The 57671-nt window shown below is 55.6% G+C and carries 49 protein-coding genes, 1 tRNA gene and 1 other RNA gene (2 of these 51 running past the window's edge); 23 read left to right on the forward strand and 28 right to left on the reverse strand.

Features of this window, described 5'->3' with window-relative positions:
• The 7 genes from Q334_RS0107070 to ugpB all read right to left on the reverse strand — a co-directional run.
• Positions 1-212, reverse strand: the start of a protein-coding gene (locus Q334_RS0107070) for an HAD family hydrolase (RefSeq protein ID WP_051527592.1). 604 nt of this gene lie to the left of the window's left edge; the window shows 212 of its 816 coding nt (coding positions 1-212); the start codon lies at positions 210-212; the stop codon falls past the left edge of the window.
• Positions 209-973 carry a DeoR/GlpR family DNA-binding transcription regulator gene (locus tag Q334_RS0107075; protein WP_027312592.1) on the reverse strand — a complete coding sequence of 255 codons (765 nt, stop codon included), beginning with the start codon at positions 971-973 and terminating at the stop codon, positions 209-211. Before Q334_RS0107075 ends, Q334_RS0107070 begins: the two co-directional genes overlap by 4 nt.
• Position 974: 1 nt before the next feature.
• Positions 975-1703, reverse strand: a complete 729-nt coding sequence (locus Q334_RS0107080) for a glycerophosphoryl diester phosphodiesterase (RefSeq protein WP_027312593.1) — start codon at positions 1701-1703, stop codon at positions 975-977.
• An 8-nt stretch (positions 1704-1711) separates the two neighbouring features.
• The gene (locus Q334_RS0107085) at positions 1712-2770 is read right to left on the reverse strand and encodes a sn-glycerol-3-phosphate import ATP-binding protein UgpC (RefSeq protein WP_027312594.1); all 1059 of its coding nucleotides are present in this window, start codon (positions 2768-2770) and stop codon (positions 1712-1714) included.
• Between the two features lie 4 nt (positions 2771-2774).
• On the reverse strand, positions 2775-3623 hold the full coding sequence (ugpE, locus tag Q334_RS0107090) for a sn-glycerol-3-phosphate ABC transporter permease UgpE (RefSeq protein WP_027312595.1): 849 nt from the start codon (positions 3621-3623) through the stop codon (positions 2775-2777).
• Entirely contained in the window at positions 3623-4498 is an 876-nt protein-coding gene (gene ugpA, locus Q334_RS0107095; protein WP_027312596.1) for a sn-glycerol-3-phosphate ABC transporter permease UgpA, read from the reverse strand. The genes ugpE and ugpA overlap by 1 nt, the downstream gene beginning before the upstream one ends.
• A 95-nt stretch (positions 4499-4593) precedes the next feature.
• On the reverse strand, positions 4594-5892 hold the full coding sequence (gene ugpB / locus Q334_RS0107100) for a sn-glycerol-3-phosphate ABC transporter substrate-binding protein UgpB (RefSeq protein WP_027312597.1): 1299 nt from the start codon (positions 5890-5892) through the stop codon (positions 4594-4596).
• A gap of 316 nt (positions 5893-6208) precedes the next feature.
• On the opposite strand from ugpB, the gene Q334_RS0107105 reads away from it, so the two are divergent.
• Entirely contained in the window at positions 6209-7195 is a 987-nt protein-coding gene (locus Q334_RS0107105) for a WD40 repeat domain-containing protein (protein ID WP_027312598.1), read from the forward strand.
• Between the two features lie 62 nt (positions 7196-7257).
• Here Q334_RS0107105 and Q334_RS0107110 read toward each other — a convergent pair whose 3' ends face one another.
• Together Q334_RS0107110 and Q334_RS0107115 are read right to left on the reverse strand one after the other, a co-directional pair.
• Positions 7258-7962 (reverse strand): FKBP-type peptidyl-prolyl cis-trans isomerase, encoded by a 705-nt coding sequence (locus tag Q334_RS0107110; protein WP_027312599.1) that lies wholly within the window; start codon positions 7960-7962, stop codon positions 7258-7260.
• Between the two features lie 131 nt (positions 7963-8093).
• Positions 8094-10016: an ATP-binding cassette domain-containing protein gene (locus tag Q334_RS0107115; RefSeq protein ID WP_027312600.1), complete on the reverse strand. Its 1923-nt coding sequence runs from the start codon at positions 10014-10016 to the stop codon at positions 8094-8096.
• Here Q334_RS0107115 and Q334_RS0107120 point away from each other — a divergent pair.
• The gene (locus Q334_RS0107120; protein WP_081414381.1) at positions 10015-10584 is read left to right on the forward strand and encodes a TIGR02444 family protein; all 570 of its coding nucleotides are present in this window, start codon (positions 10015-10017) and stop codon (positions 10582-10584) included. The genes Q334_RS0107115 and Q334_RS0107120 overlap by 2 nt on opposite strands.
• On the opposite strand, the gene yddG is transcribed toward Q334_RS0107120, so the two are convergent.
• The 3 genes from yddG to Q334_RS0107135 form a co-directional block, all read right to left on the reverse strand.
• Positions 10486-11403: an aromatic amino acid exporter YddG gene (yddG, locus tag Q334_RS18340; RefSeq protein ID WP_051527593.1), complete on the reverse strand. Its 918-nt coding sequence runs from the start codon at positions 11401-11403 to the stop codon at positions 10486-10488. The genes Q334_RS0107120 and yddG overlap by 99 nt on opposite strands.
• A gap of 88 nt (positions 11404-11491) precedes the next feature.
• Positions 11492-12418 (reverse strand): GGDEF domain-containing protein, encoded by a 927-nt coding sequence (locus tag Q334_RS19915; protein ID WP_051527594.1) that lies wholly within the window; start codon positions 12416-12418, stop codon positions 11492-11494.
• 153 nt (positions 12419-12571) lie between these two features.
• Positions 12572-13294 (reverse strand): helix-turn-helix transcriptional regulator, encoded by a 723-nt coding sequence (locus Q334_RS0107135; protein WP_027312602.1) that lies wholly within the window; start codon positions 13292-13294, stop codon positions 12572-12574.
• A 124-nt stretch (positions 13295-13418) separates the two neighbouring features.
• Between Q334_RS0107135 and Q334_RS0107140 the strand changes: the two genes are divergently transcribed.
• Together Q334_RS0107140 and efpL are read left to right on the forward strand one after the other, a co-directional pair.
• A complete protein-coding gene (locus tag Q334_RS0107140; protein ID WP_027312603.1) occupies positions 13419-13706 on the forward strand; it encodes a hypothetical protein in 288 nt (95 codons plus the stop codon).
• A gap of 356 nt (positions 13707-14062) precedes the next feature.
• Entirely contained in the window at positions 14063-14629 is a 567-nt protein-coding gene (gene efpL / locus Q334_RS0107150) for an elongation factor P-like protein EfpL (RefSeq protein WP_027312604.1), read from the forward strand.
• A gap of 82 nt (positions 14630-14711) precedes the next feature.
• Here efpL and sodB read toward each other — a convergent pair whose 3' ends face one another.
• The 3 genes from sodB to Q334_RS0107165 all read right to left on the reverse strand — a co-directional run bounded on the left by sodB (position 14712) and on the right by Q334_RS0107165 (position 17048).
• Positions 14712-15296, reverse strand: coding sequence for a superoxide dismutase [Fe] (gene sodB / locus Q334_RS0107155; RefSeq protein WP_027312605.1), 585 nt, complete (start codon positions 15294-15296; stop codon positions 14712-14714).
• Between the two features lie 147 nt (positions 15297-15443).
• Positions 15444-16403 carry a thioredoxin-disulfide reductase gene (gene trxB / locus Q334_RS0107160; RefSeq protein WP_027312606.1) on the reverse strand — a complete coding sequence of 320 codons (960 nt, stop codon included), beginning with the start codon at positions 16401-16403 and terminating at the stop codon, positions 15444-15446.
• A gap of 219 nt (positions 16404-16622) precedes the next feature.
• Entirely contained in the window at positions 16623-17048 is a 426-nt protein-coding gene (locus Q334_RS0107165; protein ID WP_342667446.1) for a c-type cytochrome, read from the reverse strand.
• A 287-nt stretch (positions 17049-17335) separates the two neighbouring features.
• Here Q334_RS0107165 and Q334_RS0107170 point away from each other — a divergent pair.
• The 5 genes from Q334_RS0107170 (at position 17336) to Q334_RS0107185 (ending at position 22736) form a co-directional block, all read left to right on the forward strand.
• Positions 17336-17412, forward strand: a tRNA-Arg gene (locus tag Q334_RS0107170).
• A gap of 50 nt (positions 17413-17462) precedes the next feature.
• Positions 17463-17583: non-coding RNA, RtT sRNA (locus tag Q334_RS20275), on the forward strand.
• Between the two features lie 280 nt (positions 17584-17863).
• Positions 17864-18817: an ABC transporter ATP-binding protein gene (locus Q334_RS18350; RefSeq protein ID WP_035461040.1), complete on the forward strand. Its 954-nt coding sequence runs from the start codon at positions 17864-17866 to the stop codon at positions 18815-18817.
• Positions 18807-21719 carry a DUF4350 domain-containing protein gene (locus Q334_RS0107180; RefSeq protein WP_051527595.1) on the forward strand — a complete coding sequence of 971 codons (2913 nt, stop codon included), beginning with the start codon at positions 18807-18809 and terminating at the stop codon, positions 21717-21719. The genes Q334_RS18350 and Q334_RS0107180 overlap by 11 nt, the downstream gene beginning before the upstream one ends.
• An 18-nt stretch (positions 21720-21737) precedes the next feature.
• Complete coding sequence (locus Q334_RS0107185) at positions 21738-22736, forward strand: DUF4340 domain-containing protein (protein ID WP_027312609.1); 999 nt, start codon at positions 21738-21740, stop codon at positions 22734-22736.
• A 55-nt stretch (positions 22737-22791) separates the two neighbouring features.
• On the opposite strand, the gene Q334_RS0107190 is transcribed toward Q334_RS0107185, so the two are convergent.
• Positions 22792-23727 carry a sodium-dependent bicarbonate transport family permease gene (locus Q334_RS0107190; RefSeq protein WP_027312610.1) on the reverse strand — a complete coding sequence of 312 codons (936 nt, stop codon included), beginning with the start codon at positions 23725-23727 and terminating at the stop codon, positions 22792-22794.
• Positions 23728-23853: 126 nt separating this feature from the next.
• Between Q334_RS0107190 and Q334_RS18355 the strand changes: the two genes are divergently transcribed.
• The 10 genes from Q334_RS18355 to Q334_RS0107240 all read left to right on the forward strand — a co-directional run bounded on the left by Q334_RS18355 (position 23854) and on the right by Q334_RS0107240 (position 38391).
• Positions 23854-24828 (forward strand): LysR family transcriptional regulator, encoded by a 975-nt coding sequence (locus tag Q334_RS18355; RefSeq protein WP_035461042.1) that lies wholly within the window; start codon positions 23854-23856, stop codon positions 24826-24828.
• Between the two features lie 82 nt (positions 24829-24910).
• Entirely contained in the window at positions 24911-26056 is a 1146-nt protein-coding gene (locus Q334_RS0107200) for an FIST signal transduction protein (RefSeq protein ID WP_027312611.1), read from the forward strand.
• Positions 26049-28346 (forward strand): putative bifunctional diguanylate cyclase/phosphodiesterase, encoded by a 2298-nt coding sequence (locus tag Q334_RS18360; protein ID WP_051527596.1) that lies wholly within the window; start codon positions 26049-26051, stop codon positions 28344-28346. Before Q334_RS0107200 ends, Q334_RS18360 begins: the two co-directional genes overlap by 8 nt.
• Before the next feature lie 134 nt (positions 28347-28480).
• Positions 28481-30505: an EAL domain-containing protein gene (locus Q334_RS0107210; RefSeq protein WP_081414383.1), complete on the forward strand. Its 2025-nt coding sequence runs from the start codon at positions 28481-28483 to the stop codon at positions 30503-30505.
• An 83-nt stretch (positions 30506-30588) separates the two neighbouring features.
• On the forward strand, positions 30589-32793 hold the full coding sequence (nosR, locus tag Q334_RS18365; protein WP_245593666.1) for a transcriptional regulator NosR: 2205 nt from the start codon (positions 30589-30591) through the stop codon (positions 32791-32793).
• A gap of 38 nt (positions 32794-32831) precedes the next feature.
• The gene (nosZ, locus tag Q334_RS0107220; protein WP_027312613.1) at positions 32832-34712 is read left to right on the forward strand and encodes a TAT-dependent nitrous-oxide reductase; all 1881 of its coding nucleotides are present in this window, start codon (positions 32832-32834) and stop codon (positions 34710-34712) included.
• 63 nt (positions 34713-34775) lie between these two features.
• Entirely contained in the window at positions 34776-36119 is a 1344-nt protein-coding gene (locus tag Q334_RS18370) for a nitrous oxide reductase family maturation protein NosD (RefSeq protein WP_051527598.1), read from the forward strand.
• A complete protein-coding gene (locus Q334_RS0107230) occupies positions 36106-37014 on the forward strand; it encodes an ABC transporter ATP-binding protein (RefSeq protein WP_027312614.1) in 909 nt (302 codons plus the stop codon). Before Q334_RS18370 ends, Q334_RS0107230 begins: the two co-directional genes overlap by 14 nt.
• Complete coding sequence (locus Q334_RS0107235; protein ID WP_342667448.1) at positions 37011-37844, forward strand: ABC transporter permease; 834 nt, start codon at positions 37011-37013, stop codon at positions 37842-37844. Before Q334_RS0107230 ends, Q334_RS0107235 begins: the two co-directional genes overlap by 4 nt.
• 19 nt (positions 37845-37863) lie before the next feature.
• On the forward strand, positions 37864-38391 hold the full coding sequence (locus Q334_RS0107240; RefSeq protein ID WP_027312616.1) for a nitrous oxide reductase accessory protein NosL: 528 nt from the start codon (positions 37864-37866) through the stop codon (positions 38389-38391).
• 5 nt (positions 38392-38396) lie between these two features.
• Here Q334_RS0107240 and Q334_RS0107245 read toward each other — a convergent pair whose 3' ends face one another.
• The 5 genes from Q334_RS0107245 to Q334_RS0107265 all read right to left on the reverse strand — a co-directional run bounded on the left by Q334_RS0107245 (position 38397) and on the right by Q334_RS0107265 (position 44033).
• Positions 38397-38840, reverse strand: coding sequence for an Lrp/AsnC family transcriptional regulator (locus tag Q334_RS0107245; RefSeq protein ID WP_027312617.1), 444 nt, complete (start codon positions 38838-38840; stop codon positions 38397-38399).
• Between the two features lie 81 nt (positions 38841-38921).
• Positions 38922-39821 carry a DMT family transporter gene (locus Q334_RS0107250; RefSeq protein ID WP_035461044.1) on the reverse strand — a complete coding sequence of 300 codons (900 nt, stop codon included), beginning with the start codon at positions 39819-39821 and terminating at the stop codon, positions 38922-38924.
• Between the two features lie 153 nt (positions 39822-39974).
• Entirely contained in the window at positions 39975-42044 is a 2070-nt protein-coding gene (locus Q334_RS0107255) for a putative bifunctional diguanylate cyclase/phosphodiesterase (RefSeq protein WP_211249510.1), read from the reverse strand.
• Positions 42045-42229: 185 nt separating this feature from the next.
• Positions 42230-42982: a nitroreductase family protein gene (locus tag Q334_RS0107260; RefSeq protein WP_027312620.1), complete on the reverse strand. Its 753-nt coding sequence runs from the start codon at positions 42980-42982 to the stop codon at positions 42230-42232.
• Between the two features lie 4 nt (positions 42983-42986).
• A complete protein-coding gene (locus tag Q334_RS0107265; RefSeq protein WP_027312621.1) occupies positions 42987-44033 on the reverse strand; it encodes an alkene reductase in 1047 nt (348 codons plus the stop codon).
• A gap of 140 nt (positions 44034-44173) precedes the next feature.
• On the opposite strand from Q334_RS0107265, the gene Q334_RS0107270 reads away from it, so the two are divergent.
• On the forward strand, positions 44174-44749 hold the full coding sequence (locus Q334_RS0107270) for a TetR/AcrR family transcriptional regulator (protein ID WP_027312622.1): 576 nt from the start codon (positions 44174-44176) through the stop codon (positions 44747-44749).
• A 126-nt stretch (positions 44750-44875) separates the two neighbouring features.
• On the opposite strand, the gene folE2 is transcribed toward Q334_RS0107270, so the two are convergent.
• Positions 44876-45787: a GTP cyclohydrolase FolE2 gene (folE2, locus tag Q334_RS0107275; protein ID WP_027312623.1), complete on the reverse strand. Its 912-nt coding sequence runs from the start codon at positions 45785-45787 to the stop codon at positions 44876-44878.
• A 105-nt stretch (positions 45788-45892) separates the two neighbouring features.
• Between folE2 and zigA the strand changes: the two genes are divergently transcribed.
• Together zigA and Q334_RS0107285 are read left to right on the forward strand one after the other, a co-directional pair.
• On the forward strand, positions 45893-47113 hold the full coding sequence (gene zigA, locus Q334_RS0107280; protein ID WP_027312624.1) for a zinc metallochaperone GTPase ZigA: 1221 nt from the start codon (positions 45893-45895) through the stop codon (positions 47111-47113).
• Complete coding sequence (locus tag Q334_RS0107285) at positions 47113-47769, forward strand: DUF1826 domain-containing protein (RefSeq protein ID WP_051527599.1); 657 nt, start codon at positions 47113-47115, stop codon at positions 47767-47769. The genes zigA and Q334_RS0107285 overlap by 1 nt, the downstream gene beginning before the upstream one ends.
• 56 nt (positions 47770-47825) lie before the next feature.
• Here the strand turns inward: Q334_RS0107285 and Q334_RS0107290 are convergent, their stop codons facing one another.
• A complete protein-coding gene (locus tag Q334_RS0107290) occupies positions 47826-48464 on the reverse strand; it encodes a LysE family translocator (RefSeq protein WP_035461046.1) in 639 nt (212 codons plus the stop codon).
• A 130-nt stretch (positions 48465-48594) separates the two neighbouring features.
• On the opposite strand from Q334_RS0107290, the gene Q334_RS0107295 reads away from it, so the two are divergent.
• Positions 48595-49071 (forward strand): Lrp/AsnC family transcriptional regulator, encoded by a 477-nt coding sequence (locus Q334_RS0107295; RefSeq protein WP_027312627.1) that lies wholly within the window; start codon positions 48595-48597, stop codon positions 49069-49071.
• A 48-nt stretch (positions 49072-49119) separates the two neighbouring features.
• Here the strand turns inward: Q334_RS0107295 and Q334_RS0107300 are convergent, their stop codons facing one another.
• The 5 genes from Q334_RS0107300 to Q334_RS0107320 form a co-directional block, all read right to left on the reverse strand.
• Positions 49120-50577: an aminoacyl-histidine dipeptidase gene (locus Q334_RS0107300; protein ID WP_027312628.1), complete on the reverse strand. Its 1458-nt coding sequence runs from the start codon at positions 50575-50577 to the stop codon at positions 49120-49122.
• A 68-nt stretch (positions 50578-50645) separates the two neighbouring features.
• A complete protein-coding gene (locus tag Q334_RS18375) occupies positions 50646-52907 on the reverse strand; it encodes a putative bifunctional diguanylate cyclase/phosphodiesterase (RefSeq protein ID WP_051527600.1) in 2262 nt (753 codons plus the stop codon).
• Between the two features lie 3 nt (positions 52908-52910).
• Positions 52911-53384, reverse strand: a complete 474-nt coding sequence (locus Q334_RS0107310) for a response regulator (protein WP_035461048.1) — start codon at positions 53382-53384, stop codon at positions 52911-52913.
• 47 nt (positions 53385-53431) lie between these two features.
• Positions 53432-56143: a PAS domain S-box protein gene (locus Q334_RS19920; RefSeq protein WP_051527601.1), complete on the reverse strand. Its 2712-nt coding sequence runs from the start codon at positions 56141-56143 to the stop codon at positions 53432-53434.
• A 309-nt stretch (positions 56144-56452) separates the two neighbouring features.
• On the reverse strand, positions 56453-57671 hold the 3' portion of the coding sequence (locus Q334_RS0107320) for a carboxypeptidase M32 (protein ID WP_245593667.1). Its footprint extends 290 nt past the window's final position; only the last 1219 of its 1509 coding nucleotides appear in the window; its start codon lies beyond the right edge, outside the window — the gene reads right to left on this strand; it ends in the stop codon at positions 56453-56455.

Raw genomic sequence — 57671 nt, forward strand, 5'->3', positions numbered from 1 at the left:
AGACGTGCGATCATGTCGGCCCAACCAGCACAACCGCCGGTGACGGGAATCACCGCAATGCCAACCTGCTGTAATTGTGCTAGCGCTTGGTAAGCAGCCAGGGGTAACTGAGACTCCCAGGTCAGGGTGTCATCCACATCGGTAAGGATAAAGCGTACAGAGGCTAGGCGTTGGCGTGGCAGGGTAGTGATCAGGGGCAGTGGGCTGGTCATGATTCCGGGCACAGTTGGAGTTGAACGCCTTCTTGCCGCAACAGGCGTTGCTGTTCGGCACTGATAGCATCGGTATAAAAGCGTGTTAGTGCATGAAAGGGGGCGACGTGGGCACTGGCTTTACGCCCCCATTTGTATTGGTCGGCGACCAATATTGGGCAGCGACTGTACTCAATTAGAGTGCGGCTTACCGCGGCCTCATCAGGGTCGAAGTCGAGCAACCCCCATTCGGGCTCCAGTCCGCCACAACCGAGAATGCCGTAGTCGACGCGATACTGACGGATAAAAGCCAGGGTTTCTTCGCCCACCAGGTCACGGTGGCGATGGCGCAAGCGTCCTCCAGATACTCGTACCTGAATAGCTGGATTCGTGCACAGAATCGCGGCAACGGTGAGGTTATTGGTAAAAACCTGCAGACCCTGGTGTTGCAATAAAGCTTTGGCAACATATTCCACCGTGGTGCCGATACCGAGAAATAACGAGGCCCCCGCCGGAATCTGTTGTGCCAGGCTGGCGGCAATGGCCGCTTTGGCGTTGCCATTTAGATACTGACGATTATCAAAAGGAAGATTCTCGGCCGTCGAGACCAGGGCAATACCGCCATGTTGACGGCGTATCAGGCCAAGCTCAGCCAGTTGATTGACATCCTTACGGATGGTTTGGGCAGAGACCTGGTAGCGTGCTACCAAGGCCTCGATACTGAGAGACTCCGTCTGCTGAACCCAATTAAGGATTTGGTGCTGACGTTCACTCAGAGCCATGTCAGGCATCCGTATTGAGGAACAGCTGGGGGCTGTCAGTAATGATTGCATCCATGCCCCATTGCCAGTGTGCTTCCACCAGTGCCGGTTCATTGGCGGTGTAGCACAGCACTTTATAGCCCGCTGCTTTTACTGCTGCACAGGTGCTGGCATCCAGCTGTTTGTAATCGCAGTGCAGGCTGTAGGCTTGTAGGGCGCTTAACTGTTCCTGCCAGTGTTGGGGCACGGCTTCGTAGAGCTGACCAAGATAACGATCAGGCGCTAATTCATGGCAGAGCAACAGGGCCTGATGATTGAAGCTGGAAATAATCAGCTTGTCGTTATCCTGCCAATACAGCTGTAGCTCCTCCAGTACTCGGGGGACAATACGCTCGACATCGGCGCCTTCGTGCTTGATCTCCAGATTTAAGCCCAAGCCTAATTCCTGAATACACTGTAGGGCTTGCTGCAGCGTTGGAATCGGCTCGCCAGCATAATGATGAGCAAACCAGCTGCCGGCATCCAGCTGCTGGATATAAGCCAGATTCGCGGCGGCCAGGGGGCCCTGGCCGTTGCTGCAGCGTTCTAACTCATCGTCATGAAAGATAACCAGAGCGCCATCGGCCAGCACGCTGACATCAATCTCAACCCAAGGGGTGCCTACCGCGGCGGCAGCCCGAATGGAAGCCAGGGTATTTTCTGGGGCCAGATTGGCGGCCCCACGATGACCTATGACACGAACATCCTGCATGATGAGTCTCACAAACGTTGTTGGGATGTGGCATCAAACAGATGCCAGGACGCCTGTGCTGCCTGTACTGGCAGCAGGCTGCCCAGAGCCGGTTGGTGGGGGCCGGGCAGGCGTACCACCAAGGTGGTGGTGAGTCCTGGCAGTGTACCGTAAATCAGGGTTTCCGCACCTAAAGATTCCACCGCTTGCACCTGCAGGAGCAGGTCGGCTTCGGCCTCACTGCAAGGCTGCAAATGTTCCGGACGAATGCCCCAGACCACCTTGCCGTTAAAACTGTGTTGGCAGGGTAAGCGCAGTTGTGCGCTCAAGTGCAACTGGCCCTGATTGATCTCGGCATCCAGCAGATTCATCGAAGGGGAGCCAATAAAGGCGGCGACAAAGGGGGTGGCGGGACGCTGGTACAGTTCCAGTGGTGTGCCAATCTGCTCGGCATGGCCACGGTTGAGCACCACCAGGCGATCGGCCAGGGTCATGGCCTCCACCTGATCGTGAGTGACATACAGGGTGGTGGTACCGAGCTGGCGTTGCAATTGGCGAATCTCAACCCGCATCTGTACCCGTAATTTGGCGTCCAGGTTGGAGAGTGGCTCATCGAATAAAAACGCCTGGGGATGGCGCACCATCGCCCGTCCCATGGCCACTCGCTGGCGTTGGCCGCCTGACAGTTGCTTGGGCTTGCGCTCCAGCAGTTCGGTCAGTCCCAGCATGTTAGCGGCCTCAGCCACCTTGGTTTGAATCTGCGCCTTGGGCACGCCCCGGTTGCGCAGGCCGTAAGCCATATTGTCAAACACACTCATATGCGGGTAGAGCGCATAGTTTTGGAACACCATGGCGATATCCCGCTCGGCGGGTTCGCGTTCATTCATGCGTACGCCGTTAATACTGAGTTCGCCGCTGCTGATGCTTTCGAGTCCCGCCACCATCCGTAATAGCGTCGATTTGCCACAGCCGGAAGGGCCAACCAGCACAATGAATTCGCCATCGGCAATTTGCAGGTCAATGGCGGGAATGGCATTGAAACCATTGGGGTAGGTCTTGCCTACTTGCTTAAGTTCTACTTGGGCCATCGCCTTACTTCTCCGTATCCACCAGACCTTTAACAAACAACTTTTGCATTGCCAGTACCACCAGTACCGGCGGCAGCATCGCCATCACACTGGACGCCATCACCCGATTCCACTGCACCTCGTTATCTCCAACGGCCAACTGGCGCTGGATACTCATAACCAGGGTGTAGTAGTGATCATCGGTGGTGATCAGCATTGGCCAGAGGTATTGATTCCAACCATAGATAAACAGGATGACGAAGAGCGCAGCGATATTGGTGCGCGACAACGGCAGCAGAATGTCTTTAAAGAAGCGAATGGGGCCGGCGCCATCAATGCGGGCGGCTTCCACCAACTCTCCGGGAATGGTTAAAAAACACTGGCGGAACAAGAAGGTGGCGGTGGCGCTGGCAATCAGCGGCAGTGCCAAACCGGTATAGGAATTCAGCAGACCAAGATCGGCCACCACCTTAAAGGTAGGTACGATGCGCACTTCCACCGGCAGCATCAGGGTCATAAAGATGACCCAGAAGCACAGCATGCGTAGCGGAAAACGGAAGAACACGATGGCATAGGCGGACAGCAAGGAAATGGCGATTTTGCCGAAGGTAATTGCCAATGCCATGACCAGGCTGTTCATCATCATGTGCCAGACCGGCACCTTAATACCGTTGCCCGCTTCGGCCAGCAGCACCTCGCTCCAGGTTTGCCAGCCCTGATCACCAAACCACAGTGGCAAGGGGGCCTGTAAAAAAGCATCCGTTGGATGGGTGGAGGCGACCAGCGCCACCCAGATCGGCAGGGCCACCGCGGCCACACCGGCAATCAGAATCAGGTGGCTAAACAGGTTCAGCCAAGGACGATTTTCGATCATCAGTACTGCACCTTTCGCTCGATATAACGGAACTGAATCACGGTAAGAATGCCCACCAAGCCCATCAAAACGACGGACTGCGCAGCAGAGCTACCGAGGTCCAGACCGATAAAGCCATCCTCGAATACCTTGTAAACCAACACCCGGGTGCTTTGCCCCGGCCCACCACCGGTGGTGGCGTGGATGATGCCAAAGGTGTCGAAGAAGGCGTAAACCAGGTTCACGACCAGCAGGAAAAAACTGGTGGGGGACAGCAGCGGAAAGACAATGGTCCAAAAACGCTTGAAGGGACTGGCACCATCAATCGCAGCCGCTTCAATTAAGGAGCGTGGAATCGACTGTAAACCGGCGAGGAAGAACACGAAGTTGTAACTGATTTGCTTCCAGCTGGCGGCCAAAATTACTAACCACATGGCCTGGTCACCGTTGAGCTGATGGTTCCAGCTGATATTCATCGCCTTGAGCCAGTGACTGATCGGGCCAATGGTGGGGTTAAACAAAAACAGCCATAGCACCCCAGCCAGCACCGGTGCCACGGCGTAGGGCCAAATCAGCAGGGTTTGATAGGCTGTCGCCGCCCGCACCACCCGATCGGCCATCACCGCCAGCAGTAGGGCGACCCCCATGGCCAGCAGGGCCACGGCAAAACTGAACAATAAGGTGACCTGAATCACCCCGGTATAGAGCGGATCCGCGAAGAGGTCGCTGAAGTTGTCCAGGGCGACAAATTCACGGCTTAAGCCAAACGCATCTTCCTGGTAAAAGGCTTGCTCAATCGCCTGACCGGCTGGCCAGAGAAAGAACACAGCGGTAACCGCCAGCTGCGGTAACAGCAGCAGCCAGGGTAGGCCTTTATTGGGAAAGGTAATATTCATCTTGTTATCTCAACGGCACCCTGGAGCCCGCAGGCTCCAGGGTTTATCCACAACAGCCGCGCCGATGGCAAAGTGCGCGGCTATCCACAGTGGGATCAGGAGTTGCTCTTCTCGAACTTGCGCAGCAGCTCGTTACCACGGCTAACGGCGGTGTCCAGGGCTTCCTGTGCAGTCTTTTTACCGCTCCAGACTTCTTCCAGCTCTTCGTTGATGACATCACGGATTTGCACCATGTTGCCCAGACGCAGGCCTTTAGAGTTTTCGGTCGGTGCCTTGGTGGTCATCTGCATGATGCCCACATCGGTGCCAGGGTTGTTGGCATAGAAGCCCTGGCTTTGAGTCAACTCATAGGCTGCCTGAGTGATGGGCAGATAGCCGGAGAACTGGTGCCAGTCGGCCTGGACTTCGGCGGAGGACAGATAGCTGAAGAACTTGGCTACCCCTTTATATTCTTCGGCAGGTTTACCCTGCAGTACCCACAGGGATGCGCCACCGATGATGGTGTTTTGCGGCTCGCTGATGGCTTCGCCCCAGTAGGGTAACTGGGCCACCCCGAAATCAAACTTCACATTGCTTTTTACCCCGGCATAGGCGGCAGAGGAGTTCATGTACATGGCGCACTCGCCATTGTAGAACTTGGGCGCACTGTCAGAACGGCGACCACCGTAGTCGAACACTTTCGTCTTCTGCCATTCGGCTAACTGGGCAATGTGCTTCACATGCAGCGGGCTATTGATCGCCAGCTCAGTGTTGACTCCGGTAAAGCCATTGGCTTCGCTGGCGAAGGGGATGTTATGACGGGCACTGAAGTTTTCCAGCTGTACCCAGGACTGCCAGCCAGTGGTAAAGCCACAGGTCACGCCAGCGGCTTGCAGTTTTTCCGCTACGCCCTGCATCTCTTCCCAGGTTTTGGGGGGTTCAACACCGGCTTTGGCAAAGGCTTCTTTGTTGTAATAAAGCACGGGTGTGGAGGAGTTAAAGGGCATGGACAGCATGTTGCCATCGCTGTCGGTGTAGTAGCCGGTGACGGCGCTCAGGTAGCCTGCTTTATCGAAGTTTTCGCCAGCGTCCTGCATCAGTTGGAACACAGGATAAACCGCACCTTTAGCGGACATCATGGTAGCGGTGCCTACTTCAAACACCTGCACAATGTGCGGCTGTTGCTTGGCACGGAAGGCAGCAATGGCGGCGGTCATGGTTTCGGTGTAGTTACCCTTAAATACCGGCTTAACGACATAATCGCTTTGGCTGGCATTAAAGTTCTCGGCGATCTGGGTCAGTTTTTCCCCCAGTTCTCCTCCCATCGCATGCCACCACTCAATTTCAGTGGCAGCAAAGCTGGTGCTGGCTAGGGAGGTTCCAAGAAGCAGAGCGGACAGGTGACGCAGTTTCATGTTCAGAGCTCCTCGTTGAGCATTGTTATTGGAGTTGCCTGGCTCGGCAGTTCACAATCGAGGTTGCAGACTACTGGGCAAATGTTGCAAATGCGTGATTTTTATCTTTCATTCGAAATTAAATGAACCTATTTGAGGTTCAAATGAAAGTAGAAGGCTTTCGCTCATCCTGCAAACTTTGGCAAAGAGGATTTTTTGCAGCGCTATAAACGGGATTTGTGTCAGGCCCGCCTGAGCAGGATGGATAAAGGGTTTGGGAGCATGCCAGGGCTGCGCTATGCTGAGCAGAGCAAGGCATTGGCCGAGAGAGGATGCAATGAAGGTAAAACTGGGTAGCTGGCTGGTGGCAGTGGCGCTGCTGTTCGGGCTTATGGGTTGCTCGGATCGTAAACCGGAGCAAGCCAATGAGGTGGCGGTGCAAGGGTTGTATAGCGGTGCGTTGGCGGCTAATGGCAAGTTTGCTGTGATTGGTTCGATTCACCATGGTGGCAGTCTCTGGCAGGTGGAGACGAACGAGCGTCTGTTCGATTGGAACCTGAAAGCGGATCGCTACGCTAACCTGGTGGCGGTGGATATTGATGATGAAGGGCGTTACGCGGTGACTGCCGAGCCTTGGGATTTGGCGCTATGGGATGTTGCCAGCGGTAAGCCAATTGATTATCGCCGTGCGCCAGCGGAGATTTTAGATGTTGCGCTGTCGGAGACTGGGCAGCTGTTGGCGGTGGGGCTCGATGATCGCACCGCCATGTTATTTGACACGGAGCAGGGGGCGCCGTTGCAGACCTTTACCCATGGTGGACGGGTGCGGGCAGTGGCGCTGAACCAGGCCAAGGGTTTGCTGTTGACCGGGGATGATACCTATCTCTCCACCCTGTGGGACATCAAAACCGGCAAGAAACTGCATGAGGTGGAGATCGGCAATCAGGCTACTGTAACGGCTCTGTCGGCAGACGGTAAGCTGGCCTTTAGTGCCTCTCAGCTGAATAAGGCGGTGATCTGGGATACGGTGACGGGGCAGGTGAAGCATACCCTGGCGTCAATGAGTTCAGGTTTTGAGCGCAAGGCGACCTTTACCGCGGCGCGTTTTATCGATCAAGGTCAGCGTCTGCTAACCGGCACTAGCAGTGGCCGGGTGTGGCTTTGGGATACCCGCACTGGGGTGTTGGAGGCCAGTTGGATGCTGCACCATCGGGAGACGAAAAAGCCGGTCAGCGTGTCGGTAATGAGTGTGAGTAGTCTGGGAGCAAATCGGCATCTGGCACTGGGCTCAAATGGCTTTGTCAACCAGTTAAGCGGGCCCTAGGCCTTGTAGATGAATAGCAAAACGCCCGGTGTAACCGGGCGTTTGTCGCTGAGCAGGGTGCCTTAGCTGGCAGGCTTGGCTTCAGCGGGTTTTTCTTCCTTCTTGAGGATCTCCAGCAGCTCCACTTCAAATACCAATACAGCATTGGGCGGAATGCTACCTGCGCCACCGGGGCCATAGCCCAGGGCGGGGGGAATAACCAGTTCAAACTTGGAGCCAACCGGCATCAGCTGCAGGCCTTCGGTCCAGCCGGGGATGACGGCGTTGAGAGGGAATTCAGCAGGCTCATTACGGGCGTAAGAGGAGTCAAACTCGGTGCCGTCGATCAGCTTGCCACGGTAATGTACCTTGACGTTGTCTTCTGCTTTGGGCTTTTTACCATCGCCCTTGCTGATCACCTTGTATTGCAGACCTGACTTGGTGGTTTTCACCCCTTCTGCCTTGGCATTTTTAGCCAGGAAGTCATCGGCTTCTTTCTGCGCCTTGTCCATCATCTCTTTCAGCTTGTTCTGCTGAAAGGTGGTGATGACTTCGGTGACTTGTTCAGGGGTCAGGGCAGGCTCGCTCTGGCTGTAAATCGACTTTACCCCGGCCAGGAAGGCATCGTAATCCAGGGTATCTACCCGGCTAGCAAGCTGCTCGCCCAGAATCAGGCCGAAAGAGTAGCTAAGTTTGGCCTGATCGGATTCCAGCTTCACAGCGGTTTCCGCCAGGGTGGGCACGCTTACGCTCAAACTGAACGCTGCGGCCAGCAGAGATTTTTTCATACTGAATCCTTGTTGGATTACGTGTCGGGTTAAGAGGGAGCGAGTCCACACGCTCCCATCTGGGCCGGATGCAGCAAGGCGATCCGGCACAAGATTATCTATTGGAGCATATTTCCAGGCAAAAGGTTTCCCTAGCTGAGTAAATTTGTCTGTAATTCTGTTTCAAGGTGTTCCAGCTGTTCGGTCAGTGCCAGCCAGCTTTCTTCGGTTTCCGCCAGGCGTTGCTGAACCTGTTGTTGCTCTGCCAGGGTCTGCTTTAATTGCTGTTTGCGGCTGTCCTCATACAGGCTGGGGTCGGCCAGTTGCTCATTGAGCTGATCAAGCTGTTGCTGGAGCTTTTGCATACTGGCTTCGGCTTTTTCCAGCTGTTGGCGCAGGGGGCGTAGTTGTTGCCGAATGGCAGCTTCCTGGCGCTTACGCTCTTTACGCTGCTGGGCGCTGTGTTCACCTTTGCTGGCGTTGTCCTGACTACGGGCATTGAGCTGTTGTTGACGTTGGCTGAGCCAGCGTTGGTAGTCTTCCAGATCTCCTTCAAATTCGCTGACTTGGCCATCGGCAACCAGCAGGAAGGTATCCACGCAAGCGCGTAGTAGGGCACGATCGTGAGAGACCAGCACCAGCGCCCCTTCAAAATCCTGTAGTGCCAGCATCAGTGCATGGCGTACTTCCAGATCGAGGTGGTTGGTGGGCTCGTCCATCAGCAGTAAGTTAGGCTTCTGCCAGGCAATCAATGCTAGGGCCAGACGGGCCTTCTCACCGCCGGAAAAAATGCCGACCTGCTCAAACACTCGGTCACCGATAAAGCCAAAACTGCCGAGAAAATCCCGCACCTGCTGATCACTGAGTTGGGGCGCCAGGCGCTGCAGGTGTAGGGCCGGGCTGGCGTTGAGGTCTAAGGCTTCCAGGGTGTGCTGGGCAAAGTAACCAATTTGTAGATGTTCACCGGCCTGGCGTTGTCCGCTTAATAAAGGCAGTTCACCGACCAGGGTTTTGATCAGGGTCGATTTACCGGCACCGTTTGGCCCTAACAGGCCAATGCGCTGACCGGGCTGTAGAATCAGTTTGAGCTGGCTGATCACTCCCTGCTGATAGCCAAGTTCAGCTTGATCCAGGCTCAGTAGGGGAGAGGAGAGCTTGTCGCTGGTGGCGAAGCTAAAGTTAAAAGGCGTGTCGACGTGGGCGGCACTAATCCGTTCCATGCGCTCCAGGGCTTTAATCCGGCTCTGTGCCTGGCGAGCCTTGCTGGCCTTGGCTTTAAAGCGGCGGATAAAGTCTTCCATATGAGCAATCTGGCGCTGCTGGCCTTCATACAGTGCTTGCTGTTGTGCCAGGCGCTCGGCACGGGCCAGCTCAAAAGCGGTGTAGTTGCCGCGATAGAGCTGGGTTTTGCGCTGTTCGAAGCAGACGATGTGATCGACCACATTGTCGAGGAAGTCGCGATCGTGGGAGATCAGCAGCAGGGTGCCGGGGTATTGGCGTAGCCACTGTTCTAGCCAGAGGGTAGCATCCAAGTCCAGGTGGTTGGTGGGCTCATCCAGCAGTAGTAAGTCAGAAGGACACATCAATGCCCGCGCCAGGTTGAGGCGAATACGCCAACCACCGGAGAAGGAGCGTACCGCTTGTTGTTGGGCGCTGGCGCTAAAACCCAGACCATCCAGCAGCACTGCTGCACGGGCGGGGGCGCTGTAGCCATCAATATTTTGAAACTGGGCGTGGAGTTCCCCCAGGTGTTGGTGTTGCCCCTGGCTGTCAGCTTCCTGCATGGCCTGTTCGAGCTGACGGTACAGTTGATCACCATCTAGCACATAGTCGAGGGCGCTGCGTTCGCTGGCTTCAACTTCCTGGGCCATGTGGGCCAAGCGCCAGCCTGGCGTAATAAAAAGCTCGCCGCTATCGGCATGGAGCTCACCTAGCAGCAGCTTAAACAGGCTTGACTTACCGGCGCCATTGGCGCCGATAATGCCGACTTTATAGCCGGCATGCAGGCTGAGATCGGCCTGCTCCAATAAGAGTTGATGACCGCGTTGCAGGCTAAGTTGGCTGAGTTTAATCATGACTAAATCGCAGTACTCATCTGGGGGAGCCGACTCCCTCTGGGAATGTGCCTGTGCGCTTTACCGGGCACCAGGGGTGGCAGCGGCCTGTTTGCAGGCGCAAGATCAATATCAACAGAATATTAACCACCTGCTTTGCTGCTGTTGGCTTGGGCTGCGCGGACAGGGGCTGGATTATAGCCTGATTGCAGCGGCTCCGGCAGCGTTAAACTGGCATCAGCACTTTGTACTGCCAGTGCGTGCCCTGCGCCGCCAAGCTAAAGCCTGGCCGGTGGATGAGACGCTGTATCAGCAGTGGCTGGCGCTAGAGCTGGCACTGGAGCGCCAGGAGCTAGATTACCTGGAGCAGGCGCTGGCGCTTTCGATGAAACCTTTGATGAAACCTTTGATGAAACCGGCGCCAGGCAAGCAGACCTCTGGGCCCGATTTGGTGCGGGCCAATTGGTTAGCCTATTGGCAGCAACAGGGATTAACCAATCAGCTTACGACGCCTCTGCTTGAGCTGTTGCAACCGCTGTTGCAAGCGTGTCAGCAGCCAGGGCAAGAGGGCGGCACAGCTGATCAGTAAGGCAGCAAGAGCGAGGCGCCAGCTCATGTGCGCCTCACCAGCCAGCACTAAAAGCAGGGTCGAGAGCAAGGGCGCACTATAGGCAAGCAGGCCGAGTAAGCGGATATCACCATGCTTCATACCGTAGTCCCAGCTAAAGAATGCTAACCCCACTGGGCCCAATCCTAAGCCCAGGACGCCGACCCAGCTCAGGCTGTCCGTTGGCCAGTAGCTGTTTTCCAGGCTGAGGTGAACACCTGCCCCCAGCAGCGCAGTCACTAAACAAAACCAGGCCACCGCATCCGTGGGTACCTCGGCAAATAAACGGCTGCAGACGGAGTAACTCGACCAGATCAAGGCACACAATAAGGCGGCGCCATAGCCAAGCAGATTGCCTTGTGCGAAGTCGCTATCCCCTCGCAAGATCAACAATGCCGAACCACTAAGCCCCAGGCACCCTGCCAGTAAATGGCGGAGGGTCAGGCTATGGCCCGGTAACAGCGCCGAAAATAGCAGAATCAGCAGGGGCCAGAGGTAGGCAATCAGGCTGGCCTCGGCGGCTGGAGCGAGGGAAAGGGCAATAAAATAGCAGGCGTGGTAACCGAATAGACCGTAAATCCCTAGTAGCCATACCCGCCAAGGCAGGCGGGCAAAGCGCAAGGGATTTTGTCGACAGATTAGCCACTTTAGCAGCATCAGGGTAAAGGCAATGCTGAAGGTCAGGCTGAGCAATTGGAAAGGGGGAAAGGCCTGACTCCAACGGGTAAAGAGGGCCAGGGTGCTCCACAATAAAATCGCGCTAAAGCCAATCAGACTGGCGGAACCACGGGATAACGTCATGGTGAGCTCCAACGTAAGTGTGGTGCCTAGTGTATTGTCAGGGAGTGCCTGTGGCTTGACCGTTAAGGAGGATGGTTGGCTGGCTTGATCAACAACAGATGCAGTTACGTCCCTGGCGTTTGCTGGCATAAAGCAGGGTATCTGCGCGGCTAAACCAGTCGGACAGGCTTTCACCTGGCTGATAGCAGGCGATGCCGGCGCTAAAACTGAGATGTCCAACACTACTGAACAGATGTTGCTGCAGGGTATGGCTAAGGCGTTCGGTCAGGGCGAGGGCCTGTTGGTTATCTTGGCCATAGAGTAAGAGGGCAAACTCTTCACCGCCCCAACGAGCTAGAGTGTCGATAGGGGCAAGTTCGGTGCGCAATAGGGTGGCCAGCTCACTGAGCACCCGATCGCCTTCACTATGGCCAAAGCGGTCATTCACTTCTTTAAAGCGATCCAGGTCCATCAATACCAGGCTGCTGGGCTGGTTCTCAGCGGCTAAGGCATGTTGTGCCAGCTGCTCGAACTTGCGTCTGTTCCATAAGCCGGTGAGTTGATCGGTGGTGGCCAGGATTTCCAGTTTGTGCATTGCTTGTTGTAGTTGTTGGTTAGCTGCCTCGGCTTGTTGGCGGGCAGCAATCAACTTCTTTTCAATGCGAATCCGCTCGGTGATATCGGTGGCGACAAAACCGGTAGCGATCATTTCGCTTAGGTCATTCCAAATCGGGAACTTGACTGAGAGGTAATGGCGTTCTTGACCATCGACCACTGCGATCTCTTCCAGGTAAAGCGGTGCGCCACTGGCGATCACTTGCAAATCGGCAGCACGAAAGGCCTGGGCAATATGCAGAGGGAAGATGTCTTTATCGCAATGGCCGAGAATATCCGCATCGGTTAAGCCAAATAGCCGTTCGAACTCTTTATTGGCAAGAAGATACTGGCCATTTGGTGCTTTGGCGCCAATCACTGCTCGGGAGTGATCTAATACTGCCTGATACAGTTTTAATTTTTGTTGAGGCTGGCGAGGCATCGTCTTTCCCCATGGACATGTTCAAAAACAGGATGGAACAGGTTAAGGGCCGGGAAAGGCTGTTGAAGGTGGCTGTCCGTGGGGAAAAAGGGCTGGAAAGTCATTTTCCGCCTCTTAGTGTAGTTGGCATTTTGCCCCTTTGGCAAAATGCGGTCAGTTCGCGGTTACAAACGGACCCAGTAGTTGTTGACGCAACTGGCTTGGGGTGAGGCCACTTAAGCGCTTGATAAAGCGATTAAAGGAAGCGCTTTCGGCAAAGCCGCTATTAAGTGCAGCTTCGGTGATGCTGTGGCAGTGACGCAGTTGCTGGCAGCAGTACTGATAACGGCGTTGTTGCAGATAAGGATGGAGTGACTGGCCCTGGCTTTGCTGAAAGGTCGCCTGCAATTGGCGCGGGTGTACCCTTAGCTGGGCGGCGAGCTCTTCCACGCTGGGGAACCAATCGGGGTGTTGCTGTAAGAGCTGTAACAGGTTGACCAGCAGTGCGGGTTGCCAGGGGCCTAAGCGTTGTTCCAATAACCCTAATAATAAACTTAACCACTGTGGCTGGAGCTCAGAGTCGAGGGGCTCACTGGCCATGAAAGTCAGGAACTCCTGCAGGCGACCATCCAGTGCTAGCAAAGGTTGAGTCGGCAAGCGCTCGGGGGCCAGACGGCCTTGGCAGGGCAGATCAATCACTAAAAAGCGATGCTGAGGCGCAGCGGCAAAGGCATGTTCGTGGTGGGCATGGATGAACAGTCCCAGTGTGGGAGAGAGTTGATAATCACGCCCTTGAGTCTGTAGCCATAGCTCGCCAGACAGCGGTAATACCCATTGATGGTGGGCATGCTGATGGGATTCGGGATGGGGCTGGTAGTGTTTCTGCTGAATATTCATCGCTTGTGTCCTTGGCTCTAGCTTAGCGGGTTTCGCCGATGGTGGACATATGCACAGTGAATTTGCCCCTGAGGCAGGGCTCGCATAAAATAGCCGCCTTTCTTTGCCAAGCCCTTAGCGTGTTATGAGTAAAAGCAAACAGCGCAAAACCCTGTCGGAAAAGTGGCGTCTCGCCGCCGTTAGCCAGGGGGTAGAAGTGTCTGTGGCCAGACTAGGGCAACTGGTGTTTCAGGCCCACTATGAAGGCCGCCTGCCCCATGCCGAAAATATCGGTGTGAATGCCTGGGGCAATATGATCAGCTTCGCCCTTAATGAACCTGAAGCCGCCAAAGAGTATTGGAAATGGCTACTGGAGCCGGCTGCTGGAGCAGCGGAAGAAGAGGGCCCTGAACAGCAGATGACACTGTTCTAAGGTTGATCTTGCTCAAGGCGTGCTTGTTGCGCTTTGGTCTATTCTGGAGCGTTTTGGGCGCGACTTGCATCCTGCTTTTCAGTACAATCCTCGCCATCCGTTGTTTTAATGTGAGGAATACGCCATGGGGCATGATTCTAACTTCAAAGACTCTACTGGTATTGGCATGTGGTTGCTGGTGGTTGCTGCTTTTGTCGGCATCTGTGCCCCGGCCCTGATTGCTCTGAGCCGTCTGCAGTTTTAATTGCAGGCTGCCGCACAAAACGCCCTTCGGGGCGTTTTGTCGTTTTTGCGCCAGTGTTTTTTGTTGTTCTTCTCAGTAAAATTCGCGCCATTGTCTATTGAGAGAGTTGGCTATGCCTAAGGCAAGTGAAGTTAAACGTGGTTTTGTGGTGGAGATTAACCGCCAGGTTTACATCGTGCAGAACATTGAGGTGAACAATCCCTCAGCACGGGGCGCGGCGACCCTGTATAAGATGCGTTTCAGCCAGGTACCCGGTGGTGGTAAGTACGAAGAAACCTTCAAGGGTGATGAAATTATCAAAGAAGTGGAAATGCAGCGTCGTACGGTTTCCTATCTGTATAAAGAAGGGGATATGTACACCTTTATGGACGCAGAGGACTACAGCCAGTACTTGTTGAGCGCATCGGTACTGGAAGATCAGCTGCCCTTCTTGCTGGATGGTATGGAAAACCTGCAAGTGTTGCTGGTTGAAGGTCAGCCTGTTTCCTTGCAACTGCCTTCCACCGTAGAGATGGAAATTCTGGAAACGCCGCCGGCGATGAAAGGTTCCAGCGCTACCGCGCGGACCAAGACTGCTCGTTTTGTGACGGGGCTGGAAGTACAGGTGCCTGAATACCTGGAGACCGGTGATCGGGTCAAAATTAATACCGAAACCGGTAAGTTTTCCTCCCGTGCGTAAGCAAGATACTGGCTGGCTACGAGATTAAAACAACAACGCCCGGCAAGCCGGGCGTTGTGCATTCTGTACAGCAGGTACGGAATTAGGCAGCAAAGTTGCTGGCAACAAATTCCCAGTTAACCAGTGCCCAGAAGTTTTCTACATACTTGGGACGCGCATTGCGAGTGTCGATGTAGTAAGCGTGCTCCCACACGTCACAGGTCAGCAGCGGAGTCACACCAGCTTCAGTCAGCGGGGTGCCAGCGTTGCTGGTGGAGCGCAGTTCCAGTTCGCCAGAAGCGGTTTTTACCAGCCAGGCCCAGCCAGAACCGAAAGTGCCGATAGCGGTCTTAGTGAACTCTTCTTTGAATGCAGCGAAAGAACCCCATTTGGCGTTGATGGCATCAGCCAGGGCGCCAGTGGGCTCGCCACCTGCATTGGGAGCCAGGCAGTGCCAGTAGAAGGTGTGGTTCCATACCTGGGCAGCGTTGTTGAATACGCCACCGGAAGATGCACGGACGATTTCTTCCAGGCTCTTGCCTTCAAACTCAGTGCCCTTAACCAGGTTGTTCAGGTTGGTCACGTAAGCTTGGTGGTGCTTGCCGTAGTGGAACTCCAGAGTCTCTTTAGAGATGTGGGGCTCCAGGGCATCCATTGCGTAGGGCAGTGCGGGTAATTCAAAGCTCATGGTTGTCTCCTTGTCTCGCTAGTCAGGCAATTTGTTCGTTTTAATAGTGTGGGCATCTTATCACCGCTGTTAGCGGTTTGCATGAACCTCGAGAAAAGTTGGCAGATTTGGCGATTAAAAGAGGCTAAATCCGCTAACTTTATAGGGTTAATGCTGATCCAGATGGTCCAAATAACGCTCGGCATCCAGGGCGGCCATACAGCCGGCACCAGCAGAGGTGATGGCTTGGCGGTAAACCTGATCCATCACATCTCCAGCGGCAAAAACCCCTTCAATGCTGGTGGCGGTGGCGTTACCCTCCAGGCCGCTTTTCACTTTGATATAGCCGTTGTTCATTTCCAGCTGGCCTTCAAACAGGCCGGTGTTGGGGGTGTGGCCGATGGCGATAAACACACCATCCACTGCCAGCTCTTTGCTTTCGCCGGTTTCAGTGCTTTTTACCCGCATACCGGTGACGCCCATGTCATCACCGAGGACCTCTTCCAGAGTATGGTTCCATTCGATTTTGACATTACCGTTACGGGCTTTTTCCAGCAGCTTGTCCTGCAGAATTTTTTCACTGCGGAAACTATCGCGACGATGCACAACGGTCACTTCAGCGGCGATATTGCTCAGGTACAGTGCCTCTTCCACGGCGGTGTTGCCGCCACCGATAACGGCAACCTTCTTGTTGCGATAGAAGAAACCGTCACAGGTCGCACAGGCAGATACCCCCTTACCCTGGAAGGCCTGCTCACTCTCCAGCCCCAAATATTTGGCACTGGCACCAGTGGCGATAATAAGGGCATCACAGGTGTATACACCGCTATCTCCTTCCAGGCGGAAAGGTCGCTGTTGTAAATCAGCGGTGTGGATATGGTCAAACAGAATTTCAGTATCGAAACGTTCTGCGTGTTTGCGCATCCGCTCCATTAAATCTGGCCCTTGCAGGCCTTCCACATCACCGGGCCAGTTATCGACTTCAGTGGTGGTGGTGAGCTGACCACCCATCTGCATACCCGTCACCAGAACCGGGTTGAGGTTAGCGCGGGCAGCATAAACGGCGGCGGTATAACCCGCCGGGCCAGAGCCGAGGATCAGCAGACGGGCGTGCTTGGTGTTGCTCATAGGAAACCTTATTTTGGCACTTTAAATGGGTAGGTCATGCAATGGTGGCGACCTACTGGAAATTCAATAGAGTGGCATAGTAGTACAGAGTGCTGTCCAGGCCCATTAGCGAATGGCTATTTTAGCTATAGCTTTTAACTATGATTATCGGGAGGAAAGGCACAAATAAAAACGGTGGCCTGGGCCACCGTTTGATGCGTGCTGGTGCAAGCTGCAGGCTTAGGGCGCGCTGTCCAGCATGTGCTGGATAGAGGCCTGAATCTCTTCATCAGAGCAGGTTGCGCAGGTACCGCGAGGAGGCATGGCGTTAATGCCGTTGATGGCATTAGCCAACAGGGTATCCATACCTTTGGCCGCGCGCTCAGTCCAATCAGAGGTGCCAAACTTAGGTGCACCTGCGACCCCTACCGCATGGCAGGCTTGGCAGGAGGCAGCGTAAACATCGGCGCCAGAGCGGGGGCCGCTGGCTGCAGCAGGAGCAGCAGCTACCTGGCTGGCGCACTCTTCGCCTTCCAAGCATACGCTGTAAGCAGGCTTGACTCGGTCAGCAATGGAGTGAGAAGAGTTATGGTCGGCCTGGGCGACCGCTGATACCATCAGACCCATCCCGGCAGCCAACATGGCAACGCGCTTCAGTGCAATCACGGTAACCTCTCTATCTTTAATAGTGGCAGGCGCCGCCTGGTTAGAAAGCAGGCAGTCCAGCAAGTTTGGGCGCGATTATAGCCTGATATACACCTAACGTGAATGGGGATTAGCGCAAGGTCGAAGCCAGAAAAGGCGGCATTGATGCCCATCAATAGTGGACTTGTCCGCAAAAGTTAGTAGGCGGGGCTAGACTAACGGCGAGGCTATGGCTAGTATACGCCCTCGCTTACCGATCGACTAAGTTAGCTCCGCTGTTAACTTAAGTGTTTGATCAACATAGTAAAGCGCCCGTAGCTCAGCTGGATAGAGTAGCAGGTTCCGATCCTGTTGGTCGGGGGTTCGAATCCCTCCGGGCGCGCCATCCTCTGCATAGTTCTTCCCTTGTTTAGATTGATTGCCTTCATTTGCAGAATCGTGATTCGCCCGAGAGGGTGAGAGCTTCCGTTGGTTCGAGTCGAGCGCAGCGAGACAATGTTGCGTAGCAACAGCCCGAAGGGCGAGGCGAAGCCGAGTCATCCCTCCTCTGAACCGATGCCATGACTGGCTGCGCTATGTGCCTCACTTTGCTGCTTTTTAGTGTGCTGTGGCTGTGACTTGCTCCCTGGCTCTGCGCAAATGGCATAGAGCCCAGGGCAGATGTCGATTGCGTGTTCCAGCAAGGGCTAATTTTTTCAAAATTTTTCTGACCTTGAACTTTTTCCGCGCTTCCCTATCTAGATTATCCGCCTAGCGCATTGGCGCTCTGTCAGTGCGTAGACTCTGAATAATTTGTGATAAGTCAGGCCGTTATCGGCCCAACAAGGAGTCGCAGAATGATCCATGTCGACCAGTTAACTCGTCGCTATGGTGATTTTATCGCGGTTGATCAGGTTTCCTTCCATATAAAACCCGGTGAAATCATCGGCTTGCTCGGTCATAACGGAGCGGGCAAAAGTACCCTGATGAAAATGCTGACGGGCTACCTAGAACCCAGCCAAGGTAGTATCCGTATTGATGGGCGAGATATGCAGCAGCAACGTGGTGCTATCCAGGCCCTATTTGGTTACCTGCCGGAGAACTGCCCGGTTTATCCGGATATGCGGGTAATTGAGTTTCTCGATTATCAGGCGGATTTGCGTCGTCTGAGTGCGGATCAGCGTCCCCAATTGATTCAGCGGGCGATTCGTCTAACTGCCCTGCAGGATAAAGCCCTCGCGCCGATCCAAACGCTGTCCCGTGGCTATCGTCAGCGCTTGGGAGTGGCCTTAGCGATTCTGCATCGTCCCAAAATCGTTATTCTGGATGAGCCGACCAATGGCCTGGATCCCACCCAAATCCTGCAAATGCGAGAGCTGATCCGTACTCTGGCGAAAGAATCAACGGTGATTCTCTCCACCCACATTTTGCAGGAGGTACAGGCGGTCTGTGAGCGGGTGTTGATAATGCGTGGCGGCCGCTTGGTGGTGGATGAGCGTTTAGATCAGCTACAGAACAGTGGTCGTCTGGTGTTTGCGGTTGATCAAGGGCCCGCTCAGGTGCGTAGCCACCTATCAGGCTTGCCGCAGGTGGTGGACTATCTTGGCCTCCAGCAAGGTAAACATCGCTATGCTCTGGGTAAGGGAGCCGATGCCGCTACCTTGGCGCGGATGCTGGTGGGAGCAGGGTGCCAGCTACAGGAGCTGCACCATGAGCAACGTACCCTGGAGTCCTTGTTTGCGGAGATTAACCAAGCGCCCAATATGGCTGTAGCCCAGATAAACGGGGAGGAGAATCGTCATGCTGCTTAATGGCTTATCTGCCTGGCTGCAGGATGCCGGACGCATTGCTCGGCGAGAAATCCGCAGCCTGTTTGCTACCCCCGTTGCCCTGCTGTTTATTGCCGCTTTCCTGTTGATCAGCCTGTTTGTGGTGTTCTGGGTGGAGACCTTCTTTGCCCGTAATCTGGCGGATATCAAACCGCTCTTTGAGTGGATGCCACTGTTGCTGTTGCTATTGGTAGCAACCCTGACGATGCGCGCCTGGAGCGAGGAGCGTCGTAGTGGCACCCTGGAAGTGCTATTGACCTCACCGGTATCCCCCAGCGCTTTGGTGATGGGTAAGTTTTTAGCCACCTTAGTGCCGGTTGCCATTGCCCTATTACTGACACTGCCGCTGCCTTGGCTCACGCAAAGTTTGGGCCAGTTAGATTGGGGACCGGTATGGGGCGGCTACCTGGCTGCGCTGTGTTTAGCCGCAACCTATAGTGCCTTGGGGCTTTGGTTATCCTCCCGTAGTGACAACCCCCTGGTCAGTTTGATGGGGACGTTGCTAGTGGGAGCGTTGCTGTATTGGTTGGGCTCGCCCTTGCTGACGGACTTATTCCCCTATCAGGTAGCGGAATGGTTGCGTTCCTTGGGGACAGGGTCGCGTTTCAGCGATATCACCCGTGGAGTGTTGGACTGGCGTGATCTTTATTACTACCTGGGCCTGACGGCGCTGTTCTTGGTACTGAACCGCTTAGAACTGGAACGTCATTACTGGGCCGGGCAGAGCGCAGGGGGGAGCCAATGGCGCTGGCGTCTGGGGAGTGCGCTGCTGGCGCTAAATCTACTGGTGGCGAATGCTTGGTTGTATCCGTTGCAGGGGATTCGTCTCGATTTGACGGAAGGTAAGCGTTATACCCTGTCGGAAGCTACGCGTCATACCCTGGCTCAATTACAGGAGCCGGTGCTGATTCGCGGTTATTTCAGCGCTAATACCCACCCCCTGTTGGCGCCACTGGTGCCGCAATTACAAGACTTGCTGCAGGAGTATGCCTTAGCGGGTGGCAGTAAGGTGCGTTTGCAGTGGGTTGATCCTCAGCAAGATCCCCAATTGGAAGAAGAAGCCGGTAGTAAATACGGAATCCGCCCTGTGCCTTTCCAGACGGCGAACCGTTATCAGGCTGCGGTGGTGAATGCCTACTTTGATGTGCTGATTAGCTATGGCAATGAGTACCAAGTGTTAGGTTTTCGTGACCTGATCGATGTAAAAGCCAAGGGTGAGGGTCAGCTGGAGGTTGAGCTGAAAAATCCCGAATACGATCTGACCCAGGCGTTGCGTAAAGTGGTGGCCAGTTACCAGGGCCAAGGTGAGTTGTGGGCGGAGCTGCCCCGTCCGGTGCAGTTAAGTGCCTATGTGTCGGCAGCGCTCCCTGAGTCTGTGCAGCCACTACGCCAAGCGCTGGAGCAAGCTCTGGCCAGCATGCAACAGGCGGGGCAGGATAAATTCTCATTCGAGTTTATCGACCCCAGTCAGGATCAAGGCTTAGCCAAACAACTGGCAGAGGAGCAGGGCTGGCAGCCGATGATCACCGACTTGCTGAACCCGCAGCCATTCTGGTTCCACCTGCTGTTATCGGATGGGCAAAGCAGTTGGCCGGTCGCCTTGCCGGATCAGCTTGATCAACAAGGTTGGCAGCAGAGCCTGGAGGCCAGTATCAAGCGCTTTAAGCCCGGTAGTTTGAAAAGTGTGGCGGTGTACCGGCCGACAGCCAGTCCTTATAGCCAAGCTCCCAACTTTAGCTTGTTGCGCGATTATCTAGGTGAGCAGGTACGCTGGCTGGATACTGATCTTAAGCAGGGCCAGGTTCCTGCCGGAGCGGAAATGCTGCTGGTGCTGGCCCCGGATAATCTGGATGAGCGCCAGCAATATGCGATTGACCAGTTCCTGATGCGGGGCGGCACTGTGGTGTTGGCCAGCTCAACGGCGAAAGTCGAGCTGGGGCAACGCCTGCAAGCCAGTTGGAACCCAACTGGACTAGAAGACTGGCTGGCCAGCATGGGGATCAAGCAACCCCAGGCTTGGGTATTGGATCAGCAAAGCGGCGCCTTGCCGATCCCAGTTGAGCGGCAGCTGGGCAGCTTCCGCGTGCAGGAAATCCAGCTCCTGCAATACCCGCTGATTGTGGATGCTCGTGCCGCCCAGTTAAATGCCCAGGCACCGGTCGTATCCTCGTTGGGGCAGCTCTATATCCCCTGGGCCAACCCCTTGCAGCTGGAGAATGTGGCGGACGGGATCAAGGTCACCCCGCTGTTACATTCATCTGCGCAGAGTTGGCAACAGACGGAGCTTGGCATTGTGCCAGATCTAAAACGCTATCCCACCCATGGCTTTGCCCCTGCGCAGCAGCAGGAATCACAACTTCTAGGTGTGATGTTGGAAGGACGCTTTACCTCTGCCTTTAAAGGTAAGCAACCACCGATGCTACAAGCTGCGAAGAGCAAGGATAATGCAGCGGATGAACCGACAGCGGCTACACCTTCCTCTGCTACACCGCCCTTGGCCAGCCTGATAGAGCACTCGGCAGATTCAGCCCGTTTGATAGTGCTTGGCTCCGCCATGCTCTTTAGCGATGAGGTGAACTCCCTGATCGCCCAGGCGCTAGGGAGCGAATACAGTAAAAACTTTGAACTGATGCAAAACCTGGTGGACTGGTCACTGGATGATCCCGCCATGTTGAGCATGCGCAGCCGTGGCCATTATGCCCATACCCTGTTGCCGCTATCACAAATGGAACAGCAGTGGTTGGAATGGGGACTGTACCTGATCAGCTTGGTATTGCTGGTGTTGGTCGGCATCCTGGCCTGGTGGCTGCGTCAGCGTCGTTATCAGCGTTATCAACAGTGGCTGGCGCCGCTTCAGGTGAAGACCAGCCCGTCATCCCAGTGATAAAAGCAGGAGGCAATGATGCAACTCTCACTGAGTCCTGCTGCTTATATAGTGGCAGCCTTGAAGCGCCCCGGCCTGAGCGGATTAGCGGGGCTTCTGATACTGCAATTTGGCTTGGCGCTATGGCTGAACTGGCCCGCGCCGGCTACCCAGGTGGTGCAACAACCCTGGCTAAGTCTGGACTGGCAACAGGTGCAGCAATTGGAGATCAGTGGCCAAGACCAGCCGGCTTTGCGACTGACCCGCCAGCCGACAGGTTGGCAGCTGGAGTCTGGCTTGCCGGTACAGGAAGAGAAGGTGCAAGCCCTGTTGCAACGCTTGCAACAAGCTCAGCGTGCTTACCCTGTTACGACTCAAGCCCAGGCATGGTCACGCTTGGGTTTGGTCGAGGGGGAACAGCGCCTGCTTAAATTGCAAAACCAACAGGGCGTCACCCTGGCTACCCTGTACTTGGGGAACGCTGCAGGTATGGGGCGCAGTTATGCTCGCCTGGATGATGAAAAAGAAGTCTATACCCTGGCTGTTGCCGCCTATGAATTGCCATTGCTAGCAAAAGACTGGCTTGATAAGGGCCTGTTTAATTTTGCAGTTGGTGACCTAGAGTGGGTGCAAATCAACGATTATCCCCGTTGGCAACCGCTCGAAAGCTCGGAGCAGCAGGAACAAACCCAGGCAGATGCTGAGCCAGGAGCGTCAGGAGAGGTTGAGCGCCAGTGGCAAAATCTACCTGAAGGAGTGGATACCGCCGCCGTGAATAAGCTGTTGGAGCAACTGGCTAAACTGCAAGTTGACGAAGCGCTTGGTCAGCAGCCGCAACCTGAGTGGCAGCTGCAGCAACCACGATTAAAGTTGAGCCTGAGCCTAAATGGGCAAGCGCAACACTGGCAACTGAGCCAAGACAAGGACCAGCGCTTTTATATACTCCACACTGACCAGCTGCAGACCGATGGTCAGCCTTGGTACTTCCGCGTGGCTAATTGGCAGGTGGAGCCTTGGATCAATAATTGGAGGAACTGAGCGGGAGATATAAGCGTGCTACAGGTGGAGTAAATCCACCTGTAGCAATGCGAATTTAACCCAACCACTGCCAAACCTGGTGATAAATCCCAATCCCGATCAGGGTGTTGAAGGGGAAGGTGATGGCCAGAGCAGCGCTGATTGCCATGCCGGTATTGGCTTCGGGAACGGCCTGGCGCATGGCGGCAGGGGCGGCGATGTAGGAGGCGGAGGCAAATAGGGTCATCAGGAGTACACTGCCACCTTCACTCAGGCCCATCAGGTTGGCAACGGGTATTGCACTAATTGCCAGTAGCGGTGGGGCACACAAAGCAAATATCAGTACGCGACTATTGCTGCGTTCCCAGTGACGGAGGAAGTTGGCCGCGCAGAGTCCCATTTCCAGCAGGAAGAGCGCCAGTAGGCCATGGAATAGCTGCATAAACAGCGGGGCGATGGTGCCTAAGCCGTCTTTGCCGTACAGGCTACCGATCAGCAATCCTCCCCCTAATAGCACCATGCCGCGGCTGGCAAAGACCTCATGCAGGATTTGTCCCCAGCGGGTACCCTGGTTGGCACCGCCCATGCGGGACAGCAGAATGGCTACCCCAATTGCGGGCATCTCCAGCATCACCACAAATAAAGTCAGTTGAGGCTCATAGCTAATCAACCGGTGCTCCAGATAGGCCATTCCCACCGCAAAGGTTCCCACGCTTACAGAACCGTAGTGGGCTGCCATGGCCGCACTATCGGCACTATTAAGGCGCACCAGTTTACGCAGAACCGGGAACAGCACGAGGGGGATCAAAGCACCCAGCAGTGCAATGGTCAGTGCTTGGGGTAAGACGTTCAAAAGGCCTTGTTCACGAATGGCTAAACCGCCCTTCATGCCCAGGGCAAACAGCAACAGGATGGTGAGAGTGTCGTAGGTGCCCTGGGGGACTTTTAAGTCGGAGCGAATCAGGCCGGCAAAGAGCCCGAGGGCAAATACAGCAATGACGGGATCTGGCATGTTGGCAACCTCATAGTCGGATTGGCGCTACCTTAAGGCTTCCTCTTTTCTAAAACTAATTAATTAAAAATATAAAAGGCATAAACGATTATTTATGATTGTTGGGCTGAAAAAGAGGACGGTGAGATGGACAAGCGTTTACTGACACTCAGGTTATTGCAGGTGTATGTGGAGGTAGTGCGTCAGGGAGCCGTGGGTAAGGCGGCGGAACGGCTGTTTCTGACTCAGCCAGCGGTGTCATTGCAGTTACGTAAGCTGCAAGAGGTGGTCGGCCAGCCATTGCTGGAAAACCGTGGGCGGATGTTGCAACCGACGGCAGCAGGGAAGGAGCTACTGTTGAGTGCAGAGCGAGTGCTGGCGGAGCTGGATGATCTCAGTACCCGTTTATCGGAGGTCGAGGGTTTGGCGCGTGGTCAGTTTAATCTGGCGGTGGTGACGACTGCACAGTATCTGGCGCCACAGTTATTGGGGGGCTTTGCCAAGCGTTATCCTGGTTTGGATATTCATTTGAATATCGGTAATCGTCAGCAGGTGATTACTCGCTTACAGGAAAACCGTGATCACCTCTATATCTTTAGTCAGCCGCCACGCCAAGCAGACTTGTTTTGCTTCCCTATTGTGCACAATCCTTTGGTGGTGGTGGCCTCACCTCAGCACCCGTTAGCTAAACAGCGGGCGTTGGATTTCAGTGAGCTGCTGCAAGAACGTTTCTTATTGCGAGAGGCGGGTTCTGGCACGCGTTTGGCGCTGGAGACTTACCTGCAAGAGCAGGGATGGATGCTAACCAATAGCCTGCAGGTGGAAAGTAATGAGGCTATCCGCTTAAGCGTGGGGGCCGGATTGGGAATAGCGATCTTGTCACGCCATACCTTGGAGGCATCCGACCATAGTCTGGTGGAGTTGCCGGTACGGGGTTTTCCGTTACAGCAGCACTGGTATCTGGTTTGGCGTCACCAGCCCACCTTGCCTAGAGTGGTGATGGCATTTGCCCAGTTTATTGAGCAGGCGGTGCCCGAGTTACTTGGTAGTGCGTATGCTGAGGCTGACTTAGCTCAGTTGAGTCTGGCTTTAACCAGCGCCATGAAAAGAGGAAGTGGTTGATTCTCCGACAGCTTTGGCCTTTGAATGGGGCTGTTTGTGAATGGCTAGTGTTCGTTGAACCACACAGAATAAGAAGAAAATCATGCACACTGAGGTGATACATATTCCTGCTAAGGCCCGCCAGCAGCCTTGGCTGCTGCCTGAGTTAGCAGCCGCGCAACTCGTTCTGGTGTTTATGGATAGTCATTGGCTAGCGCACTGGGCAGAGTGCTATCAACGCCTGCATCAACGTTATCCCCAAGCTGAGATAGTAGGTTGCAGCAGTGCCGGTGAGATTTACGCTGACCAGGTCAGCTGTGGCGATCTGGTAGCCATTGTTATTCATTTCCAACACACGCCGCTAAGGGTGGCTTTAGCACGCTTGCAGGGCAGGAGTAGTGACGCGCTAGGGGCGGAGCTAGGGCAAAGCTTATTGGCGGAGGATTTACGCCATGTTTTGGTGTTTAGCGAAGGGTTGCATATCAATGGCTCTTTATTGGCCCAGTCATTACGCCAACAGCTGGGGCAACAGTGTGCGGTGACAGGTGGCCTGGCGGGTGATGGGGAGCGTTTTGCCCATACCTGGGTTTGTTTAAATGAGCATTGTTACCAGGATGCTGTAGTGGCAGTGGGTTTATATGGTCAAGCATTGCATGTTGGCATGGGCTCCCAGGGTGGTTGGGATTCCTTCGGCCCGGATCGCTTGATCACTAAGGCCCAGGGGGCGGAGCTGTTTGAGCTGGATGGTCAGTCCGCGCTTGCCTTGTATAAAACCTATCTGGGGGAACATGCCAGTGGTCTGCCAGCGACAGGCTTGCTCTTCCCTCTCAGTGTGAAGGCGGGGCAGGGGGAGGCTGAACTGGTCAGAACCATCCTGGCGGTGAATGAGGAGCACGGCAGTATTATTTTTGCCGGTGAGATGCCAGAAGGTTGCTATGCCCGCCTAATGAAGGCTAACTTTGAGTGCTTAGTCGATGGTGCTCAGGGGGCGGCCAACCTATCCTTGGCTGCGATGCAATCACAACCAGGCCTGGCGTTGTTGATTAGTTGTGTGGGGCGTCGTCTGGTATTAGGGCATCGTATCGAAGAGGAGGTGGAAGCTGTGCGTGATGTGTTGGGCCCAGCCACCCTAACCGCCGGTTTTTATTCCTATGGTGAAATTGCGCCGCAGCATCCGCAATGGGGCTGTGAACTGCACAATCAGACCATGACCATCACCCTGCTGCAGGAGTGGCCGCTTGATGCATAAGCTGTTGCAGCGTCAACTGCGTCGTTATTTGGGGGAGAGCCAAACGTTGGATCCCCAATGGCAGGCATTGCTGGAGGCCATTGATCAGACGTACCAACAAATGGATCAAGACCGCGCATTGATGGAGCGTTCGCTGGAACTGACGTCCCAGGAGCTGCGCAGTCGTTACCAGGCATTGGAGCAACAGCTTGCCAGTCAAAGCGAACAGCAACGGCGTTTGCAGCAAACCCTGGCGGTGATGCGTGCCACCCTGGAGTCCTCCGCTGACGCCATTATTGCCATTAGCAGCTATGGGCGGGTACAGCACTTCAATCAAGAGTTCATCGCCCTGTGGAACCTGCAAGAAGTGAATCTGGAGCGGGCGCATATTAGCCAGTTTTTTGATCGCATTATGGAGCAGGTGGAGCAGCCTGAGGGGTTTATGGAGGCGATTCGCGCTCTGCATCGTAATAGTCAGGCAGAAGGGCGTGACCTGGTGATGATGAAAGACGGGCGCTTGTTGGAGCGTATTTCCTGGCCGCAACGCCAGGGGGAGGCTTACATTGGTCGAGTGTGGAGCTTTCGTGACATTACCGAGCGGCACCAGTCCAAGCAGCGCCTGCGCTTATCCACCAAGGTATTTGACTCCACCTCCCAGGGGATTGTGGTGCTGGATCGGTTCGGCTGTATCCAGGAGGTCAATCAGGCGTTTTGCCAACTGTTTATGGCGGAAGAAGCGCAGTTGCGGGGGCAGCCGCTGGCGGAGAAGCTGGCCTCCAGCCGTCACGATAAGTACTTCTATCAAGACCTGCTGGACGATGTGCGTGAACAACAGAGTTGGTCGGGCGAGATTTGGGAACTGAATCCGCATACCAAGCAGCTGTTGGTGTTGTGGGTGTCGATTAGCCTGGTACGGGATAATCAGGATCAGGTTGAGCATATGATCTGTATGTTCTCGGACATTACCGCCATGAAGCAGGCGGAAGAGAAACTGCAGCAACTTGCCTATGAAGATCAGCTGACGGGCTTAGCCAACCGTACACGCTTACAGGAAAACCTGCACAGTGCTATGCAGGAACCAGGTATGCAGGGTAAGCGGGTAGCGATTTTCTACATGGACCTGGATCGCTTTAAGCATGTCAATGATGTGTTTGGCCATGCCGCCGGAGATTGGCTGCTTGGTGAAGTAGCCAAACGCCTGCAAAAGGCAATTCGCGCCTCTGATTTGGTGGCGCGCCAGGGAGGCGACGAGTTTATTATTGCCCTGTTGGATGTCACCTCCACCACTGAGGTTGAGGAAGTCGCCAAACGTATTCTGCGCCTGATGTCCGACCCCTTTGTGCTAGGTCAGCAGGAGCTGTTTGTCGGCGCTACCATCGGTATCGATACCGGTACCGTTGGCCAGGATAACTGGCAGGTACTGATGCGCCATGCGGATATGGCGCTCAATCATGCCAAGCGTTCTGGCAAAAACACCTATCTGTTCTTTGAAGCCCATTGGCATGACCATGCCAAGCAACGCTTGCAGCTGGAAACTGAACTACGTTATGCCATCGAACACAGTGAGCTGGAGTTACATTTGCAGCCGCAAATCACCATGGACTCCAAGCGCTTGGTTGGTTTTGAAGGCTTAGTGCGTTGGCAGCATCCGCGCCGTGGTATGGTGATGCCCGGACACTTTATCAGTATTGCCGAAGAAACCGGTTTGATTGTGCCACTGGGAGAGTGGGTCTTGCAGGAGGCTTGTCGGCTACAAGCACAGTGGCAGCAGCAGGGCCTGCCCTTGGTATCAATGGCGGTCAACCTGTCACCACTGCAGTTGCAGGATAAAGGCCTGCCTGAGCGTTTGGCTGACTACCTGCGTCGGCATCAGTTGGACCCCCATTGGCTGGAGCTGGAAATCACCGAAAGCCTGGCGATGCAGCATCAGGATGTTAGCTACCAAATCCTCCAGGTATTGCAGGAAATGGGAGTGGGTCTGGCCCTGGATGACTTCGGTACCGGTTATTCCTCGCTGAGCCAACTCAAGCGTTTTCCCTTCACCAAACTCAAGATTGATCGCTCTTTCGTGCTCGACTTGCTCGATGACGAAAACGACCGGGACATCACCCGCTCCATCATTCAGCTGGGTAAAACCCTGGGCCTGCATGTGCTGGCCGAAGGGGTTGAGGAAGAGGCCCAACGTCAACTCTTGGCTAAACTGGGCTGCCACTACTTCCAGGGCTATCTCTATAGCCGCCCATTGCCTCCCACCCAGGCGGAGCTCTTTCTGCGTCAGCGCCACCGTAGCCGCTTGAAACGCCCTGGCTAAGCCAGTGTGGGATAAAAAGGCGGTTATTCGGCGGCGAAGTGCGAAAGATTATCCTGCACAGGGTGTCGCCCTCGGCTAGCTTATTAACACCCCCTTAGCTGTGTTGATAGGGGGCGACTTGCCGGACAGCCCCAATGACAACACTGCGACTACTACTGCGCACCCTTAGAGAAGGAATGGTGTGGATTCTGCCTGCCGTGGTGGTTGATGGCTTGGTGTTTCTACTGATTGGATTATTGAAGTACTTCGCCTGGCTACCTGAGTTGGTGGAGGTGCTGATCGCACTACGTCTTGGTTTTGCTGGCGTATTACCTCTGCTGTTAAGTGGCGGGATTGGCTATATGCTGGCCCTGCATCTGCGCTTACCCCGTGCTCCGGTGACCCTACTCTGCTTATGCTATAGCGCCATCAGTAATACTCAGTTGGCTCACCCCAGTACCGACTTGTTGGTGGGTATTCTGACCCCTCTCTATGCCGTGCCCCTGCTATCCCAAGCCTACAAGCGCGGCTGGGGACGGTTACTACGTCATGATCTTGGCGGCCTGGTGATTAAGGACTCGGTTAATCTGATTGTGCCGGCGCTCTGGACTCTGTTGGCGGTTACCCTGGTGGGGTTGTTGCTTGGGTTACTGTTTCACCATGGCGAGGTGTGGCAGTTCCTGCGTCTGGAGATGAATCAGCCCTGGTTGGCTGGGGCCCTCTATAGTCTGCTCAATTCACTTTCCTGGTTTGTCGGGATTCATGGCTATTACGCACTCCTGCCGCTGGCGCAGCAGCTGGCAGAGGCATCTAGCCTCAATGCAGAGGCGGCCCAGGCGGGGTTAGCCATCCCCTCGTTGGTGAGCTCTCTGGTGTTGGAGCAGTTTGTCTTTATCGGCGGTAGTGGAGCGACCCTGGGGCTGGCGTTTGCCCTGCTGTGGCAAGGGAAGCAAGCGGCCATCCGCACCCTGGCTTGCCTGGGGTTATTGCTTGGAGCTTTCAATATCAATGAAGTATTGCTGTTTGGGCTGCCTCTTATTTTTAATCCGCGCTTTTTGCTGCCCTTCATCCTGGCTCCTCAATTGTGCTGGGGGTTCAGCTATTGGCTGCTGGCTAACGGCTGGGTCGCCCTGCCAGTGCTGGAGCTACCCTTTAGTGCGCCGGTATTTTTTAACGTTTTTTTGACCACCGACGGCCAGTGGCAGGCGTTGTTGCTGCAGTTGCTTAACCTGCTGCTGAGTACCTTGCTTTACCTCCCCTTCGTAATGAGCTGGCAGCGTGACCATGCCGATAAAACCATCGCCATACCCGCGCTGGAAACTTCCTATGCTCGCCGTTGGGAGGAGGCGGGGCTGCTGGCCAGTGATGCCGTTGCCGATGCCAACCGTCAGCAACAGCAGCAGTTGGAGCTGGATAAGCAGATGGACCATATCGGTGAGCTGGAGTTTTACCTGGAATACCAGCCACAAATTGGTATGAGAGATGGCCGTATTATTGGGTGCGAAGCCTTGATTCGTGCCCGTAATGCGCAGGGTAAACAGGAGGGGCCAGGGCAATTTTTACCCTGGTTAGCCCAAGCGGGGATGATGAAGGATGTGGATCGCTGGACCATCCGTGAGGTGTTGCGTCAACAGGCGCTATGGCAGCAGCAGGGCCAGCAGATTACCGTCAGTATTAATATCACCCCGGAGACCCTGGAAGATGAAAGATTAATCCAGCGTTTGTTGCCACGCCTTGCCCCCTTTGCCGAGCAATTGGTATTTGAAATCACCGAGGGCACCCTGGCACGTAATCAACCGGCACTGAAGCGCTCCCTTGATGCCCTGAGGGCCCTTGGGGTGCGCCTGCATATTGATGACTTTGGCACCGGTTATTCCTCTCTCAGTTACCTGGGGGTATTCAGCATTGATGCGATCAAGATCGATCGCAGTTTTGTCCAGGCGCTTGCCCACAGTAAGGGGCAGCAGTTGTTCCGTAGCCTGTTGGAGTTTGCCGAACAGTTGGAGGTCGAGGTGGTGGTGGAGGGGGTCGAAACGGCGGAGCAATTACACTTCGTGCCCCAGGGGGAACATATTTCCGCCCAGGGTTGGTATTACAGTCGTTCGTTACCCGCCAATGAATTCATGCATTTATTGACTCAGTTCAATTCTTCCCGCCCTCCAGGCGAGGATGTCAATTAGCTTGATGTGTATCAAATACATTAATAACCCTGCTTCCTAGACTGGCTCGGCCTGCGGCATTCCGCCGCACCGAGGAGTCCGATATGCAAGGGAGCAAGGGCCAGGCAGGCCCCGATCAAATGGCACGTCGTCTGCTGGCTGTGCTCTGGTTGTGGAGCCTGTTGGCGTTGGCACTGCCGGCCCAGGCGCTTGGCCCAGTCAAGCCTGTAGTGGATGCGGGCTTCCTGCAGCAATGGGGACAACAACACTGGCCTGCTGCCGATGGTTTCAGTCAGGTTGAGGCTCCCTGGCCGGTGTATCAGCTCACGCAGGGTGAGCAGCCCCTCGCCTACCTTTTCGCAACCGATGCGATTCAACGTATTCCCGCCTATTCCGGTAAACCGGTGGAGATGCTGGTGGCGTTAAGCCCCAGCGGGGAGATTCTCGCCACCGAGGTTTATCAGCACCATGAGCCCATCCTGCTGGTGGGTATTCCCGAACAAGCCCTATTTGATTTTGTCAGCAAGTATGTTGGCCTCCAGGTCACCGATAAGGTGCGGGTAGGCAGTGGTGAGCAGCAAGGGCGGGTGTCGATTGATGCCATTACCGGTGCCACGGTGACGGTGATGGTGGTCAATGAAGCCCTGATGCGTACCAGCGCCAAGGTGGCGCGGGCGTTGGGTTTGGTGGCGGATCAGCAGCAGGCCAGTGGCCCCCGTGCCGAAGTGCGTTGGGACGCACAGGGTCAGGCAGATTGGTTGAGCCTGACTGGCGATGGCAGCATTCGCCGTATGCGTCTCTCCCGTGGCGAGGTGGAGGCAGCCTTTGCCAATACCGCCGCTGCCGGTCAGGATGCCGATCCCGCCAAAGCGAATGAAGACCTGATTGACCTTTTTTATGCTCCCCTAAACCTGCCGGTAGTGGGGGAGAACCTACTTGGCAGCAGTGAATACTCCTGGCTGATGGCACAGCTACAACCGGGGGATGTGGCCATCGCGGTGATGGCCAATGGTGAGTATTCCTTCAAGGGCAATGGCTATGTGCGTGGCGGCATCTTTGATCGCATCCGTGTGCGCCAAGGGGCGGCGTCGATCAGCTTCCATGACAGTGACTACTTCCGCCTGTTGGATGTCTATCTGGCGGGGATGCCGCGCTTTAGTGAGATGGCGATCTTTGTGCTGCGGGCGGGACAGGAGTTTGATCTGGCCCAGTCCTGGCAGCTGGAGCTAACCGTACGGCGTCAGGTTGGCCCGGTAGAAAGTCTGTTTGCTGACTTTATCAGTGAATACCAGCTACCAGAGGCCTATCTGCAGCGGCCCGCGCCAGTGGCTGCGCCTGTCGCGACAGAGGAAGAGGTGTGGCAGGAACAACCCCTGTGGGTCAGCATCTGGTATGAGCAGCGCTTCCAGATTGCGGTGCTGTTGCTCGGCCTTGGCCTGCTGACCCTGGTGCTGTTCCTGCAGGATGTGTTGGTCAAGCGGCCACGTCTGATTGAGGGCTTACGCCTGGGCTTTTTGCTCTACACCCTGTTCTTTATCGGCTGGTATGCCCTTGGCCAGCTGTCGGTGGTGAACGTCTTCACCTTTATCCATGCCTTTATGACGGGTTTTAGCTGGGATACCTTCCTGCTGGACCCCGTCCTGTTCATCCTTTGGAGCTTCGTTGCCTTAAGCCTGTTGCTGTGGGGGCGTGGCATCTTCTGTGGTTGGTTATGTCCCTTTGGTGCCTTGCAGGAGCTGGTTAATATGGCCGCCCGCAAGCTTGGCATGCGTCAGTATGAGTTGCCCTACGGCGTGCATGAGCGCTTATGGGCATTGAAGTACATCATCCTGATGCTGTTGTTTGCCCTGTCACTGGAGTCCTTGGCCACCGCCGAGCGCTATGCCGAGGTCGAACCCTTCAAAACCGCGATTACCCTGCGCTTTCAGCGCGAGTGGGGCTTTGTCCTTTACGCCCTGGTGCTGGTGCTGATCTCCCTGTTTACCCGCAAAGTTTACTGTCGTTACCTCTGTCCACTGGGTGCAGCCCTGGCGATTCCAGCGCGGGTACGCCTGTTTGATTGGCTTAAGCGCCGTAGTGAGTGCGGCCAGCCCTGCCAGCGCTGTGCGCGCGAATGTGAAATTCAGGCCATTGCCCCTGACGGGCGCATTAATGCCAACGAGTGTCACCACTGCCTGGATTGTCAGGTGACCTATAGCAGTGACCAGCTTTGTCCGCCTCTGATCCGCCTGCGCAAAAAACGCGAGCGCCATGGTTTGAGCGGACATGGGCTGGATGAGCATGAATCTATCCCTCTGCAAAATCTGTAGTCAGTCTGAATCCCCCGGCTGCTCTTAAGGAGAATGTGATGAAAATCGATCCCAATGATAAGCAGGTTTCTGAACATGTACGCATGAGTCGCCGGATGTTTCTCGGTTCCTCTGCGGCCCTGGCAGGTGCGGCTGCCACCGGTGTGGGGGTAGGCGGCAGCTTATTGGCCCCCACTGCCCTGGCCTCCACCGCGACGGGGCAGGTAGCACCGGGTGAACTGGATGAATACTACGGTTTCTGGAGTGGTGGCCACTCTGGCGAGGTGCGTATTCTGGGGGTGCCCTCCATGCGCGAACTGATGCGTATTCCGGTATTTAACACCTGCTCAGCCACCGGCTGGGGGATTACCAATGAGAGTAAGGAAGTGCTGGGTCATACGGCCTTCTTGAATGGTGACTCTCACCACCCGCGCATGTCCTTTACCGATGGTAAGTACGATGGCAAGTACGTGTTTATCAATGACAAGGCCAACACCCGGGTGGCGCGTATCCGTTGCGACATCATGAAGACTGACAAGATCACCACGGTGCCCAACGTGCAGGCGATTCATGGTCTGCGCCTGCAAAAGGTGCCCTTCACCAAGTATGTGTTTGCCAATGCCGAGATGATTATTCCGCAACCCAACGATGGCCGGGATATGGAGGATATTGGCAAATATCGCACCATGTTCAACGCCATAGATGCGGAAACCATGGAAGTCGCCTGGCAGGTTATTGTCGATGGCAACCTGGATAACTGCGATGCGGATTACAGCGGCAAATATGCCTTCTCCACCTGCTATAACTCCGAGGGTGGGGTGTATCTGACCGACATGATGCGCAACGAGCGTGACCATGTGGTGGTGTTCAATATTGAGCGTATCGAAGCGGCGGTGAAGGCGGGTAAGTTTATCCATCTGGGTGATGCCAAGGTGCCGGTGCTGGATGGCACCAAGGGCTCAGAACTGACTGCCTATATTCCCGTACCGAAAAACCCCCACGGTATGAATACCGCCCCAGATGGCCGTTATGCCGTTGCCGCCGGCAAGCTGTCCCCCACCGTGACGGTGCTCGACCTGCACAAGTTTGATGATCTCTTTAATGGCAAGCTCAGCGACCCCCGTGGCGTGGTGGCCGCCGAGGTCGAGTTGGGTCTTGGGCCTTTGCATACTGCCTTTGATGGTCGTGGCAATGCCTACACCACCCTGTTTATCGACTCCCAGATTGTGAAGTGGGATATCGACAAGGCGATCAAGGCCTACCAGGGTGAGAAGGTGGATTACATTCTGCAGAAGCTGGATGTGCAGTATCAGCCGGGCCATAACCACACCACCATGGGGGAAACGAGCGAAGCGGACGGCAAGTATCTGGTGTCTCTGTGTAAGTTCTCTAAAGACCGTTTCCTGCCCTGTGGCCCCTTGCATGCCGAGAATGATCAGCTGATTGATATCTCCGGCGATGAAATGAAGCTGCTGCATGACGGCCCCACCTTTGCCGAGCCCCATGACTGCATGATTGTCCATCGCTCGAAGATGAAACCGCTGAAAATCTGGAAGCGCGACGATCCCTTCTTTGCCAGCACCAAGGCGATGGCGGACAAGGACGGCATCACCCTGGAAAGCGATAACAAGATTATCCGCGAGGGCAATAAGGTGCGGGTCTATATGACCTCGGTGGCGCCTAACTTTGGTCTGACCGAGTTCAAGGTGAAGCAGGGAGATGAGGTGACCGTCACCATCACCAACCTCGATACCATTGAGGACGTCACCCACGGCTTCTGTATGGTCAATCACGGCGTCAGCATGGAGATCAGTCCACAGCAGACCGCGTCTGTCACCTTTGTGGCAGATAAGCCTGGGGTGCAGTGGTACTACTGCAACTGGTTCTGCCATGCCCTGCACATGGAAATGAGTGGACGAATGCTGGTCGAACCGGCCTAAACCGTCCGCCTGATCCGGGGGCAGCCTGCTGCCCCTTTCCCGTTCAGACGTAGAGAGGAGCCTATGCGTCTGTTACTGCAAAGCCTGCTGATCCTGTGCTGGTGGTTGTCCGGCATGGTCAGTGCGGCTCAGTTTCAAGCGGCAGATGATGCCACCCTGCAGCGCCTGTTACAGCAGGCAAACAGTGGTGACGAGATTGTGCTGCAAGGGGGACGCTATCGCGGCCCGTTGATGATTGATAAAGCCATCCAGCTACGTGGGGTGGCGGGGGCCTCCCCTGCCATCATTGATAGTGGCGGGGCGGGCCATGGGTTGGAAATTCGCAGTCCCGGGGTCGTGATCGCTCACCTGCAGATCGAAAACTGGGGGCGGGATCTGGGCCAACTGCATGCCGGTATCTTTATTCACAAGCAAGCCAGCGCTAGTCGCATTATCCACAACCGCCTGCAGGGCATTGGCTTTGGTATCTGGGTCGATGCGGCTGCCGATGTGGAGATTACAGCCAATCAAATCGAGGGGGATGACCGTGTCCGCAGTGAAGACCGGGGTAATGGCATCCATCTGTTTAATGTCAGTGGTGCCCTGGTCAAGGATAACGAGGTCTGGCATAGCCGCGATGGCATCTATATCGACTCCAGCAACTTCAATCGCCTAGAGGGCAACCTGCTGCGCGATCTACGCTATGGCGTGCATTACATGTACTCCCATTCCAATCAGGTGCTAGGCAACATCACCTTGCGCACCCGCACCGGCTATGCCCTGATGCAGTCCAAGCGCTTAACCGTACGGGATAACCTGTCTTATCAGGATATGAACTACGGCATTTTGATGAACTTTATTACCGACTCGGACATTAGCGGTAATCAGGTGTTTGAGGTGCAAAGTGCCCGTACTCCGCAGCAGCAGGGCGGCAGCAAGGTGCTGGGAGGGGAAGGTAAGGCACTGTTTGTTTATAACTCCCTGTATAACCGCATTGAGGGCAATCTGTTTGCCCGCTCGGATCTGGGGGTGCATCTGACCGCCGGTTCCGAGGATAACCAGCTGCAGGGCAATGCTTTTATCCACAACCGCACCCAGGTGAAGTACGTCTCCACTCGCTCCCAGGAGTGGTCGGTCGAGGGGCAGGGCAATTACTGGAGTGATTACCTGGGTTGGGACCATAACGAGGATGGTCTGGGGGATGCCTACTATGAACCCAACGATGGCGTTGACCGCTTGCTATGGCAGTACCCCAGTGCGCGGATGCTGTTCAACAGTCCGGCGGTGCTGACCCTGCGTTGGGTGCAGCGTCAGTTTCCAGTGTTTCGTCCACCCGGCGTGCGGGACTCCTATCCACTGATGGCTACGCCCCTTGCGGTGATGCCGATCGAGACCTTATTGCAGGAGCGTGGCTATGGCGGTCGTTGAATTAACTGAGGTGAAAGTACAGTTTGGTGCCTTGGCCGCCCTGCAGGGGATTAGTCTGGATATTCGTGAAGGCGAAATCCTCGGTTTGTTTGGTCATAACGGTGCCGGTAAAACCACCACCATCAAGCTGATTCTTGGGTTGCTTAGCCCACAGCAGGGGCGGGTGCAGTTATTTGGCCACAACCCCTGTGGCAGTCAGGGCCAGCAGTTGCGCCAACAGCTGGGATTTTTGCAAGAGAATGTCAGCTTTTACGAGCAGTTAAGTGGCCTGGAAGTGTTGCGCTTTTTCGCGCGCTTGAAGGGCGTGGCGCTGAGCCAGTGCATGCCATTGCTGGAGCAGTTGGGCCTGGCTGCGGCGGCAACGCGTAAGGTGAAAACCTACTCCAAGGGGATGCGCCAGCGCTTGGGCCTGGCCCAGGCCCTGCTCGGCCAGCCGCGCCTATTGTTACTGGATGAACCCACCGTGGGGCTGGATCCGATTGCCACCCGCGAGTTTTACCAGCTGCTTGATCAGCATCGCGCCCGTGGTTGCGCCATCCTGCTGTGTTCCCATGTGCTGCCAGGGGTGGAGCATCATCTGGATCGAGCAGCGATTCTGGGGCAGGGGCGGTTACTGGCGTTGGATAAGGTCGAGCAACTCAGCCGTGATTGCCAATTGCCCCTGCAACTGGAGCTGGAAGGACAGGTGCAGTTGCCCGCCAGCCTACAGCCCTTAAGCACGGAGCGCCATGATAGCGGGGTGCGGGTGACGATTGCCCAGCAGGAAAAACTCAGTTGGTTGCAGGCCTGTGTCGGGCTGCCAGGCTTGCACAATATCCGTGTGCAGATGCCCACCCTGGAGGATGTCTACTACGCCCTGATGGCGGAGTTGCACCAGCAAGGAGAAATACGATGAGTCTGTCTTTACTGCTGACCCTGGCGGGCAAAGAGTTCCGCGATGGTTTGCGCAACCGCTGGTTTGCGGCCATTGCGATCATGTTGGCGCTGATGGCGGTGGGGATTGCCTGGGTGGGGGGTGCAGCTTCAGGCCAATTAGGCCAGGCCCCCCTGGCCACCACCATGGTCAGTCTGGCGAGCCTGGCGGTGTTGGTGATTCCGCTGATTGCGCTGGTGTTGGGCTATGACAGCCTGGTGGGGGAGGCGGAGCAAGGGACGCTGTTGTTACTGCTGACTTACCCGCTGCAACGTTGGCACATTCTGCTGGGCAAACTCCTGGGGCAAGGGTTCATTATGGCGGGAGCCACCCTGCTCGGTTTTAGTGGAGCGGCCCTGATATTGGTGTTGAGTGGTGGCCAGGAGGCTTGGCCACTTATCCGTGCTTTTGCGCTCTTTATCGCCGCGGCGATCTTATTGGGTTGGTGTTTTATTGCCCTGGCCTATGGCATCAGCGCCGGTGCTCAGGAGAAATCGAAAGCAGCGGGACTGGCCCTGGGGTTATGGTTGTTGCTGGTGCTGGTGTTTGATCTGGCTCTGTTAGCGGCTTTGGTGGCTGCGCAGGATCAGCTCTCAGCACAGTTATTCCCCTATTTATTGCTATTGAACCCTACCGATATTTTCCGGCTTTTTACCCTGGCGCAGTTTGCCGCGGGCCAGCCGCTGGATGGGGTGATGGCGTTGGCGCAGCAGTTGCCCTATGGCTTGCCTACTCTGCTGGTGGCGATGCTGGGTTGGATAGTGTTGCCGATCAGTTGGGCGCTGTGGCGCTTTAATCGGCGTCCGTTATAGCAAGCAGGGAGAAGCTAAGATGCGCAAGCACATCATCAGGTTAGGTCTTATTGGGATATGGCTGGGCGGTATATTGGCTGTGGGTGGCTGTGATCAAACTCACTCTGCCTCGTCCGCCGTATTGGCCAAGGCGGTGGCGATTGAAAGCGCCGATGAATGCCACCTGTGCGGCATGATTATCCACCATCATCCCGGGCCGAAAGGGGAGCTGTATGAGTCGGATAGCCCTGAGGTGAGGAAGTTTTGCTCCACTCGTGATCTGCTGGCCTATGCCCTTGATCCGGAGCGCGCCCATCGCTTAAGCGCAATCTATGTGCACGATATGAGCAAGGTGCCTTGGGGACAGCCGGATGATGACTACTTTATTGATGCCCGCCAGGCTTATTTTGTTGCCGGGGCAAGTCAGCGCGGGGCGATGGGGCCAACCTTGGCCAGCTTTGCCAGCCAGCCGATGGCGGAGGCTTTTGCCAAGCAGTATGGCGGCGAGCTGTATCGCTTTGAGCAACTGACGCTGGAGTTAATCAACCAGCTGGGTAGTGGCCACTGAGGCGATCAGGAGGTAAAGGTATCTGGCAGTGGGCGCTGCACCGGAGTGGAGAGGATCATCATGGTGTTGGTATCGCTCAGGTCACAAAAACGCTCCAGCACTGCGTCCAGCTCGGCCATGGAGCGAGTGGCCAGCTTGATCAGAAAGGCTTGCTCGCCGGTGACGTTATGGCATTCCACCACCTCGGCAGTGGCCAACGCCAGGGCTTTAAATTCACGCTCTTTGGCCCGGAATACCTTGCACTGCACCCAGGCGAGAATCGGGAAGCCGAGCTTATCCAGGTTTAGACGTGGGCCGTAACCTTGGATAATGCCGGCCTCTTCCAGTTTACGCAGGCGTTCCGCCACGGCGGGGGCAGAGAGGTGCACCCGCTTGGCCAGCTCGGCATAGCTGATGCGGGCGTTTTCTTGCAGGGCGAGCAGTATTTTGCGGTTGATGGCGTCAAGCATGCTGAGTCAGAGAGCGAATGAGTGAACGGAGAAAGTAACCACCCCGGCATCATCGCCTGCCGGGGTGTGCCTGACAAGGGCTTATTGGCCAGCAGCCAACTCTGCTGTTGCAGTGACTGGCTTGGCGCGACTGGGCCATTGGCAAATCAGAATCCCCGCCAGCATCAGGCCGCAACCGAGCCATTCCTTCAATCCTAAGGTTTCATCCAGCAGTAGCCAGCCGCCGATGACGGCAAACACCGCTTCGAAAGACAGGATCAGGGCAGAGACACTGGCGCTGACCCGGCGTTGGGCAATGATTTGCAGGGTGCAGGCGATACCGCTGGAGGCGACCCCGGCATACAACAGTGGTAACCAGGCGGCACTGAAGTTAGCCAGAGTCGGGGTTTCATAGAAACTGGCGGCCAGGGTGGCCAGCAACATGGCGACAATAAATTGGCCAATCGACAGGCTGATGGCGTCAAGCTTCGGCGATAGCCAGCCAATCACCAGCACATGAGCGGTCCAGAAGAAGGCGCCGATCAAGACCAGAATATCGCCGTAATTCATCGCCAGATTGGGGCCAATCGACAGGCTGTAGAGGCCAAGCAAGGCCAGGGCGACCCCCGCCCAGGTTTGGCCATTGGGACGTTGCCCCAGCCAGATGCTAAAGAGTGGCACCAGTACGATATAGAGGCTGGTGATAAAGCCTGCATTGCCGGCGGTGGTATAGAGCAGGCCAAACTGTTGCATGCTGAAGCCACCAAACATCACTACCCCTGCGGCCAAGCTGCCCCATACCAGGGTCATGCCCTGAGGGCCGCGGCTGCCGCGCAGCAACCACCACAGAGGGAGTAATGACAGGGCACCGAGCAGGAAGCGGGCGGCGTTAAAGCTATGGGGGCCGAGGTGATCCATGCCGGCACTCTGCGCGACAAAGGCGGAGCCCCAGATGGCGGCCACGGTGATGAGTAGTAAATGGGATTGATAGCGCCTGATCATCGTTAGTCCTCACAGCCTTGGGTCACGGAGAGTGACCCAGTGAGCGCTATTGTACGGGGCAGGCACGAGGCTGTGAGTAGCACTTCTATTGATTTAAAGGTAATAAGGCTTATTTTTGCTGTTTATTGATGGTTTGCGCCTTTGAATCGAAAGTTAGGCTTGGCGCTTTTTCAGTTCCTCAACAAAGTTTTCGACGGGTAAGGGCTTGCTGAGCAGGAAGCCCTGAATCTGATCACAGGCGAAGGCTTCCAATTGGCGATGCTCTTCTTCTGTCTCGACCCCCTCGGCAATCACCTCCAGGTTCAGCGCATGGGCCAGGGTAATGATGGCATGCACCACCTGGCTGTTATGACCACGATCGCGCAAATGGCGAATAAAGGAGCGGTCGATCTTCAGTTGCTGGACCGGCAACTGTGTCAGATACGACAGGCTGGAGTAGCCGGTGCCAAAGTCGTCCAGAGCCAGCAGCACCCCCAGACTTTGCAAGCGATAAAGGGTTTGCAGGGCTTGCTCGGGATCTTCAATGGAGGAGGACTCGGTGATTTCCAGAATCAACTGTCCTGGCTTGAGTTCATAGTTGCGAATCGCTTCTTCTACTTTCTCGACCAAATCATCCTGGCGGAAGCGGGTGGGAGACAGATTGATAGAAATGGGAGGAACCTGCATCCCCTCTCGTTGCCAGTGGCGAATCTGTTGGCAGGCTTGATCCAGTACCCAGTTTTCCAGGCGATTGATCAAGCCAAAGCGCTCGGCGATGGGAATAAAGCGACTGGGGGAGATAGCGCCTAGCTCGGGATGCTGCCAGCGCAGTAGCGCCTCGGCACCACAGAGTAGCCCGCCTTTGGTTTGATATTTGGGCTGGTAATGCAGGCTGAGTTGGTTGTGCTCGATGGCATTGCGCAGATCCATCTGCATCCGGAAGTCTTCGGTGGCTTCCTGGTTCATTTGCGCCTGGAAGTATTGGTAGCCATTTTTACCCGAGTTTTTCACGTGGTACATGGCGGTATCGGCATGGGCCATCAGTGTTGAGCTGTCTTCGCCATCATCCGGATAGATGGCGATACCCATACTGGCGGAGACGCTAAAGTGATGGCGGCCGATGCCATCAACAGCATGAATGGCATCCAGAACCCGTGAGCAAATAGCTGATACATCCTGAGGTGAGCTGAGGTCTTCTAGCAAGAGGACAAACTCATCTCCCCCCATACGGGCCAAGGTGTCGGCCTCGCGCAAGGGGGCCAAAATGGCTTGGGCAACCTTTTGCAGCAGACGGTCTCCCATATGATGCCCGAGGCTGTCATTCACAGCTTTGAAGCCGTCGAGATCAATGTACACCAGGGCAAAACGGCTTTGATTGCTGTGGGCACTCTGGATGCTGTGTTTTAAACGATCCTCTAGCAGTACCCGATTAGGCAGCTGGGTCAGATGATCGTGCAGGCTGATGTGTAGCAATTCTTCATTGGCGCGGCGCAGGGAGTCTACTAGCTCTGCGGTACGGCTTTCCAGGCGGCGGTCGAGGGTGGCGACCACCAGAGTAATGGACATTAATGCAAAAGAACCGAGGGCAATAACCAGCGCCAACCAAGTGGCATCAAGAGCACTGGCAGCTAAGCAGATACTGCCGGGGGCAAAGTGGGTGGCGGCCATACCGGTAAAGTGCATACCGCTGATGGCAATCCCCATGATCACAGCTGCCGCCATCTTTAATAGCACAGAGTTGAGGCCGGTTTTACGGCGTAGGCTAAAGCTTATCCACAGGGCGGCCAGAGAGGCGGTAATGGCAATTAATACCGACAGAGAAAAGAGCAATGGGTCATAACTGAGACCAGGTTGCATGCGCATGGCGGCCATGCCGGTGTAGTGCATGCCGCAGATGGCTATCCCCATCAGTAACGCTGCCCCTACTAAGCGGCGACTGGAAAGGGTGGGAGCACTAATGACAAACAGGGCCAGGCCAGAAGCCAGTACCGCTAAAAACCAGGAGAGTAAGGTAATCCAGAAGTCATACCCCATCGGAATGGGGAGTTTAAACGCGAGCATGGCAACGAAGTGCATCGACCAGATGCCTGTGCCCATGGCAACGGCACCGCCGATTAACCAATAAGGGTTGCGATCCTCCCGTGCCTGGGTAACCCGGCCAGCGAGATCCAAAGCCGTGTAGGAGGCCAGCATCGCCACCAGAATCGATAAGAGAACAATGCGATAGTCGTATTCACCCGTCATTACTGCGTCCTGCATGTTGATGGCAATTCTGTGCCGGCTTTATGCCGACTTTCCAAGAGGAAAGACACGTCGTTGGCATGGCTGGGGTAGCGCCAGGCGGCATGAGTGTAGCCGAAGTTGACTAACAGTAAAAATACAGGCCGCTAAGTGGCGCGGCCTGCTAAAGGGGGGAGTGTTGCGGGTGGTTACTGATCTTTGAAGGCAAAGCCCTGCTGTTGCAGATTTTCCGCTACGGTGGGGAAGTAGATGCGTTGGTAATAGTTGGCGGTACTTTGCGCATAGGAGGGCATCTCCCGCAGGCCGATGCTGTCCCAGAACTGACGCAGCTGCTGATCGTATTGTTCGACGCCTTGGCGTACAGCTTGCTGATTGTAGTGTTCATTCATGGCAAAACTGGCCAGGGGAACCCGGGGTTTTACCACGCCAGGTTGGCTGGGGTCCGGTACCCCTAAGGTCAGACCTGCAAGGGGGAAGGTTTTACTCGGTAGTTGCAGCAAGTCAATCATCGCCGCCGGATTAGCGCGAATACCTCCAATCGCGGTGCTGCCATACCCCAGTGCGTTGGCAGCAGTCTGGATCGCATTGAGCATAATGCCAACATCGACCGCTCCTGCCATTAGACCCTCAGCGGACTGTTCGATTACCTGTGTCGCGCCGGCCAACTCGGTAGCGATGGCGGTACGGTTAAAGTCCATCACCAGGGTGATAAAGACATCCGCTCCTGCCACCTGGGGCTGGCCACCGGCCAGCTCGGCAATCCGCGCGATGCGAGCCTTGTCACGGGTCACAATCAGGGAAACCTGTTGGCCGTTAATGGAAGTGGGGGCTTGTTGCGCCGCCTGCAGGATAAGCTGTAAGTCCGCCTCGGCAACTGCTGCGCCACTAAATTGACGGACTGAACGGCGTTGTAGCAGTTGGGTAATTACAGGATGGGTCATGACATTAATCCAGACTGGCTAGTTGGGCATCGTTATAGGGCGTGAGGGGGCGACCATCGCGAACTTTTTCCACATAGTCCGGATTGGCAATAAAGGGACGGCCAATAGCAATCAGATCAAATTCCTTCGCGGCAATCGCCTGATTGGCCCTTTCGGCGCTGTAGCTGCCAACCCCCACCAAGGTGCCCTGGTAGTGTCGGCGCAGATAGCGGCTGGCCTGCCCATCGAGATAGGCAAAGGTCATGCTGTCATCAAAGATGCCCAGGTGCAGGTAGGCCAACTCACGCTGATTTAACTGCTGCAGCAGGTAGTCAAAGACCTGACGATCCCGCTCATCCCCCTGGATATCATTGACATAGGCGCCAGGGGAGAGGCGCAGGGCAGTACGGGCGGCGCCAATGCGGTGGCTGATGGCATCGACCACCTGTAACAGCAAGCGGCTCATGTTTTCCGGACTGCCACCAAACTCATCCTCACGGCGGTTCGTGTGATGGTGGAGGAACTGATCGAGCAGATAGCCATTAGCGGCATGGATTTCGATACCGTCAAACCCTGCCTCCCGGGCGTTTTCGGCGGCCTGGGCATAGTCCTCAACCAGTTGGGCAATCTCCTCACGACTGAGGGCGCGGGGGACTTCATACTGCAGGTGACGCATGCGCGGCACGCTGCCACTGGCGGCAATAGCAGAGGGTGCAACCACGGCTTGACCGGTGAAGTGAGAGTGGGCAACGCGGCCGGTATGCCACAGTTGCAGGAAAATTTTGCCCCCTTTGCCATGCACCGCCTGGGTGACTTTTTGCCAGCCTTGGATTTGTTCAGCGGTGAAGATACCGGGGGTGTTAGGGTAGCCCTGACCATCCTGTCGAATGATGGTGGCCTCTGAAATGATCAGACCTGCCGCCGCACGCCGCGCATAGTAAGCCGCCATCGCATCGGTGGGAACCAAGCCAGGGCCCGCCATGCAGCGTGTTAAAGGCGCCATCAGAATGCGGTTATTCAGGGTGAGTTCAGCATTGAGCGGATAGGGTTCGAAAAGGTTGGGAAAGCTCATGTTGAATGCCTGTTCAAATTGAATGTGCGCTCAAGATAGTCTTTCTTGATTGATCATTCAAGATATTTTTGAATGCCTGTTCAAAATGCTGGAGCCCCTTCTGCGACTTGGTTTAGAATGGCCAACACAGAGGAGGGCCCATGCGAACCCCGGAATTTGATCGAGAGCAGGTGCTGCGCCAGGCGATGGAAGCCTTTCGTGTTAAGGGCTATGCCGCCACCACCATGCAGGATTTGGTGCAGGCGACGGGCTTGCACCCTGGCAGCATCTACTGCGCGTTTCAGAATAAACGCGGGCTGCTGGAGGCGGCGGTGGACTATTACATCCAACTGCGTGGCGAGGCACTGGAACAGTTGCTGAGTCAAACCAGTCCCTTGGCGGGGATAGCAGCCTTTTTGCAGGATGTCATTGCTGAGAGCCAGAGCTGTAACTCAGCGAGTTGCTTACTCAATAAAACCCTGTCGGAACTGGCTAGCCAGGACGAAGCCATGCGCGAGCGGCTATGTCATTTTTTAAAGGCTTATGAGCAACGTCTATGTCAGGCGGTACAGGCAGCACAGGCGGCAGGTGAAATTGATCGCACCGCAGCGGCGGAGGATTTGACCCGCTTTTTGGTCGTCGGCGTGCATGGCTTGCGCACCTATGCTTATACCCATCCGAGTCGTGCCGCGCTGGAAGATGTCGTGCAGAGGTTGCTGCGGGGGCTGCAGGGCTAGCGGATTGGCGTTCCCCCGGGGCAAGCTGAGTCCAGCTAAAGAAGAGCTGGTTTAAGTCTGGTGTTATTGCTCATGGTCGCTGCGATTTCGTGAAGGGAGGGGGACTACCTCCCTCTGTAGGCCCGCTCAGGTTGAGTGGTGCCACCCTCCTGCTGAGGCATAGGCCACTGCATTGTGGCCATGCAGGCTCTCTTGGTGCTCTACCTGTAAGCGCCAGTCTAATAAGTCCGTGCCCTGGGCGAGTTGTTGCCCCAGGCGGCGGGCGGCATCTTCACAAAACATCAAATTAGCGGCATTGCGTTCGGCAAAGGCTTGTTCGTCTTGGCGTTTTACCGCTGTTTGCACAGGCGTGCCCAATGCCTGCTCCAGCTTGTCGAGCCAAAAGCGCAGCGGCCATGCTGTCGTCTGGGGAGAAAGCTGGAGTGTGATCTTGGCCAGACTGCGTTGGCTGTGTGGGGTGGCGACCAAACCCTGAGGGCTCTGTAACCACTGGCTTACCGCAGCCAGAGTAAGAGGTTGCTGTTTGAAGTGCTGCTCAAAGGCTTCGGCCTGGGCGCTCTGTGACAACGCGGCACTGCAGGGGCAGGTGGAGGAGTAGGTCAGCCAGAACTCCATTTGCAATGTCATGCCCTGCTCATTGAAGCCCGTGGTAAGCCACAGGGGGTAGCTTTGCCAGCCTTCCAGATTGGAGCGCAGCGAGGGACGTGGGAGGAGTAGTTCGGTGTGCAGGCGTATTTCCAGTTGCTTGGCCAAACCGGCGTGACTGCTTAATAAACGGTCCAGCTGTGGGCGCAGTTGCTCAGGCTGCCATTCCATACCGCTCATCTGCTGTAAGCCCAAATAGAGGCGGGACATATGAATACCCTTTTGCCGGGGATGGCAAAGATCGACACCAATATCGATAGCGGCGCGCTGTTCTTGGCCTAATAACTTGATAGGTAAAGGTATTTTCTCCATGCCAACCCAGTCTAGGCGGGGTTGGTAAGCGAGTTGGCTGGCGGCAATATCGGGTAAGGCGGTGGATGAAGTGCTGTTCATGGACTTGGCTCGACTAAAGTTGATGTTATATTATCACATAACAAAGTTGGCGCCTGACTGTCCAGCCATGCACTGACAAAACTAAAAGAACGTGGAAGCTTTGCTATGAAATCACCGTTATTGCCGGTCACCGTGTTGTCGGGTTTTCTGGGTGCGGGGAAGAGTACCCTGCTCAATCAGGTGTTGCGCAATCGCGCAGGACTGAAGGTGGCGGTGATCGTCAACGATATGGCGGAGCTGAACATCGATGCACGCCTGTTGCAGGAGGGGGTAAACCTGCAACAACAGCAAGAAAAGCTGGTGGAGATGAGTAATGGCTGCATCTGCTGCACCCTGCGCGAAGACTTACTGGAAGAGGTGAGTCGTTTAGCCAAAGAAGGGCGTTACGACTATCTGCTGATCGAGTCCACTGGTATAGGTGAGCCGATGCCCGTGGCGGAAACCTTCACCTTCCGTGATGAAGAGGGGCGCAGCCTGTCTGATGTGGCACGTCTTGATACCCTGGTAACGGTGGTGGATGGGCTGAACTTTCTCAACGATCTGCAGCAGGCCAAGCCTTTGGCAGAGCGGGATCCAGCGGCGGATCTGGAGGATGAGCGTACCCTGGCGGATTTGCTGATTGAGCAGGTGGAGTTTGCCGATGTGTTGTTGGTGTCAAAGGTCGATCTGATTAGCCAGGCAGAGTATCAGGAGTTGGAGGCACAACTAAGGGCCCTTAACCCTGAAGCTTTGATTCAACCGATGCGCCAGGGACAGATAGAGTTAGAGACGATTCTCAACACCGGGCGCTTTAGCTTTGAGCGTGCCTCCCAGGCGGCGGGTTGGTTGCAGACACTGCGCGGTGAGGAGCAGGCGGAAAGCCAGGAGTTTGGCGTTAGCTCATTGGTCTATCGTGCTCGTCGTCCTTTTCACCCGCAGCGACTACATACGTTGATCGAACAGCCCTGGGGCCAAGGTCGTTTGCTGCGCTCCAAGGGATACTTCTGGCTAGCGACTCGGGTACAGGAAGTGGGGCAGTGGGCCCAGGCTGGAGGTATGTTGCGTTATGGTTATGCCGGACGCTGGTGGCGCTTTACCCCAGAGGATTACTGGCCGGTAGAAGAGCAGGAACTGGGGCAAATTTGGGCACGCTGGCATCCCGAAGTGGGGGATTGCCAGCAGGAGTTGGTCTTTATCGGTCAACACTGTGATTGGGCTGCCTGGCAACAGCAACTGGATGCCTGTTTGCTTACCGATGAGGAATACCGGGGAGGGATGGAGGCCTGGCAGCAACTGGCGGATCCCTTCCCCAGTTGGTATGAGTATGCCGAGGAGGAGGTAGCCTGATGAGGGTGGCGGATGCATGGGCACTGTCGCCGTTACCTGCCCTGAGTCAGTCGCTGAGTCCCGAGTTGTCGGTCTGTACCGATATCCTCAAGGATGAGGTCAACCTGGTGCTGTGGCAGCGTAGGTTAACCCCAGAGGTGGCAGACTTTGCCGCTCGCTTGGCGGAGGACGGTGATGGCCATTGGCTGCTCACCCTGGCGGTGCGCGAAGAGGACGAGCAGGTTGAACTGGCGGATTGGCTGTCCCATGCGAGTCACTGGCCTGGTTATCAGGCCTTTATTGATGATGTCGCTGAGCTGTGCAGCCTGTATGCCTGCTTGTTGGGAGCCAAGACCCTGGGCTTGCGCCTGCGCAGTCTGGATCACGCCCAGTGCCCGCGTTGGCATGTCGATCAGGTCAGTGTGCGTTTGGTGTGCGCTTACCATGGCCCAGGGCCACAATGGGTGCCCGCCCGTCAGGCACGTACCCTGTCAGCTCCGAACCAGCAGCCTGTTGAGGTGAGGCAGGCGGGCTGTGGTGAGGTGGCTTGGCTGAAAGGGGAGCGTTGGCTGACTCAGGCTGGAGCGGATTACCAAGGTCAGGGCATTGTGCATCGCTCGCCACCGCTTGCACAGGGGCAGCGACGTTTATTACTCACCCTGGATTGGTTGGAGTAAGAACCGTTGAAGAGGGATGAGAGGCTACTCTCATCCATGACTATGTCGGGGGCGGATTAGCCCGTTGCGAGCAAGAGATGGCTGGCCAAGAGGCCAAAGACGCCGGCCTGTAAATAGTTGACCAGTCCTGAACCCTGTTGTTGCCGCTTACGCCACCACTGGCCACCGTAGCCTGCCAGCCAGGCATAGACCCCATCCAGACTTAAACCAATCAAGACGAAAATAACCCCCAGTTGCAAGATGGCCTGTAACGGATGACTGCTGGCGCCAATAAATTGCGGTAAAAACAGCGAGCAAAACAGCAGGGCTTTAGGGTTAAGTAGGTTGGTGTAAAAGCCCCGTTTGAAGTAGCTGGCAAAGTGACTTTTGGCGACAACCTGCAGGCCATCAGTGGCTTTGGTCAAGCGTTGCTGACGAATAGCCTGCCAGGCCATCCACAGTAAATAACTGGCACCGATCAGGCGCACAGCATCCAGCGCCAGAGGGTGGCTATTAATCAGGGTGGCCATGCCAAAGGCGGCGAAGAGGACATGTAAACTGCGGGAGCAGGCGGTGCCGAGTGCGGTGTAGAGGGCTGGACGTATCCCTTGGCTGAGGCCGGTACTGACCAGTAGCAGCATATCCGGCCCAGGTGCCAGATAAATGGCCAAGCAGGCAAAGATAAAGGGGATCAGGACTAATTCAGCACCGAACATAGATAAGACTCAAGAGGAGTGGCGGCGTCTATTGTAGGAAAGGGAGGCGAGAGGGAGATTGCCATTTGTGCCGTTGTGGGCAATATTTTGAGCAGAGTCTTTCTTAAAATAACGATAAAGGAGTGGAGTCTTGAAAAAGTACGTGCATGAGGCGCTGGATAAAACCGATGTGCAGATTTTGCGTCTATTGCAGCAGGATGGCCGTTTAAGTAATGCCAAGCTGGCGGAGAAAGTAAACCTCAGTGAAACTCCCTGTTGGCGTCGCCTCAAACGTTTGGAGGAAGAGGGTTATATCAGCGGTTATCGGGCCCAGTTGGACAGGCGCAAACTCAATTACCGGGTGCTGGCCTTTGTGCAGGTCAAAATCAGTAGTCACCATACTGCAGTGACAGAGGAGTTTGAGCGGGCGGTGGCGGCACAGGCGCAGGTATTGTCCTGTCATAACGTATCAGGGGAGGCGGATTATATGCTGCAAGTGGTGGCGGAGGATCTGGAGGCTTTTGGTCTTTATAGCGCTGAGGTGCTCAGACGCTTGCCTGGGGTGGCCAGTGTGCATTCGACCCTGTCGTTACGCAGTATTAAAGAGGGCGATAGCCTGCCGCTGTAATTCGCTAACGGCAGGCCATCGTGGGGGGGTGAGGCCCCCCAGGGCAGGTTAGGGCTTGGCGGGAATGGCCGCCAACAGGTTTACCAGAGTTTGCCAAAAGTCCTGAACCGACTCGATGTGGACGCGTTCATCCGGTGAGTGGGCACCGCGGATAATGGGGCCAAAGGAGACCATATCCAGCTCAGGATAAATGGCGCCAATAATGCCGCACTCGAGACCGGCATGGATGACCTTCACATCGGCTTCTTTACCAAATTGCTGGGCATGCACCTGTTGGAACAGGGTCAGCAACTGGGACTGTGGATTCGGGGTCCAGCCGGGATAGGGGGTTTCCATCGCCACTTCACAGCCACCTAACTGGAATAGGCTGCGGATGCGATGGGCCAGCGCCAGGGTGGCGCTATCCCGCAGTGAGCGCACCATCAGACAGGCACTAAACTCACCCTGTTGCAGCCGTACTACTCCCAGGTTATTGGAGGTTTCCACCACCCCGGCAAAGTGTGGGCTCATCCGCTCAACCCCATGGGGAGCGGCATCCAACAGCTGTAGCATTTGCAGGCTGGCGGTGTCATTGAGTGCTTGGCTGGGGCTGCTCTGCAGTTCGAGTTGCAGCTGTAGTTTGGGCTCGACATCGCCCAACTCGGCCAGGTACAGCTGTTGGTAGTGCGCTACCAGGCTTTGCAGTTCATCCAGCGCATCCTGGGGCAGCACCAGCTCCGCAAAGGCTTCACGGGGTAGGGCATTGCGCAGGGTGCCGCCGCTGAAACTATGCAGACGCAGGGGGGCTTGTTCCAATGCGGCCAGTAACAAGCGCACCAGTAGGCGGTTGGCATTGCCACGTCCCTTATGAATATCCAGACCGGAGTGGCCGCCACGCAGGCCTTTCAGGCTGAGGCGTACCCCTTGCCAATCTGCCGGTACACTTGCCTGGGCAAAGCTACGCTGGCAGTTTACATCGACCCCACCGGCACAGCCGACATAGACTTCACCCCGGTCTTCTGAGTCGAGGTTGAGCAGCAGGCTGCCTTGCAGCCAGTTGGGACGCAATTCCAGAGCGCCACGCATGCTGCTTTCTTCTTCAATGGTAAAGAGGGCTTCTAGCGGGCCATGGGCAATATCATCGCTCTCCAGCACTGCCAGCGCAGCGGCGACCCCCATGCCATTATCAGCCCCCAGGGTGGTGCCTTGGGCATGCACCCAGCCATCTTCGATACGGGTACGAATGGGATCGGTGACAAAGTTATGCGGGGTGTCGGCATTAGCCTGGGCCACCATATCCAGGTGACCTTGCAGGATGACGCCTGGACGATCTTCCATACCGGGGGTAGCGGCCTTGCGAATGAGCAGGTTACCGGCCTCATCCACTTCGCTACTGAGGCCACGTGCCTGGGCCCATTCGATCAGCAAGGAGCGCAGCGCTTGTTCATGGCCGGAGGGACGGGGGGTATCACAGAGGGTTTGAAAATGCCGCCAGAGGGCAGCCGGTTGCAGTTGCAGCAATGACATGGTCGGACTCTTTTGTTATGGAGGACTCCATCCTGGAGCCTGATTGAGACTTGGCTGAGCTTACTGCTTTAACGGGGGCAAGCCAAGGCCAGCCAGTCCTGCAGTTGCTCGACTGGGCGCGGTTTGCCAAGGTAAAAGCCCTGCACACAGTGGCAGCCTAGTTGCTCTAATAGTCGTTGCTGCTCGGGGGTTTCAATGCCTTCAGCAATGACTTTAATGCCACAGGAGTCTGCTAGGCCGAGGATGGCCTTGACGATCTTGAGGGAGCGTTCGTTATTCGGCAACCCGGCGATAAAAGAGCGATCAATTTTGACCGCCTGAATGGGGAAGTCGAGCAGGTAACTCAGTGAGGAGTAACCGGTTCCCAGATCATCCAGATAGATCTGATAACCCGTGGCGACGCAGGCCGCTAGGACGTTGCGGGTATGCTCGGATTTGTGCAGCAGAGTATCTTCGGTGATCTCCAGGCGTAGCCGTCCCTCCGGCAGTTGGTATTTTTGATTGATCTCCAACAACTGCTGAACCAGATCGTCCTGCATTAAACACTGGGGGCTGAGGTTGACGCTTAAATAGCCGTTAAACTGCGGATCACTTTGTTGCCATCGGCGCAATTGGCGGGCGGCTTGGTGCAGAGTGAACAGGGTTAGCTGATTGATCAGCCCCAGTTCGTTGCACAGAGGCAGGAAATCACCAGGCATAATCAGCCCGAGCTCCGGATGTGGCCAACGAATCAGGCATTCAAAGCCATGCAGCTGGCGTGGTTCCAGTTGCCAGATGGGTTGGTAATACAGGCACAGTTGTTCCTGTTGTAGGGCATGGCGCAGGTCATGGCTGATTTTGAGACGTTGTTTGCTGGCCTCATGCATGGTGGGGGTAAAAAAGCTGATTTGATTATGGCCACGGCGCTTAGCGCAATACATGGCGGTATCGGCATCGCGTAGCAAAGGCTCTAACATCTGGTAATCGCGCATCAAGGCAATACCCAAGCTAAAGCTGGGCTGCAGTTCATGCTGGTCTATCTGATAGGGGCGGCACAAATCATCCAGAATACGTTGGCTAAGTTGCTGAATATCTTCCTGGTGATCCACCGCTTTTATGATGATGGCAAATTCATCTCCCCCCAAGCGCGCGGCCACATCCTGCTGGCGGACACTTTGCCGTAAACGGCGGGCAATCTTGACCAACAGGCGATCGCCGGTAACGTGCCCCAGGCTGTCGTTCACGGCTTTAAATTCATCTAGATCGAGAAACAGTAAGGCATACAGGTGTTCTTGATCTTGCTGCTGTTGGCTAAGGGCCTGCTCCAGGTCACGCATAAACTGGCTTTGGTTTGGCAGTCCTGTCAGCGTATCGACCACCGCTTGTTGGCGTAACTCGGCATTTTCAGTGAAGTTGTGGCTGATATCCGTTTGGTGGCCGACAATTTTAACCAAGTTGCCCTGGTTATCGCGGGTAGCTCGTCCCCGGCACTGCATCCAGGTATCACGGAGGCCAACGATACGCTTGAGTTTGTAAGTTAAGCGTAGGCTGGTGCTATCCCCTTGCAGGTGTTGGCTGAGTTGATACTCGAAGTGTTCCCGTTCAGTGGGTTCAATGACTGCCAACCAGTCTTCCAAGCAGTGGATGCCTGGCACTTCGGCAAGGCCGGTTTGTTTATACCAGTTAGCGGAGAAGTGCAGGCGATTCTGCTGTACATCCCATACCCAAAGGCTATCGCCTGAACCTTCCAGGGCTTGCTCTAGTAATATTTTTTGCTGGCGGTTTTCTTGCCATTGCTGGTATAGCTCTGTTACCGGGGCCAGTTGCCAAAACAATAAGTCATCCCAACCCTCTGCCACAGGAATAAACCATTGCTCCGGTGTGCCCAGGTTAAGGGCCTCCATGCTTTGTAGCTCCAGGTGCAGGCCCGGCAGGGTGCCTAAACGCCGAGCGCCGGCATTGGCCCAGAGCACCTGGTGTTGACGGTCGACTACCAGGGTTGGCAGCTCACCGACCTTGGAGGGCAGCAGAATATCCAGGCCAGGGCCTGGCTCGCAGTGCAAAGCATAGAGCAGCAGGCGTAGCAGGATGGCATCGGAGAGTTGATCCGGATGGGGAATCCACACCAGCGGGGCGGGCAGTCCCTGTACTTCCCCTCCCCAGGCGATCCAGGCATCGGCCGGCAGATTATCGGGATCAAGATGGAGACCCGGCTGGTCGACTAGCAGGCGATCCTGGGGCCCTAGCTGCTGCTGTTGCGTTAAAGCAATGCCGTAACGAGCCAGTAAAGTATCGGGTAACAAGCGGGCAAAAGCCGCCGGGTACTGGGTATGGCAGACCAGACGGGTCATCACTTACACCTTGGTGCGCTGTGGCAGTTCAACAATTTCCAGCCAGTATTCACCTACGCCCTTGAGCACGTCGACAAGGCCTTTAAAGGTGACGGGTTTGACAATAAAGCCACTGACTCCCTTGAGGTAGCTCTGGGCAATGTCCTCTTCCGACTTGGACGTAGTCAGGACGATTACCGGCAGAGTGCGGAGTTGGGGGTGGTGTTTGAGCTCTTGTAGCACCTCACGGCCATCCTTACGGGGCATATTGAGGTCGAGCAGGATAATCCCGGGCGGGCTGGCGGGCTCGCTGTATTTGCCTTGGCCCAGTAGGTAATCCAGTAACTCTTGGCCATCCTGAACAAAGTCGATGTGATTGGCGATACGGCATTCTTCAAAGGCCTCGCGAATCAGTAAACGATCATCTGGGTCGTCTTCCGCCACCAGAATATTAAGGGCGGTTTTGGTTTGCTTGAGTGCGGCGGCTGATAAGTGCATAACACTGCTCCCTGAATTGAGGAACCATGATGTAACCCCATGCCAGATCACGAATGCCCAGCATTATCTGTGGCGTCCTTGTCATTCGTGGATACTGACTCCATTTCGCTACGGCTGGCTGGCAACAGCAGGCTGAAACAACTACCGCCCCCCAGTTGGCTATCGACTAAAATTTTGCCGCCGTGACGCAGCATGATCTTCTGACAGATAGCCAAGCCAATGCCCGTACCTGGATAGTGCGTACTGGGATTGAGCCTTTCAAGGGGGGTAAAGATACGTGCGTGATAATGGGGATCAATGCCGATGCCATTATCCGCCACGCTGATGCCGATCCAGTGCTTTTCCTCATGCTGGTGGTGGACAGGTTTGATCTGAATCTGGGGGTGTTGGCCCTGGGGGACAAACTTCAAGGCGTTAGTGAGCAGGTTATGGACGACCTGCCGTAATAGACGAATATCCCCTTCTAAAATGGGCAGGGTTTCAATCTGCACCTGGGCCTGACTTTCTTGAATGCGTAATTCCAGATCCTGTAGTACTTCCTCCACCAGGGCTTGGGACGAGAAGGGCTCAATGTTGAGGACGTGACGGTGTACCCGCGACAGTGCCAGCAGGTCTTCGATTAGTAAGCGCATCCGGGTGGCGGCGCTTTTCATGCGGATTAAGTAATCACGCCCCCGCTCGGACAGGTTGTCGGCCTCTAGTTCCAGCAAGCGATCACTAAAGGTCTGTACTTTGCGCAGCGGCTCCTGCAGGTCGTGGGAGGCGATGTAGGCAAAGTCTTGTAGTTCCTTATTACTGGCTTCGAGCTGCTGGGCGTAGCGTTGTAGAGAGAATAGGTGGGCTTCTCGCTCGCTAATGTCCAGTGCAATCAATACCCACTGCAACTGATCTTGAATGCGTGACACAAAGGCTCGGATTTCTACCGGATACAAGCTGCCATCTGGGCGGCGGAAGTGCGTAGTGATCAGCGTATCGAGTTGGGGAGTATGTTTGAGGTTATTCAGTTGGCTGCGTACTCGGTTGACCTCATCCTCCGGTAGCAGGTCGGTCAACTGGGTGTAGAGGTGCTCGGAGCTTTGCTGCAGTTTATTCAGGGCTCCCAGATTCATGCGCTCAATTTCAAAACGTTCATTGAGCACAATAATTTCGTTGGAGGCGGCCTGCATCAGGCGCCCTAGCTGCTCATTCAGGCGTTCGGCTTCGTGCAGTTCGCTCATATCCTGAATCGCTGCAACAAAAATACGTTGGCCACTGACCTGGGTCTCGGTAACGGCTAGTAAGACAGGAATGGGGTGGCCTGCTTTATGGCGTGCATTGAGGGAGCGGGTTTTGCCGATGATATTGGACTCACCGTTTTGCAAGTACTGTTTGATGTAGTGCTGGTGATGGGGGGCAACTTGTTCAGGTACCAGAATATTGATGTTTTGGCCGAGCATTTCCTCTTGTTGATAGCCAAAGAGTCGAGCGGCAGCCGGATTGACGCTGACCAAAATGCCATCCTCACTGACAGTGAGTAGGCCATTGACACTGGTATCGACAATGGCCTGGTGCAGACTTTGTTGATGAGTCAGCTCCCGCTCCCGCGCTGCTAATTGTGCTCCCATATCGTGTAGTGCTTGCTGAATCTGGGCGATCTCATTGTGGTGTTTAGTAGGCGCAGGGATTTGAAACTGGCCTTGCCCTAACTGGTGGACCAAATCCAACAGGGTATTAAGGGGGCGTAGTTGCCGCTGTAATAACCAAGCCATGATGATGGCAGTGAGTACGCATACCCCCAGAAGCATTAACCAAACCGGCGAGGCAATACGGGTTTGGGCCTGCACGAGTTCATCTTCAGGAACCAGCTGCAGCAACCACAGCGGTTCTGCCATGGGGATACGATGGCTGAGCCCTAAAGGTGAGCTGTGTAGTAACCAAGACTGGCCCAGGTAATCATTTAACAGGCGTTGCTGTGGGTGATCCAATGGCAATTGGGCCAGGTCAGGAAAAAGGGAACTGAGTAGGTAGGTATCCCCCCGGGTAAAGCTGAACTCATGCTGGGGAGCCAGGGGATGGAGCAGCGGTTGCAGGTGTTTATTAACCACATGTAAGTGTGGGTTCTGTTGTTGCAGGCGCTGTAGCAGCGCCTGAATATTCACATCAACAATCAACAGCCCGCTATGTTGTTCATCTTCGCCAATGCGAGTGAGCAGGCGCAGGGTAGGGTGCTGACTCAAGGCAGCAGGAGCATCATTGTCGAGCCGATCAATGGGCGCCATATAGGTTTGCCCTGGTTGCATCCGGATGGCATGGCGGACATAGGGCAGGCTGGCTTGTGGCGTAGTGGGTAGTGCCTCTGGGACACGGCTAGTCCAGGCCAAGACTTCACCCACTTGAGTGGGGGCAAGGCTGAGCAAGCGTATTTGCAGGTAATCGGCTTCTGTCTCAAGGCGTGCTTTTAACAGGGCGGCGACGAGCGGTTGGGTGGGCATGCCCTGTAACAGACGTTGGATCGCCGGTAGCTGGCTGAGAAAGCGGCTGTCTTCATACAGCGTTAACAGTTTTTGCTCGAGTAGCAGAGTCTGTTGCTGCAAGCGATGGTTTAACTCGGACTGGCCGCTCAGGCGTAGGTACTGCTGGTGGTTGAAATACAGCAGGGTGGCCGCGGTAAACATGCCAAATACCAGTGCGCCTAGGCTGAGAACTAGCATTCTACGAGTGAGAGAGTGCCAGAACCGTTGCCAGAGAGGGGAATGGGCTGCTTCCGGTGCTGCGCGCATTCAAGTCTCCATATACATCAGTTGGGGTTATGTATCCTTTGGGGCCCTAACGACTTTTTAGCGCATTAATCGGCGTATCGCGAGATGGGTTGCCGAATTAAGCGATGGCTCCGCATTGCTGCTCTATGCAGTCACATCCTGGCTTATTGGGCATGACAAACGCGCTTACCAAGGGCAACTGCGATGTTATGGAGCAGAATGATCCCGCTTGCTAGGGGCAAATGAGCAGATTAGCTTGGCTTAATATTGTTGCAATTGTTCTGTTAGTTTTGCAGGGCCATCCTTGGCCCGCTAAGTGTTTTGCGCCGGTTAAAGATAACGGCGGCGCAGATGCTGTTCCAGATAGCTGGCATTGAGGCTTTCGCCGGTGGCCCGTTGCAGGAGCTCCGGGGTGCTATAGAGGCAGCCCTGGGACCAGATGTGTTGTTCTAACCAGGCAAAGACTTCACCCAGGCGCTGTTGGCGGATCAGCTCATCCAGGCTGCCCAGCTGGCGCTCGACGGCTGCCGCCTGCTGGGCGGCATAGATGGCCCCCAGGGTGTAGCTGGGGAAGTAGCCAAAAGAACCATCGGTCCAGTGGATATCCTGCATGCAGCCCTGGCGGTCATTCCCCAGGGTACGGATGCCCAGATAAGCCTGCATTTTTTCATCCCAGAGGGCGGGGATGTCCTCGACTTCAATCTCGCCTTCAATCAGCGCCTTCTCTAACTCATAACGCAGGATAATGTGACAGGGGTAGGTGACTTCATCGGCATCGACACGAATAAAGCCGGGCTGTACCCGGGTGTAGAAGCGAATCAGGTTATCCAGCGCTAAGGCGGGCTGCTGGGGGAAGGCTTGCACCATCAACGGCTGCAGTTGCTCCAGCATGGCGGGGTGACGGCCAAGCTGCATTTCAAAGAACAGGCTTTGGGACTCATGCACCCCCATTGAGCGTGCCTCCCCCACTGGCTGGTAGGCCCAGGCTTTGGGTAGCCCCTGCTCATAGCGAGCGTGGCCGGTTTCATGAATCACCCCCATCAGGCTCTGGGTAAAGTCGTCTTCACTGTAGCGTGTGGTAATGCGCACATCAGAGGGCACACCACCGCAGAAGGGATGGGCGGAGACATCCAAACGGCCATGGTTAAAATCAAAGCCGAGCTTGGCCATCGCCGCCAGCCCTAGTTCACGCTGCTGGGCAATGGCAAAGGGCCCCTGGGGAGGGATAACGGGTTCCTGGGCCTGCTTTGCCAGCACCTGTTGGATTAAACCGGGTAACCAGCTTTTCATCTGGCCGAACAGGCTATCCAGGGTGGCACAGTCAATGCCGGGTTCATACAGCTCAAGCAGGGCATCATAACGACGGCAGCCCAGGTGCTCGGCGCGGATGGCGGCTTCTTGCCGGCTAAGGGCAACTACTTCCTTGAGGTTGGCGGCAAAGCCTTGCCAGTCATTCTGCTTGCGTTGCTGGCGCCAGCCGTGTTCGCAGCGCGCCCCTGCCAGGCTCTTGGCTTTGACCAGTTCGGCGGGCAGCAGATTGGCCTGTTGC

Source organism: Balneatrix alpica DSM 16621 (assembly GCF_000619885.1).
In the GTDB taxonomy this organism is placed as follows: domain Bacteria; phylum Pseudomonadota; class Gammaproteobacteria; order Pseudomonadales; family Balneatricaceae; genus Balneatrix; species Balneatrix alpica.

Excerpts from the sequence above, each read along its gene's own strand:
- Q334_RS0107075 (WP_027312592.1), bottom strand. The coding sequence starts at position 973 with ATGGCTCTGAGTGAACGTCAGCACCAAATCCTTAATTGGGTTCAGCAG.
- Q334_RS0107080 (WP_027312593.1), bottom strand. The coding sequence starts at position 1,703 with ATGCAGGATGTTCGTGTCATAGGTCATCGTGGGGCCGCCAATCTGGCC.
- Q334_RS0107085 (WP_027312594.1), bottom strand. The coding sequence starts at position 2,770 with ATGGCCCAAGTAGAACTTAAGCAAGTAGGCAAGACCTACCCCAATGGT.
- ugpE (WP_027312595.1), bottom strand. The coding sequence starts at position 3,623 with ATGATCGAAAATCGTCCTTGGCTGAACCTGTTTAGCCACCTGATTCTG.
- ugpA (WP_027312596.1), bottom strand. The coding sequence starts at position 4,498 with ATGAATATTACCTTTCCCAATAAAGGCCTACCCTGGCTGCTGCTGTTA.
- ugpB (WP_027312597.1), bottom strand. The coding sequence starts at position 5,892 with ATGAAACTGCGTCACCTGTCCGCTCTGCTTCTTGGAACCTCCCTAGCC.
- Q334_RS0107105 (WP_027312598.1), top strand. The coding sequence starts at position 6,209 with ATGAAGGTAAAACTGGGTAGCTGGCTGGTGGCAGTGGCGCTGCTGTTC.
- Q334_RS0107110 (WP_027312599.1), bottom strand. The coding sequence starts at position 7,962 with ATGAAAAAATCTCTGCTGGCCGCAGCGTTCAGTTTGAGCGTAAGCGTG.
- Q334_RS0107120 (WP_081414381.1), top strand. The coding sequence starts at position 10,015 with ATGACTAAATCGCAGTACTCATCTGGGGGAGCCGACTCCCTCTGGGAA.
- Q334_RS0107115 (WP_027312600.1), bottom strand. The coding sequence starts at position 10,016 with ATGATTAAACTCAGCCAACTTAGCCTGCAACGCGGTCATCAACTCTTA.
- yddG (WP_051527593.1), bottom strand. The coding sequence starts at position 11,403 with ATGACGTTATCCCGTGGTTCCGCCAGTCTGATTGGCTTTAGCGCGATT.
- Q334_RS19915 (WP_051527594.1), bottom strand. The coding sequence starts at position 12,418 with ATGCCTCGCCAGCCTCAACAAAAATTAAAACTGTATCAGGCAGTATTA.
- Q334_RS0107135 (WP_027312602.1), bottom strand. The coding sequence starts at position 13,294 with ATGAATATTCAGCAGAAACACTACCAGCCCCATCCCGAATCCCATCAG.
- Q334_RS0107140 (WP_027312603.1), top strand. The coding sequence starts at position 13,419 with ATGAGTAAAAGCAAACAGCGCAAAACCCTGTCGGAAAAGTGGCGTCTC.
- efpL (WP_027312604.1), top strand. The coding sequence starts at position 14,063 with ATGCCTAAGGCAAGTGAAGTTAAACGTGGTTTTGTGGTGGAGATTAAC.
- sodB (WP_027312605.1), bottom strand. The coding sequence starts at position 15,296 with ATGAGCTTTGAATTACCCGCACTGCCCTACGCAATGGATGCCCTGGAG.
- trxB (WP_027312606.1), bottom strand. The coding sequence starts at position 16,403 with ATGAGCAACACCAAGCACGCCCGTCTGCTGATCCTCGGCTCTGGCCCG.
- Q334_RS18350 (WP_035461040.1), top strand. The coding sequence starts at position 17,864 with ATGATCCATGTCGACCAGTTAACTCGTCGCTATGGTGATTTTATCGCG.
- Q334_RS0107180 (WP_051527595.1), top strand. The coding sequence starts at position 18,807 with ATGCTGCTTAATGGCTTATCTGCCTGGCTGCAGGATGCCGGACGCATT.
- Q334_RS0107185 (WP_027312609.1), top strand. The coding sequence starts at position 21,738 with ATGCAACTCTCACTGAGTCCTGCTGCTTATATAGTGGCAGCCTTGAAG.
- Q334_RS0107190 (WP_027312610.1), bottom strand. The coding sequence starts at position 23,727 with ATGCCAGATCCCGTCATTGCTGTATTTGCCCTCGGGCTCTTTGCCGGC.
- Q334_RS18355 (WP_035461042.1), top strand. The coding sequence starts at position 23,854 with ATGGACAAGCGTTTACTGACACTCAGGTTATTGCAGGTGTATGTGGAG.
- Q334_RS0107200 (WP_027312611.1), top strand. The coding sequence starts at position 24,911 with ATGCACACTGAGGTGATACATATTCCTGCTAAGGCCCGCCAGCAGCCT.
- Q334_RS18360 (WP_051527596.1), top strand. The coding sequence starts at position 26,049 with ATGCATAAGCTGTTGCAGCGTCAACTGCGTCGTTATTTGGGGGAGAGC.
- Q334_RS0107210 (WP_081414383.1), top strand. The coding sequence starts at position 28,481 with ATGACAACACTGCGACTACTACTGCGCACCCTTAGAGAAGGAATGGTG.
- nosR (WP_245593666.1), top strand. The coding sequence starts at position 30,589 with ATGCAAGGGAGCAAGGGCCAGGCAGGCCCCGATCAAATGGCACGTCGT.
- nosZ (WP_027312613.1), top strand. The coding sequence starts at position 32,832 with ATGAAAATCGATCCCAATGATAAGCAGGTTTCTGAACATGTACGCATG.
- Q334_RS18370 (WP_051527598.1), top strand. The coding sequence starts at position 34,776 with ATGCGTCTGTTACTGCAAAGCCTGCTGATCCTGTGCTGGTGGTTGTCC.
- Q334_RS0107230 (WP_027312614.1), top strand. The coding sequence starts at position 36,106 with ATGGCGGTCGTTGAATTAACTGAGGTGAAAGTACAGTTTGGTGCCTTG.
- Q334_RS0107235 (WP_342667448.1), top strand. The coding sequence starts at position 37,011 with ATGAGTCTGTCTTTACTGCTGACCCTGGCGGGCAAAGAGTTCCGCGAT.
- Q334_RS0107240 (WP_027312616.1), top strand. The coding sequence starts at position 37,864 with ATGCGCAAGCACATCATCAGGTTAGGTCTTATTGGGATATGGCTGGGC.
- Q334_RS0107245 (WP_027312617.1), bottom strand. The coding sequence starts at position 38,840 with ATGCTTGACGCCATCAACCGCAAAATACTGCTCGCCCTGCAAGAAAAC.
- Q334_RS0107250 (WP_035461044.1), bottom strand. The coding sequence starts at position 39,821 with ATGATCAGGCGCTATCAATCCCATTTACTACTCATCACCGTGGCCGCC.
- Q334_RS0107255 (WP_211249510.1), bottom strand. The coding sequence starts at position 42,044 with ATGACGGGTGAATACGACTATCGCATTGTTCTCTTATCGATTCTGGTG.
- Q334_RS0107260 (WP_027312620.1), bottom strand. The coding sequence starts at position 42,982 with ATGACCCATCCTGTAATTACCCAACTGCTACAACGCCGTTCAGTCCGT.
- Q334_RS0107265 (WP_027312621.1), bottom strand. The coding sequence starts at position 44,033 with ATGAGCTTTCCCAACCTTTTCGAACCCTATCCGCTCAATGCTGAACTC.
- Q334_RS0107270 (WP_027312622.1), top strand. The coding sequence starts at position 44,174 with ATGCGAACCCCGGAATTTGATCGAGAGCAGGTGCTGCGCCAGGCGATG.
- folE2 (WP_027312623.1), bottom strand. The coding sequence starts at position 45,787 with ATGAACAGCACTTCATCCACCGCCTTACCCGATATTGCCGCCAGCCAA.
- zigA (WP_027312624.1), top strand. The coding sequence starts at position 45,893 with ATGAAATCACCGTTATTGCCGGTCACCGTGTTGTCGGGTTTTCTGGGT.
- Q334_RS0107285 (WP_051527599.1), top strand. The coding sequence starts at position 47,113 with ATGAGGGTGGCGGATGCATGGGCACTGTCGCCGTTACCTGCCCTGAGT.
- Q334_RS0107290 (WP_035461046.1), bottom strand. The coding sequence starts at position 48,464 with ATGTTCGGTGCTGAATTAGTCCTGATCCCCTTTATCTTTGCCTGCTTG.
- Q334_RS0107300 (WP_027312628.1), bottom strand. The coding sequence starts at position 50,577 with ATGTCATTGCTGCAACTGCAACCGGCTGCCCTCTGGCGGCATTTTCAA.
- Q334_RS18375 (WP_051527600.1), bottom strand. The coding sequence starts at position 52,907 with ATGACCCGTCTGGTCTGCCATACCCAGTACCCGGCGGCTTTTGCCCGC.
- Q334_RS0107310 (WP_035461048.1), bottom strand. The coding sequence starts at position 53,384 with ATGCACTTATCAGCCGCCGCACTCAAGCAAACCAAAACCGCCCTTAAT.
- Q334_RS19920 (WP_051527601.1), bottom strand. The coding sequence starts at position 56,143 with ATGCGCGCAGCACCGGAAGCAGCCCATTCCCCTCTCTGGCAACGGTTC.